At 72.2% G+C, this 56,126-nt stretch carries 55 protein-coding genes and 4 pseudogenes; 33 read left to right on the forward strand and 26 right to left on the reverse strand.

The window, feature by feature from the left end; translation table 11 throughout:
* A pseudogene (locus G567_RS35030) lies at positions 1-223 on the forward strand (hypothetical protein); the annotation flags it as partial.
* 34 nt (positions 224-257) lie between these two features.
* On the opposite strand, the gene G567_RS0125140 reads toward G567_RS35030, so the two are convergent.
* Entirely contained in the window at positions 258-560 is a 303-nt protein-coding gene (locus tag G567_RS0125140) for a hypothetical protein (protein WP_028932075.1), read from the reverse strand.
* 176 nt (positions 561-736) lie between these two features.
* Between G567_RS0125140 and G567_RS35035 the strand changes: the two genes are divergently transcribed.
* The 7 genes and pseudogenes from G567_RS35035 (at position 737) to G567_RS0125175 (ending at position 8,552) form a co-directional block, all read left to right on the forward strand.
* Positions 737-1,087 carry a Uma2 family endonuclease gene (locus G567_RS35035; protein WP_051233547.1) on the forward strand — a complete coding sequence of 117 codons (351 nt, stop codon included), beginning with the start codon at positions 737-739 and terminating at the stop codon, positions 1,085-1,087.
* The gene (locus G567_RS0125150; RefSeq protein WP_028932076.1) at positions 1,084-1,305 is read left to right on the forward strand and encodes a hypothetical protein; all 222 of its coding nucleotides are present in this window, start codon (positions 1,084-1,086) and stop codon (positions 1,303-1,305) included. Before G567_RS35035 ends, G567_RS0125150 begins: the two co-directional genes overlap by 4 nt.
* Before the next feature lie 206 nt (positions 1,306-1,511).
* Positions 1,512-5,128 (forward strand): annotated as a pseudogene (locus G567_RS31445) (nitrate reductase subunit alpha).
* A gap of 2 nt (positions 5,129-5,130) precedes the next feature.
* Positions 5,131-6,770 (forward strand): annotated as a pseudogene (narH, locus tag G567_RS31450) (nitrate reductase subunit beta).
* A gap of 135 nt (positions 6,771-6,905) precedes the next feature.
* Positions 6,906-7,415 (forward strand): nitrate reductase molybdenum cofactor assembly chaperone, encoded by a 510-nt coding sequence (narJ, locus tag G567_RS31455; RefSeq protein WP_211224075.1) that lies wholly within the window; start codon positions 6,906-6,908, stop codon positions 7,413-7,415.
* Positions 7,412-8,155: a respiratory nitrate reductase subunit gamma gene (narI, locus tag G567_RS0125170; RefSeq protein WP_028932077.1), complete on the forward strand. Its 744-nt coding sequence runs from the start codon at positions 7,412-7,414 to the stop codon at positions 8,153-8,155. The genes narJ and narI overlap by 4 nt, the downstream gene beginning before the upstream one ends.
* Positions 8,156-8,210: 55 nt before the next feature.
* On the forward strand, positions 8,211-8,552 hold the full coding sequence (locus G567_RS0125175) for a carboxymuconolactone decarboxylase family protein (protein ID WP_028932078.1): 342 nt from the start codon (positions 8,211-8,213) through the stop codon (positions 8,550-8,552).
* Here the strand turns inward: G567_RS0125175 and G567_RS0125180 are convergent.
* From G567_RS0125180 to tnpA, 5 genes are all read right to left on the reverse strand, one after another.
* Positions 8,543-9,274, reverse strand: a complete 732-nt coding sequence (locus tag G567_RS0125180; RefSeq protein ID WP_028932079.1) for a Clp protease N-terminal domain-containing protein — start codon at positions 9,272-9,274, stop codon at positions 8,543-8,545. The two genes, G567_RS0125175 and G567_RS0125180, sit on opposite strands and share 10 nt — an antisense overlap.
* A gap of 79 nt (positions 9,275-9,353) precedes the next feature.
* Positions 9,354-11,093, reverse strand: a complete 1,740-nt coding sequence (gene treZ, locus G567_RS0125185) for a malto-oligosyltrehalose trehalohydrolase (protein WP_028932080.1) — start codon at positions 11,091-11,093, stop codon at positions 9,354-9,356.
* Between the two features lie 91 nt (positions 11,094-11,184).
* Entirely contained in the window at positions 11,185-13,560 is a 2,376-nt protein-coding gene (gene treY / locus G567_RS0125190) for a malto-oligosyltrehalose synthase (protein ID WP_028932081.1), read from the reverse strand.
* 118 nt (positions 13,561-13,678) lie between these two features.
* Entirely contained in the window at positions 13,679-15,841 is a 2,163-nt protein-coding gene (gene glgX, locus G567_RS0125195) for a glycogen debranching protein GlgX (protein WP_028932082.1), read from the reverse strand.
* A gap of 371 nt (positions 15,842-16,212) precedes the next feature.
* Complete coding sequence (gene tnpA, locus G567_RS0125200; RefSeq protein ID WP_028932083.1) at positions 16,213-16,629, reverse strand: IS200/IS605 family transposase; 417 nt, start codon at positions 16,627-16,629, stop codon at positions 16,213-16,215.
* A gap of 25 nt (positions 16,630-16,654) precedes the next feature.
* On the opposite strand from tnpA, the gene G567_RS31460 reads away from it, so the two are divergent.
* The 10 genes from G567_RS31460 (at position 16,655) to G567_RS31475 (ending at position 28,432) form a co-directional block, all read left to right on the forward strand.
* Positions 16,655-17,842 carry an RNA-guided endonuclease InsQ/TnpB family protein gene (locus G567_RS31460; protein WP_147200982.1) on the forward strand — a complete coding sequence of 396 codons (1,188 nt, stop codon included), beginning with the start codon at positions 16,655-16,657 and terminating at the stop codon, positions 17,840-17,842.
* Positions 17,843-17,915: 73 nt separating this feature from the next.
* The gene (locus G567_RS0125210; RefSeq protein ID WP_147200981.1) at positions 17,916-18,431 is read left to right on the forward strand and encodes a hypothetical protein; all 516 of its coding nucleotides are present in this window, start codon (positions 17,916-17,918) and stop codon (positions 18,429-18,431) included.
* 132 nt (positions 18,432-18,563) lie between these two features.
* Entirely contained in the window at positions 18,564-19,007 is a 444-nt protein-coding gene (locus G567_RS0125215; protein ID WP_028932085.1) for an HIT family protein, read from the forward strand.
* 3 nt (positions 19,008-19,010) lie between these two features.
* Positions 19,011-19,652: a histidine phosphatase family protein gene (locus G567_RS0125220; RefSeq protein WP_028932086.1), complete on the forward strand. Its 642-nt coding sequence runs from the start codon at positions 19,011-19,013 to the stop codon at positions 19,650-19,652.
* Between the two features lie 144 nt (positions 19,653-19,796).
* Positions 19,797-21,059: an MFS transporter gene (locus G567_RS0125225; protein WP_028932087.1), complete on the forward strand. Its 1,263-nt coding sequence runs from the start codon at positions 19,797-19,799 to the stop codon at positions 21,057-21,059.
* A 724-nt stretch (positions 21,060-21,783) separates the two neighbouring features.
* Positions 21,784-23,040, forward strand: a complete 1,257-nt coding sequence (locus G567_RS31465; RefSeq protein WP_051233548.1) for a sensor domain-containing diguanylate cyclase — start codon at positions 21,784-21,786, stop codon at positions 23,038-23,040.
* 188 nt (positions 23,041-23,228) lie between these two features.
* Entirely contained in the window at positions 23,229-24,554 is a 1,326-nt protein-coding gene (locus tag G567_RS31470) for a GGDEF domain-containing protein (protein ID WP_147200979.1), read from the forward strand.
* Between the two features lie 69 nt (positions 24,555-24,623).
* Positions 24,624-26,573 (forward strand): 1-deoxy-D-xylulose-5-phosphate synthase, encoded by a 1,950-nt coding sequence (dxs, locus tag G567_RS0125240; protein WP_028932088.1) that lies wholly within the window; start codon positions 24,624-24,626, stop codon positions 26,571-26,573.
* Complete coding sequence (locus tag G567_RS34680) at positions 26,573-27,238, forward strand: response regulator transcription factor (RefSeq protein WP_028932089.1); 666 nt, start codon at positions 26,573-26,575, stop codon at positions 27,236-27,238. The genes dxs and G567_RS34680 overlap by 1 nt, the downstream gene beginning before the upstream one ends.
* 3 nt (positions 27,239-27,241) lie before the next feature.
* Positions 27,242-28,432, forward strand: a complete 1,191-nt coding sequence (locus G567_RS31475) for a sensor histidine kinase (RefSeq protein WP_245585793.1) — start codon at positions 27,242-27,244, stop codon at positions 28,430-28,432.
* A 7-nt stretch (positions 28,433-28,439) separates the two neighbouring features.
* Here the strand turns inward: G567_RS31475 and G567_RS0125255 are convergent, their stop codons facing one another.
* From G567_RS0125255 to G567_RS0125265, 3 genes are all read right to left on the reverse strand, one after another.
* A complete protein-coding gene (locus tag G567_RS0125255; protein WP_037058190.1) occupies positions 28,440-29,678 on the reverse strand; it encodes an HRDC domain-containing protein in 1,239 nt (412 codons plus the stop codon).
* 2 nt (positions 29,679-29,680) lie between these two features.
* On the reverse strand, positions 29,681-30,334 hold the full coding sequence (locus G567_RS31480) for a response regulator transcription factor (RefSeq protein ID WP_147200984.1): 654 nt from the start codon (positions 30,332-30,334) through the stop codon (positions 29,681-29,683).
* A 305-nt stretch (positions 30,335-30,639) separates the two neighbouring features.
* The gene (locus G567_RS0125265) at positions 30,640-31,230 is read right to left on the reverse strand and encodes a DUF3000 domain-containing protein (RefSeq protein WP_028932091.1); all 591 of its coding nucleotides are present in this window, start codon (positions 31,228-31,230) and stop codon (positions 30,640-30,642) included.
* A gap of 97 nt (positions 31,231-31,327) precedes the next feature.
* Between G567_RS0125265 and hemE the strand changes: the two genes are divergently transcribed.
* The 4 genes from hemE (at position 31,328) to G567_RS0125285 (ending at position 35,935) form a co-directional block, all read left to right on the forward strand.
* A complete protein-coding gene (gene hemE / locus G567_RS0125270; protein WP_028932092.1) occupies positions 31,328-32,419 on the forward strand; it encodes a uroporphyrinogen decarboxylase in 1,092 nt (363 codons plus the stop codon).
* A gap of 11 nt (positions 32,420-32,430) precedes the next feature.
* Positions 32,431-33,861, forward strand: coding sequence for a protoporphyrinogen oxidase (hemG, locus tag G567_RS0125275; protein WP_037058215.1), 1,431 nt, complete (start codon positions 32,431-32,433; stop codon positions 33,859-33,861).
* A gap of 115 nt (positions 33,862-33,976) precedes the next feature.
* Entirely contained in the window at positions 33,977-34,672 is a 696-nt protein-coding gene (gene hemQ / locus G567_RS0125280; RefSeq protein WP_028932094.1) for a hydrogen peroxide-dependent heme synthase, read from the forward strand.
* A gap of 114 nt (positions 34,673-34,786) precedes the next feature.
* Positions 34,787-35,935 carry a cobalamin-independent methionine synthase II family protein gene (locus G567_RS0125285; RefSeq protein ID WP_028932095.1) on the forward strand — a complete coding sequence of 383 codons (1,149 nt, stop codon included), beginning with the start codon at positions 34,787-34,789 and terminating at the stop codon, positions 35,933-35,935.
* Positions 35,936-35,979: 44 nt separating this feature from the next.
* Here G567_RS0125285 and qcrB read toward each other — a convergent pair whose 3' ends face one another.
* On the reverse strand, positions 35,980-37,680 hold the full coding sequence (qcrB, locus tag G567_RS0125290; protein WP_028932096.1) for a cytochrome bc1 complex cytochrome b subunit: 1,701 nt from the start codon (positions 37,678-37,680) through the stop codon (positions 35,980-35,982).
* 219 nt (positions 37,681-37,899) lie between these two features.
* Here qcrB and G567_RS0125295 point away from each other — a divergent pair, with 219 nt between their 5' ends.
* Entirely contained in the window at positions 37,900-38,520 is a 621-nt protein-coding gene (locus G567_RS0125295; RefSeq protein ID WP_028932097.1) for an L-threonylcarbamoyladenylate synthase, read from the forward strand.
* Between the two features lie 6 nt (positions 38,521-38,526).
* On the opposite strand, the gene G567_RS0125300 is transcribed toward G567_RS0125295, so the two are convergent.
* Both G567_RS0125300 and G567_RS0125305 read right to left on the reverse strand, forming a co-directional pair.
* Complete coding sequence (locus G567_RS0125300; protein WP_028932098.1) at positions 38,527-38,823, reverse strand: MoaD/ThiS family protein; 297 nt, start codon at positions 38,821-38,823, stop codon at positions 38,527-38,529.
* A gap of 5 nt (positions 38,824-38,828) precedes the next feature.
* A complete protein-coding gene (locus G567_RS0125305; RefSeq protein ID WP_028932099.1) occupies positions 38,829-39,944 on the reverse strand; it encodes a WD40/YVTN/BNR-like repeat-containing protein in 1,116 nt (371 codons plus the stop codon).
* A 258-nt stretch (positions 39,945-40,202) separates the two neighbouring features.
* Between G567_RS0125305 and G567_RS31485 the strand changes: the two genes are divergently transcribed.
* The gene (locus tag G567_RS31485; protein ID WP_147200978.1) at positions 40,203-41,504 is read left to right on the forward strand and encodes an ATP-binding protein; all 1,302 of its coding nucleotides are present in this window, start codon (positions 40,203-40,205) and stop codon (positions 41,502-41,504) included.
* A gap of 119 nt (positions 41,505-41,623) precedes the next feature.
* Positions 41,624-42,802, forward strand: a complete 1,179-nt coding sequence (gene mftD / locus G567_RS0125315) for a pre-mycofactocin synthase MftD (protein WP_028932100.1) — start codon at positions 41,624-41,626, stop codon at positions 42,800-42,802.
* A gap of 15 nt (positions 42,803-42,817) precedes the next feature.
* On the opposite strand, the gene G567_RS0125320 is transcribed toward mftD, so the two are convergent.
* Positions 42,818-43,756, reverse strand: coding sequence for an RluA family pseudouridine synthase (locus G567_RS0125320; protein WP_028932101.1), 939 nt, complete (start codon positions 43,754-43,756; stop codon positions 42,818-42,820).
* 87 nt (positions 43,757-43,843) lie between these two features.
* Here G567_RS0125320 and G567_RS0125325 point away from each other — a divergent pair, with 87 nt between their 5' ends.
* Positions 43,844-44,818 carry a threo-3-hydroxy-L-aspartate ammonia-lyase gene (locus G567_RS0125325; RefSeq protein WP_245585794.1) on the forward strand — a complete coding sequence of 325 codons (975 nt, stop codon included), beginning with the start codon at positions 43,844-43,846 and terminating at the stop codon, positions 44,816-44,818.
* Positions 44,819-44,849: 31 nt separating this feature from the next.
* Here the strand turns inward: G567_RS0125325 and G567_RS31490 are convergent, their stop codons facing one another.
* The 10 genes from G567_RS31490 to G567_RS31500 are packed head-to-tail and all read right to left on the reverse strand — an operon-like array spanning position 44,850 to position 49,977.
* Positions 44,850-45,182: a gas vesicle protein K gene (locus G567_RS31490; protein ID WP_051233550.1), complete on the reverse strand. Its 333-nt coding sequence runs from the start codon at positions 45,180-45,182 to the stop codon at positions 44,850-44,852.
* On the reverse strand, positions 45,179-45,361 hold the full coding sequence (locus tag G567_RS0125335; RefSeq protein WP_028932103.1) for a gas vesicle protein: 183 nt from the start codon (positions 45,359-45,361) through the stop codon (positions 45,179-45,181). The genes G567_RS31490 and G567_RS0125335 overlap by 4 nt, the downstream gene beginning before the upstream one ends.
* Positions 45,358-46,134, reverse strand: coding sequence for a GvpL/GvpF family gas vesicle protein (locus G567_RS0125340; RefSeq protein WP_028932104.1), 777 nt, complete (start codon positions 46,132-46,134; stop codon positions 45,358-45,360). Before G567_RS0125340 ends, G567_RS0125335 begins: the two co-directional genes overlap by 4 nt.
* Positions 46,127-46,507, reverse strand: a complete 381-nt coding sequence (locus G567_RS0125345; protein ID WP_028932105.1) for a gas vesicle protein — start codon at positions 46,505-46,507, stop codon at positions 46,127-46,129. Before G567_RS0125345 ends, G567_RS0125340 begins: the two co-directional genes overlap by 8 nt.
* Entirely contained in the window at positions 46,504-46,866 is a 363-nt protein-coding gene (gene gvpO / locus G567_RS31495; RefSeq protein WP_037058196.1) for a gas vesicle protein GvpO, read from the reverse strand. The genes G567_RS0125345 and gvpO overlap by 4 nt, the downstream gene beginning before the upstream one ends.
* A gap of 20 nt (positions 46,867-46,886) precedes the next feature.
* Positions 46,887-47,117 (reverse strand): gas vesicle protein GvpG, encoded by a 231-nt coding sequence (locus tag G567_RS0125355; protein WP_028932106.1) that lies wholly within the window; start codon positions 47,115-47,117, stop codon positions 46,887-46,889.
* A 4-nt stretch (positions 47,118-47,121) separates the two neighbouring features.
* Entirely contained in the window at positions 47,122-47,853 is a 732-nt protein-coding gene (locus tag G567_RS0125360; RefSeq protein WP_028932107.1) for a GvpL/GvpF family gas vesicle protein, read from the reverse strand.
* A complete protein-coding gene (gene gvpJ, locus G567_RS0125365; protein WP_028932108.1) occupies positions 47,850-48,302 on the reverse strand; it encodes a gas vesicle protein GvpJ in 453 nt (150 codons plus the stop codon). The genes G567_RS0125360 and gvpJ overlap by 4 nt, the downstream gene beginning before the upstream one ends.
* A gap of 3 nt (positions 48,303-48,305) precedes the next feature.
* A complete protein-coding gene (locus tag G567_RS0125370; protein ID WP_028932109.1) occupies positions 48,306-49,391 on the reverse strand; it encodes an SRPBCC family protein in 1,086 nt (361 codons plus the stop codon).
* Positions 49,384-49,977 (reverse strand): hypothetical protein, encoded by a 594-nt coding sequence (locus G567_RS31500; RefSeq protein WP_051233551.1) that lies wholly within the window; start codon positions 49,975-49,977, stop codon positions 49,384-49,386. The genes G567_RS0125370 and G567_RS31500 overlap by 8 nt, the downstream gene beginning before the upstream one ends.
* 266 nt (positions 49,978-50,243) lie before the next feature.
* Here G567_RS31500 and G567_RS31505 point away from each other — a divergent pair.
* Positions 50,244-50,958: pseudogene (locus G567_RS31505) on the forward strand (SDR family oxidoreductase).
* Here the strand turns inward: G567_RS31505 and G567_RS36755 are convergent.
* A complete protein-coding gene (locus G567_RS36755; protein WP_051233552.1) occupies positions 50,907-51,623 on the reverse strand; it encodes a helix-turn-helix transcriptional regulator in 717 nt (238 codons plus the stop codon). The pseudogene G567_RS31505 and the gene G567_RS36755 sit on opposite strands and share 52 nt — an antisense overlap.
* Before the next feature lie 102 nt (positions 51,624-51,725).
* On the opposite strand from G567_RS36755, the gene G567_RS31515 reads away from it, so the two are divergent.
* Entirely contained in the window at positions 51,726-52,322 is a 597-nt protein-coding gene (locus G567_RS31515) for a hypothetical protein (protein ID WP_037058226.1), read from the forward strand.
* 22 nt (positions 52,323-52,344) lie between these two features.
* A complete protein-coding gene (locus tag G567_RS31520) occupies positions 52,345-52,764 on the forward strand; it encodes a cupin domain-containing protein (protein ID WP_037058198.1) in 420 nt (139 codons plus the stop codon).
* Between the two features lie 6 nt (positions 52,765-52,770).
* On the opposite strand, the gene G567_RS0125400 is transcribed toward G567_RS31520, so the two are convergent.
* Positions 52,771-53,448: a DJ-1/PfpI family protein gene (locus G567_RS0125400; RefSeq protein WP_147200976.1), complete on the reverse strand. Its 678-nt coding sequence runs from the start codon at positions 53,446-53,448 to the stop codon at positions 52,771-52,773.
* Positions 53,449-53,533: 85 nt separating this feature from the next.
* On the opposite strand from G567_RS0125400, the gene G567_RS0125405 reads away from it, so the two are divergent.
* The 4 genes from G567_RS0125405 to G567_RS31525 are packed head-to-tail and all read left to right on the forward strand — an operon-like array spanning position 53,534 to position 55,782.
* Entirely contained in the window at positions 53,534-54,115 is a 582-nt protein-coding gene (locus G567_RS0125405; RefSeq protein ID WP_028932111.1) for a TetR/AcrR family transcriptional regulator, read from the forward strand.
* 44 nt (positions 54,116-54,159) lie between these two features.
* A complete protein-coding gene (locus tag G567_RS0125410) occupies positions 54,160-55,047 on the forward strand; it encodes a ribokinase (RefSeq protein ID WP_037058228.1) in 888 nt (295 codons plus the stop codon).
* 5 nt (positions 55,048-55,052) lie between these two features.
* Complete coding sequence (locus G567_RS36540; RefSeq protein ID WP_245585795.1) at positions 55,053-55,301, forward strand: LLM class flavin-dependent oxidoreductase; 249 nt, start codon at positions 55,053-55,055, stop codon at positions 55,299-55,301.
* Entirely contained in the window at positions 55,294-55,782 is a 489-nt protein-coding gene (locus G567_RS31525; protein WP_245585796.1) for an LLM class flavin-dependent oxidoreductase, read from the forward strand. Before G567_RS36540 ends, G567_RS31525 begins: the two co-directional genes overlap by 8 nt.
* Positions 55,783-55,846: 64 nt before the next feature.
* Here G567_RS31525 and G567_RS0125420 read toward each other — a convergent pair whose 3' ends face one another.
* Positions 55,847-56,032 carry a hypothetical protein gene (locus tag G567_RS0125420; RefSeq protein WP_037058200.1) on the reverse strand — a complete coding sequence of 62 codons (186 nt, stop codon included), beginning with the start codon at positions 56,030-56,032 and terminating at the stop codon, positions 55,847-55,849.
* Positions 56,033-56,126: the final 94 nt, after the last annotated feature.

The raw sequence follows: 56,126 nt of genomic DNA on the forward strand, positions 1-56,126 counted from the left end.
GTTCATCCCGGTCCGCGCCTGCTGGCTCAACCTGCAGGAAGGCTGGTGGCGGCTGCTGCGCCGCGCCGCGTTCGCCGGCCAGACCTTCGCCGACGCCCACGAGATCGCCGCTGCCGTCACGCTGGCCACCGCCCAGCTCAACGCCCGCGCCACACCCTGGGTGTGGGGACGGCTGCCACCGCCCCACCGCACACTCCGCCGTAAGTTCATCTACCTGCTTTGAGGAACGCAGCACTAGGCCCGCGGGCGGGCCGCTCTCATCGGGCAGACCGTGCAGCCTCGCCCGCCGCGGGATGGGTGGTTTCACCCACGGCCCGGCCGGTGAGGCCGTGCCGGTGCGCGTAGGCGGCCGCCGCGGTGAGTTCCAGCTCGGTGCCGTCGGCGTCGCCGAGGGCGCGGCAGGCCGCCGCGAGCAGGACTCGCACCCGGGCGCAGTCGTGGGGGGCGTGCAGCTCCTGCCAGTGCCGGCAGGCGGCCCGCAGCACGGGCAGGGCGTCGGTGGCGTGGCCCTGCGCCAGCAGCAGCGCCGTTACGTCGTCGGATGTCGCTTCGTCGCTCACGGCCGGCCTCCTGCGACGGCGGTTCGGCGCCACACGGCTGCGCGGCGGGCCCGGGGACAGCAGTATGTCCGAGAGGCGACCGGCAGGCGAAGACCCCGTCGGGTCGTGGGTCCGCCGGCCCCGGTCCCGACGCCTCACCCCGGGCACCGCGAGTCCGGGCCGGGAGGAGGTGCCCCGTGACCACCCCACACGTGAGCCGGTTGCTGACCGCCGCGGACCTCGCGTACGAGCCCGACGACGGGCTGCGCCGCGAGCTGCACGACGGGGTGATCTACGTGGCTCCGCCACCGAGCAACACGCACAGCTGGTCGGTGCTCGCCGCCTACCGCAGCCTCCACGCGAAGGCGCCGGAGGATGTGCTCATTCTCCACGACGTCGGCGTTCACGTCGGGCTGCGCCGGCTCTACGCCCCCGACCTCATGGCCGTGCACAGGGACACCCCGTTCCACGACCACGGCTACGACCCCGGCGGGGTGATCCTGGTCGTCGAGGTGGTCTCCCGACGTCGGTCACGATGGATCGGGTGACCAAGCCGGCCGTCTACGCCGACCAGCAGATCCCGTACTTCTGGCGGATCGGCTCCCTCGACGACCCCGCACCCACGCTGGAGGCCCACCGGCTCGACCCGGGCGGCACCGGCTACCTCCGATACGCCGCGCTCCGCCCCGGCGAGAAACGCTCGCTCGAACACCCCTGGCCGGTCAGCGTCGACATGGCCGAGTTCGTCCTGCCGGGCAGGCGCTGAGAATCAGGCAGCGGACCCGACGCGACGATGAGCGCAGACCCGGCGGGTCCCGGCCGCGCTGGTTACCCTCCCGGGTGCGCTGCCCTTGACGGGCGGAACCCCCGGCACCGGGAGGATCGTCGATGCGCGACGCGGACCCGCGGCCGGCGGCCGGAAGACCGGCCGCGCAGCCGCAGAACTCGCAGGCCTCACCGGCCGATCGCCTCATGCGTTCGGCGCAGTTCTTCTTCCCCGGCACCCAGTCGCCCGACCGGCGCAGCCTCTACCGGGCCGACGGCCGGGAGGCCGAGGACTTCTACCGGGAGCGCTGGCGGCACGACAAACAGGTCCGCTCCACCCACGGGGTCAACTGCACGGGGTCGTGCTCGTGGCAGGTCTACGTCAAGGACGGGATCATCACCTGGGAGACCCAGGCGGTGGACTACCCGTCGGTGGGCCCGGACTCACCGGAGTACGAGCCCCGCGGCTGCCCGCGGGGCGCGTCGTTCTCCTGGTACACGTACTCACCGACGCGCGTCCGCTTCCCCTACGTGCGCTCGCCCCTGCTGGGCGCCTGGCGCGAGGCCCGCGCCGCCCACACCGATCCGGTCGAGGCCTGGGCCGCGCTGACCGCCGACCGGGAGCGGGTCGGGGACTGGCAGCGGGCCAGGGGCAAGGGTGGGTTCGTGCGCTCCACCTGGGCCGAGGTGAGCGAGCTGATCGCCGCGGCGCAGGTGCACACCGCGAAGGCCTACGGCCCCGACCGGATCGTCGGGTTCTCCCCGATCCCCGCCATGTCGATGGTGTCCTACGCCGTGGGCACCCGGTTCCTTTCGATGATCGGTGGCACGCCGACCTGCCGATCGCCTCCCCGCAGGTGTTCGGTGACCAGACCGACGTGCCCGAGTCCGGGGACTGGTGGAACGCCGCGTACCTGATCATCTGGGGGACCAACCTGCCGATCACCCGCACCCCGGACGTGCATTTCATGACCGAGGCCCGCTACCGGGGGCAGAAGGTCGTGGTGGTCTCACCCGATTTCTCCGACCACACCAAGTTCGCCGACGACTGGCTCGCCGCCGCGCCGGGCACCGACGGGGCGCTGGCGATGGCGATGGGGCACGTGATCCTCGCGGAGTTCTACCGCGACCGCGACGTGCCCTACTTCCGCGACTACGCGCGCACCTTCACCGACCTGCCGTTCCTGGTCACGCTGCGCCGGGGGGACGGGGTGTGGCTGCCGGACAAGTTCCTCACCGCCGCCGATCTCGGGCACGACGTCGCGGACGCGGCGTTCAAGACCGTGGTGTGGGACGCCGCGGCCGGTGGGCCGGCGGTGCCGAACGGATCGCTGGGCTTCCGCTGGAACGACGCCGATGCCGGGCGGTGGAACCTCGAGCTCGGCGATCTCGACCCGGCGTTGTCGCTGCACGGGCGGCCGGGCGCCGAGCCGGTGCCGGTGGACCTGCCCCGCTTCGACGTCGGGGCGACCGAGGGCGGCTCGGCGATGCGCCGCGGCGTGCCGGTGATGCGGGTCGGCGACGCGCTGGTGACGACCGTGTTCGACCTCGTGCTCGCGCAGTACGGGGTGGGCCGTGCGGGCCTGCCTGGCGAATGGCCGACCGGCTGCGAGGACGCGGACTCGCCCGGTACTCCGGGGTGGCAGGAACGGATCACCGGGGTGCCGGCGCGGGCGGCGGCCCGGGTGGCCCGCGAGTTCGCCCGCACCGCCGAACGCACCCGGGGCCGGTCGATGATCGCGATGGGGGCCGGGACCAACCACTGGTTCCATTCCGACGAGATCTACCGCAGCTTCCTGTCGCTGGTGATGCTGTGCGGCTGCGAGGGGGTGAACGGCGGCGGGTGGGCGCACTACGTCGGGCAGGAGAAGGTCCGCCCGCTCACCGACTGGTTCCACCTGGCGTTCGGGCTGGACTGGCAGCGGCCCACCCGGCACATGGCGGGCACCCCGCTGTGGTATCTGGCCACCGACCAGTGGCGTTACGAGGCGTTCGGCGCCGCCGAGCTGGCCGGTCCGACCGGCCGCGGGCTGCTCGCCGGGCGCAGCCTGGTGGACTGCAACGCGCTGGCCGCGCGGCTGGGCTGGGTGCCGTCGCATCCGGCCTTCAACCGCAACCCGCTGGACCTGGCCGACGAGGCAGCCGCGGCCGGGCGCGACGTGGCCGACCACATCGTCGAGCAGCTGCGCGCGGGCGCGCTGCGGTTCGCCGCCGAGGACCCCGACGACCCGGTGAACTAGCCCCGGGTGCTGCTGGTGTGGCGGGCGAACCTGTTCGCCTCGTCGATGAAGGGCCACGAGTACCTGCTGCGGCACCTGCTCGGCACCGACCACGCGGTCACCGCGACCGAGACCCCGCCGCCGGCCCGTCCGACGGAGGTGACCTGGCGGGAGCAGGCGCCCGAGGGCAAGCTCGACCTGTCGGTGGCGGTCGACTTCCGGATGACCAGCACCTGCCTGTTCTCCGACGTCGTGCTGCCGGCCGCGACCTGGTACGAGAAGCACGACCTGTCCAGCACCGACATGCACCCGTTCGTGCACTCGTTCAACCCGGCGATCGCCCCGCCCTGGGAGACCCGCACCGACTTCGACGTCTTCCACACCATCGCCCGGGACTTCTCCCGGCTGGCCGCCGTCCATCTGGGCACGCGGCGGGACGTGATCGCCGCGCCGCTGGCCCACGACACCCCCGACGAGCTGGCGCAGCCCCACGGGCGGGTCCGCGACTGGAAGGCCGGGGAGTGCGAGCCGGTGCCCGGTGAGACGATGCCGAAGCTCGTCGTCGTGGAGCGCGACTACGGGGCGGTCGCGGACAAGCTGGCCGCCATCGGTCCGCTGCTGGACACGCTCGGCACCACCACGAAGGGCGTCACCTGGAACCCGAGCGCCGAGATCGCGAACCTGCGGCACAGCAACGGGGTGGTGCGGCACGGCGTCGCGGCGGGCCGCCCCCGGTTGACCCTGGACCGGCACTTCTGCGAGGCGATCCTCGCGCTGTCGGGCACCACGAACGGCGAGCTGGCCGTGGCCGGTTTCGAGGCGCTGGAGCGCCGGACCGGGGTGGCGCTGGCCGATCTCGCGCGGGAACGCGCCGGGGACCGGATCGACTTCGCCGACACCCAGAACCAGCCCCAGGCGGTGATCACCTCGCCGGAGTGGTCGGGCACCGAGTCCGGTGGCCGCCGGTACTCGCCGTTCACGATCAACGTCGAGCGGCGCAAGCCGTGGCACACCCTCACCGGCCGGCAGCACTTCTACCTCGACCACGACTGGATGCTCGAGCTCGGCGAGGCGCTGCCGGCCTACCGGCCGCCGCTGGTGATGGGCCGCCACTTCGGCGACCAGGGCCGCGGCGACCCCGGGCGCCCGGAGATCACCCTGCGGTACTTGACGCCGCATTCGAAGTGGTCGATCCACTCCGAGTACCAGGAGAACCTGCACATGCTCACGCTGTTCCGCGGCGGCCCGGTCATCTGGCTCAGCGACGCCGACGCCGCGCGGGTGGGCGTCGCGGACAACGACTGGGTCGAGGCGTTCAACCGCAACGGGGTGGTGGCGGCGCGGGCGGCGGTCAGCCACCGCATCCCGCCGGGCACCTGCCTCATGTACCACACGATCGACCGGCACCTGAACGTGCCGCGAACCGAGCTCACCGGCCGGCACGGCGGCGGGGACAACTCGCTGACCCAGTTGATGATCAAGCCGACGCATCTGCTCGGCGGCTACGCCCAGTTCTCCTACGGCTTCAACTACTACGGCCCCACCGCGAGCCAGCGCGACGAGGTCACCGTCCTCCGCAGGCGGCCCCAGGAGGTGGAGTTCTAGCGATGCGCATCATGGCCCAGGTCGGAATGGTGATGAACCTCGACAAGTGCATCGGCTGTCACACCTGCTCGGTGACCTGCAAACAGACCTGGACCAACCGGGCCGGTGCGGAGTACATCTGGTTCAACAACGTCGAGACCAAGCCGGGGCTGGGCTATCCGCGCCGCTACGAGGACCAGCGGCAGTGGAAGGGCGGCTGGACGCTGGGCCGGCGGGGTCGGCTGAAGCTGAAGGCGGGCGGCCGGCTCACGAAACTGCTGTCGATCTTCTACAACCCGCACCTGCCGAGCATCGACGACTACTACGAGCCGTGGACCTACGACTACGAGCGGCTCACCACGGCCCCGCTGTCCGACGACCTGCCGAGCGCGCGGCCGAAGTCGCAGCTCACCGGCAAGGACATGCGCCCGGGATGGGGCCCAACTGGGACGACGATCTCGCCGGCGCCCCCGGGAGCGCCCCGGCCGACCCGGACTTCGCCGGTCTCGCCCAGACCCTCGGGCTGGACTTCGAGCGGGTGTTCATGTTCTACCTGCCGCGGATCTGCGAGCACTGCCTCAACCCGTCGTGCGTCGCCTCCTGCCCGTCGGGCGCGATGTACAAGCGGGAGGAGGACGGCATCGTGCTGGTCGACCAGGACCGCTGCCGGGGCTGGCGGTTCTGCGTGTCCGGCTGCCCGTACAAGAAGGTGTACTTCAACCACCGCACCGGCAAGGCGGAGAAGTGCACGTTCTGCTTCCCGCGGATCGAGGCGGGCCAGCCGACCATCTGCTCGGAGACCTGTGTCGGGCGGCTGCGCTACGTCGGGGTGGTGCTGTATGACGCCGACGCCGTCGCCGCCGCGGCCTCGGTGCCCGACGAACGCGACCTGCACGAGGCGCAGCTGTCGGTCTTCCTCGACCCGGCCGCCCCCGGCGTCGTCGCCGAGGCGCAGCGCCAGGGCATCCCGCACGACTGGATCCAGGCCGCGCAGCGATCACCGGTGTACGAGCTGGCGGTGCGGCACCGGGTGGCGCTGCCGCTGCATCCGGAGTACCGCACGATGCCGATGGTCTGGTACATCCCGCCGCTGTCCCCGGTCACCGACGTCGTCGACGCGGCGGGCTACTCCGAGGACGACCCGGACCGGGTCTTCGCCGCGATCGAGGACCTGCGGATCCCGCTGGAGTACCTGGCGAACCTGTTCACCGCGGGCGACGTCGCGACGGTGCAGCTCGTGCTGCGGCGCCTCGCGGTGCTGCGGGCCCACATGCGCGCCCGCCAGCTCGGCGACGAGCCCGACCCCGCGCTGGCCGCCGGCGTCGGGATGGACGCCGCGGGCGTCGAGGACCTCTACCGGCTGCTGGCCATCGCCAGGTACGAGGATCGTTACGTCATCCCGCAGACCCATGCGGAGGGCACCGGCAGGCTGATGTCGCAGCACTGCGCCCTGGACTATCCGGGCGGCGGCGACTACGGCGCCCACGTCGAGGACACCCTCGCCGGGAGCCTGCACCGCCCCGCCGCCGCGCCGGCCCCGGGCTCGGGCTCGGGCTCGGGTACCACGTTCCGTGACGATGCCGGCCGGATGCGGTTCAACCTGCTGGGCTGGAACGGCTCCGACCCGGCCCCCGGCCTGTTCCCCGAGGGCGGCGGCCGATGACGTCCCCGCTCGTCTTCAAGATCGCGTCCGTGCTGCTGCAGTACCCCGACGACCGGGTGTACGCGCGGCTCGACGACGTCACCGCGGCCCTGGCGGAGATCCACGACCCCGCGGTGGGCCGACCGGCTGGCCGGCGTGGCCGGCTGGCTGCGGGCGCGGCCGCGGCCCGAGACGGCGCAGCACCACGTCGCGGTCTTCGACCTGAAACGGCGCTGCTCGCCGTATCTGACGTACTACCGCTACGGCGACACCCGCCAGCGAGGCATGGCGCTGCTCGCCCTCAAGCACGCCTACCGCCGCTGCGGTCTCGAACACGCGGGCGACGAGCTGCCCGACTACCTGCCGGCGGTGCTGGAGTTCGCCGCGCTCGGGCCCGCCGAGGAGGGACGGCGGCTGCTCACCGACCACCGCGCCGGGCTGGAGCTGCTGCGCCTGGCGCTGCACGAGGAGCACAGCCCGTACGCGGCGGCACTCGACGCCGTCTGCGCGGGGCTGCCGGCGCCGTCGCGGGCACAGGCCGCCGAGGTGCGGCGGCTGGCCGCCGACGGACCGCCGGGCGAGCAGGTGGGCCTGAACCCGATCGGTACCGCGCCGTTCGCGCCGCCGGAGTTCCTCACCGGGCCGGGGACGGGAGCGCGCCGATGAGTGCCTTCGACCTGTGGTGGTGGGTGATCCTGCCCTACGCCTCGATCGTGGTGTTCCTGATCGGGCACGTCTGGCGCTGGCGTTACGACCAGTTCGGCTGGACCAGCCGCTCCACCCAGCTGCAGGAACGTCGGTTGCTCAAATGGGGCGCGCCGCTGTTCCACTACGCCACGTTCGCCGCCATCTTCGGGCACGTGCTGGGGGTACTCATCCCCCGCTCGGTCACCGAGGCGCTCGGGATCTCGGAGCGGGTGTACACGGCCTTCTCCGGGATCGCGGGCTCGATCGCGGCGATCGGGGTGCTCGTCGGCGCCGGGTTCCTGGTCTTCCGCCGGATGGGCGTGCCCCGGGTGCGCGCGACGACCAGCGCGGTCGACTACCTCGCGCTGATCCTGCTCGGCATCATCAGCCTGCTGGGTATCTACCTGACGCTGGGCGTGCAGTGGCTGGGCGGGGGATACGACTACCGCACCACCGTGTCGCCGTGGTTCCGCAGCCTGTTCACCGGCAACCCCGACGTCGTCGCGATCACCAGCGCCCCGATCATGTACCAGGTGCATGCCACCGCGGCATGGATGATCTTCGCCGTGTGGCCGTTCAGCCGGCTCGTGCACGCCTGGAGCTACCCGCTGTACTACCTGTGGCGGCCCTACGTCGTCTACCGCCGCAGGGTCCCGACCCGGCCCAACGAGCCCGGGACGAGCGGGCGGCGCTGGCGGCGCATCGGGGCCCGGTACTGACGTCCCGGGCCGGCGAGGGTTGGACAGGGCGGGAGCCGGGGACGACCATGGCGGCATGGATCACGGCATCTTCCCCAAGGCGACCCCGCAGATGAGCGCCCGGCGCAAGGAGCTCGCGCCGGAGATCCACGACGCGTTCACCGAGTTCAGCCGCACGGTCTTCGCCGAGGGGGCGTTGCCGGAGGTGACCAAGCAGCTGATCGCCGTCGCCGTCGCGCACACCACCCAGTGCCCCTACTGCATCCGCGGGCACACCCGGCTGGCGCACCGGAAGGGCGCCACGGACGAGCAGATCATGGAGGCGATCTGGGTCGCGGCCGAGATGCGGGCCGGGGGCGCGTACGCGCACGCGGCGATCGCCCTCGACGCGCTGGGCGGGGACCACGATCATTCCTGAGCGGGCGCCTCGGGTCGTTTCCTGACCGGGGGGATCTGGGCCAGCATCCACTCCTCGGCGTCGTCCTTGACGAGCCCGAGGCTCACCAGGACCTTCGCGCCGACCCCCTCCTGTTCGGCGAGCACGCCGAGCAGGAGATGTTCGGTGCCGACGTAGTTGTGTCCCAGCCGCAGCGCCTCGCGCACGGTGAGCTCGATGACCTTGCGGGCGCGAGGGGTGTAGGGGATGTGCTCGGGCACGCTGTCCTTCGGCGGTCCGAGCACGACCTTCATCGCCGCGCGGACCTGTTCGGGGTTGATGCCCTGCTGCGCCAACGCCTTGGCGGCCAGCGCCTCCGGCTCGCTGAGCAGGCCGAGCACCAGGTGTTCGGTGCCGATGTAGTCGTGGCCGGCGCCGCGGGCGTCCTCCTGCGAGGCCATGAGCACCCGCCGGGCCCGGTCGGTGAAGCGGGTGAACGCGTCGAGGTCGAGCCGGTCGGACTTGGGGACGAAGCGTTGCTGGGCGGCCTGTTTGCTCACGCCCATGCTCTTGCCGATATCGGTCCAGGTGGCGCCCGCCTTGCGGGCCTGGTCGACGAAGTGCCCGATCAGGTGGTCGGCGAGCTCGCCGAGGCGTTCGGACAGCCGCACCGCGTCTGTCAGCTGGGCGAGGGCGTCGCCGTCGGGGTGCAGGCCGTTCACGAGATCGATCAGGTCGTCGAGCCGGATCTGTGGAGCTGACATGCGTCAACAGTAGGTTGACATATCGGCCGAGTCAATTGGACCTTGACGCCCTTTCGCGCGCCGTCTGATCCCCGTCGAGTCAGACCACGACGGCGATCGCGAACGCTTCGGGAGGAAGGATGAGCGCGCTCTCCTCGGCCGCCGCCGGTTCCGAGGCGAGCAGGATGCGGGCCACCGTCCGGTCCAGGGTGAAGGTCACCTCGTCGCCGCCGAGGTTGACCACGACCCGCAGCGATCCGCGGTGCACCACGACGGTGCGCGCTTGCTCGTCGACCTCGACCTCGACCTCCTCCAGCCACGGGTCCGACAGCTCCGGCCAGGCCTTGCGCAGCGCGATCAGCTCCCGGTGCAGCTCCAGCAGCGTCGCGTGCGGCTCCTGGGCGGGCTCGTCCCAGTCGAGCTTGGAGTCGAGGAACGTGGATTCGGCGCTGGGATCGGGGATCTCGACCTCGCCCCAGCCGTGCTCGGCGAACTCCGCGATCCGCCCCTCCGCCACCGTGGCGCGCAGCGCCTCGTCCTCGAAGCTGGAGAAGAACTGCCACGGCGTGCGCGCCCCCCATTCCTCGCCCATGAACAGCATCGGGGTGAACGGCGCGGTGAGCACGAGGGCGGCGCCGCAGGCCAGCAGCCCGGGGGAGACGGTCTGGGTGAGCCGGTCGCCCGCGGCCCGGTTGCCGATCTGGTCGTGGTTCTGCAGATAGGCCAGGAACCGGTGGCCGGGGATGCGCCGGGTGTCCACGGGGGCGCCGTGGTTGCGCCGGCGGAAGCTGGACCAGGTTCCCTCGTGCAGGAACGCCCGGCACAGGACGTGGCCCAGCCCGGTGAGGCCCGCGGCGGCGAAGTCGGCGTAGTAGCCCTGCGACTCGCCGGTGAGCGCGGCGTGCAGGCTGTGGTGGATATCGTCGGCCCACTGCGCGTGCAGGCCGTACCCGCCGCCCTCGCGGGTCGTGATCAGCCGCGGGTCGTTGAGATCGGACTCGGCGATGAGCGAGAGCGGCCGTCCCACGTGCGCCGACAGCGCCTCCACCTCGACGGCGAGCTGTTCCAGCAGGTGGGTGGCCCGGCTGTCGGGCAGGGCGTGCACCGCGTCGAGGCGCAGCCCGTCGACGTGGAAGTCGCGCAGCCACATCAGCGCGTTGTCGATCACGAACCGGCGCACCCCTTCCGACCACGGTCCGTCGAGGTTGAGCGAGGGGCCCCAGATGTTGCGGCCGGCGAAGTAGGGACCGAACCGGTCGAGATAGGCGCCCGAGGGGCCGATGTGGTTGTAGACGACGTCGAGCACCACGCCGAGCCCCCGCGCGTGCGCGGCGTCGACGAAGCGTTTGAACTCGTCCGGGCCGCCGTAGTTCTCGGTGACCGCATACCAGCCGACGCCGTCGTAACCCCAGTTGCGGGGGCCGTCGAACGCGTTGACCGGCAGCACCTCGACCAGATCGACGCCGAGCGCAACGAGATGGTCGAGCTTCTCGATCGCGGCGTCGAAGGTTCCCTCCTGGGTGAACGTGCCGATATGCAGCTCGTAGAGCACGCTGCCGGGCAGCTGGCGGCCGGTCCAGGCCTGGTCGGTCCACCAGAACGCGTCGTGGTCGTAGCGTCGCGACGCCGCATGGACCCCGTTGGGTTGCCAGAGCGAGCGCGGGTCCGGCAGCGGTGTCTCGTCCTCGCCGAGCAGGTACGCATACGCCGTGCCCGAGCCTTCGTCGTCCACCTCGGTGCGCCACCAGCCGCCGGCGGCCCGCGTCAGCGGATAGGCGGTGCCGTCGACCAGCACCCGGACCCGGTCATGCAGCGGCGCCCACACCGCGTACTCAGCCACGCCGAGAGATCATGCCCTCCGCCCACCCCGCGAGTCGCGGTATTTCTGCGACCGAGTCGCGTGATTCCTGCGACCCAGTGCCCCGCCGCGGTCAGGCCGGTCGGACGAGCAACGCCACCGGATAGCGCGCGAGCAGCCGGGACAGCTGCGGCGCCGAACCCTCGACGGGGGTATCGGTGATGATCTCGTGCCAGTCGGTCGCCGCGCCGGGCAGCGGCAGGACCGTATCGCCCCAGCCGCCGCGCGCCGCGAGCCCGACGGGCAACCGGGTGGCCACGGCGACGAGCCGCGAGATCCGGTCGCCCGATCCGGCCCCGCGCGCGAACGCCACCGCGTGGTGCGCGGCAACCCCCTGCGCGGGAACCGGGCGGTACCCGGCGAACAGCTCGGGACGGTAGCGGCGCAGCCGGGCGGCGCTCGCGGTGACCAGCAGCTTCGCCGCGCCCTCGGCGTCGATGCCGGGCAGCCAGCCTTCGTCGAGCCGGCCCAGCAGCGCTCGCCGGGCGGCGAAGTCGACGGGCCGCCGGTTGTCCGGGTCGACCAGGGAGTACTCGAACAGCTCGGTGCCCTGGTAGATGTCGGGCACGCCCGGCCCGGCGAGCTGCAGCAGCTTCTGGCCCAGCGAGTTCGACCAGCCCGCCGCCGCGATCCGGTCGACGAAGGCGCCGATCTCGGCGACGAGGCCGTCGTCGCCGAGCACCTGACCCGGCCACGCCGCGATCGACTCGTCGACCTCGGCGACCGGCTCGACATGGCTGGTCACCAGCTTGGCCTCCTTCGAGGCCTTGCCCAGGTAGGCGGCCATCCGCTCGGCGCTGATCGGCCAGGCCCCGATCAGGCTCTGCCAGGCCAGCAGCTCCAGTGACCGCTCGGGCAGCGGATAGCGCGCCGACCATCGCCGCATCCGTTCCACCCATTCGCCGGGGATCTCCGACAGCACGGCCAGCCGCGCCCGGACATCCTCGGAGCGCTTGGTGTCATGGGTGGACAAGCTGGTCATCGTGGCCGGGCGGGCGGCCTCGCGGGCGAGCGCGGTCGCGTGCAGCTCGGTGGGGGAGACCCCGAACCGGGCCGGGTCGCCGCCGACCTCGTTGAGCGCCACGAACCGGTTCCAGCGGTAGAACGCGGTGTCCTCGACACCCTTGGCCATGATCATGCCCGAGGTCTGCTGCAGCCGGGTGGCCAGCTCGCCGCGCGGGTCGGCGAGCAGCGCGGCGTGAACCGCCGCCAGGGTCTCCGCGAGATCGGGCCGGTGGGTCCGGGCTACGGCGACGGCGGTGTCCAGGGCATCGCGGCCCTCGGGAAGGTAGCTGCGGTACACCGGAAACCCGCACAGCAGCTCGGTGATGGCCGGAACGACCTGCTCAGCGGGCACCGTGAGTGCGTAACAGTGTTCTAACGCTGTTACGCACTCACGGGCGGTGCGGCGCACCTCGGCGGCGAGGATCGTCGAGGCGACCTCGCGGCGGGCGCGGTGCTCGACGGCGCACACGGACTCCTTGACCCCGGTGTGCTCCGCGGCGAACTGGGTGAGCAGGCCGGCGCCGCTGGGATCGACGAACACCCCGCCGATCTCGCGCAGCGCGTCGTAGCCGGTGGTCCCGTCGACCGGCCATGAGGCGGGCAGCGCCTCGCCGACGCCGAGGATCTTCTCCACCAGCAGCCAGCTGCGCGGCCCGATGGCCGCGCGCAGCCGGTGCAGGTAGCCGCCGGGCTCGGAGAGGCCGTCGGGATGGTCGACGCGCAGGCCGATGACGACATCGTCCTCACCCGTCCAGCGCAGCACCTCGCGGTGTGTCGCCTCGAACACCTCAGGCTCCTCGACGCGGACCGCGGCGAGCGTGGAGACGTCGAAGAAGCGCCGGTAGGTCAGCTCCGCGGCGCCGCGCCGCCACGACACCAGCCGGTAGTGCTGGCGCTCGTGCACGTCCCGCGGCGTGCCCCCGCCGGTGCCCTCGGCGACCGGGTACGCGTGCTCGTAGTAGCACAGCTCGGTGCCGTCCGCCGACAGGGTCAGTTCGGAAAGGGCCTTCTGCTCGTCGGCGTCGAGCACCGGCAGCAGCAGCGGACCGGCGTCCCAGTCGATGTCGAAGAAATGTGCGTAGCGCGAGGCCCGCCCGTGCACCAGGACGTCCCACCACCACGGGTTGGCACTGGCGACCTCGACGCCGACGTGGTTGGGCACGATGTCGATCAGCATCCCCAGCCCGTGCGAGCGCAGCGCCGCGACCAGGGCCCGCCGACCCTCCTCGCCGCCGCGCTCGGCCGAGACCCGGGTCGGGTCGACCACGTCGTAGCCGTGGTTGGAGTCGCTGCCCGACTCCAGCAGCGGCGAGGCGTAGAGCGCCCCCACCCCGAGCGTGTCGAGATAGTCGACCAGCTCGGCGGCCTCGCCGAAGGTCAGGTCCTTGGACAGCTGCAGCCGGTAGGTCGAGCTCGGTAGGGAACTGGTCGCGTCCACGGCCACGGTGGGGGTCTCCTGTTCTTCGGGTGCGTCGCCCGAGGTCGGGCCCACGCTAGCGGAGCCCGGTTTGCCCGGCACCGGTTCCGCTCGGCCCCTGATCAGGGTGCTTGCGCTCGGCCGCTCACCCCGTCCGCTGGAGCACCACCAGCGAGCGGGCGGGCACCCGGTGGGTGGCCCCGCCCGGGACGGGGGGCGGCGTCGCCACCACCGTCCCGGGCGCCGTGGCCAGCGTGGTCACCGTCCCGGTCGCGGTGTCGGCGACGACCACCCACTCGGCGCCGTACTCGGCCGCGGGCAGGGTCACGTCGATGTCCTCCCAGTGCGCGTTGAAGCACAGCAGGAACGAGTCGTCGGTGACCCGCTCACCGCGCGGGTCGGCCTCCGTGATGCCCTCGCCGTTGAAGAACACGATGACGCATTTGCCGAAGCCCGAGTCCCAGTCCCGCTCGGTCATCTCCTCGCCCGACGGTGCGAACCAGGCGATATCCGGGAGCGTCGCCGTGATCGCCGACCGACGGCGCGGCCCGATCGGGCGTCCGGCGAAGAACCGGCGGCGGCGGAACACCGGATGCGCGTGCCGCAGGGCGGTCATGGCCGCGGTGAAGCCGAGCAGGCCGGCGTTCGGCTCGGCCAGCGACCAGTCCACCCAGGCGACCTCGTTGTCCTGGCAGTAGGCGTTGTTGTTGCCGCCCTGGCTGCGGCCGAGCTCGTCGCCGTGCAGCAGCATCGGAACGCCCTGGGACAGCAGCAGCGTGGCGATGAGGTTGCGCTGCTGGCGGGCGCGCAGCGCCAGCACCTCCGCGTCGTCGGTCGGCCCCTCCACCCCGCAGTTCCACGACCGGTTGTGGCTCTCGCCGTCGTTGTTGTCCTCGCCGTTGGCCTCGTTGTGCTTGTCGTTGTAGGAGACGAGGTCGGCGAGGGTGAACCCGTCGTGCGCGGTCACGAAGTTGATCGACGCGTAGGGCCTGCGGCCGTCGTCCTGGTAGAGGTCGGAGCTGCCGGTCAGCCGGGAGCCCAGCTCGCCCAGGGTGCCGGGCTCGCCGCGCCAGAAGTCGCGCACGGTGTCGCGGAACTTGCCGTTCCACTCGCTCCACAGCGGCGGGAAGTTGCCGACCTGGTAGCCGCCGGGGCCGACGTCCCACGGCTCGGCGATGAGCTTGACCTGGCTGATCACCGGGTCCTGCTGGACGAGGTCGAAGAACACCGACAGCCGGTCGACGTCGTAGAACTCGCGGGCCAGTGTGGACGCGAGGTCGAAGCGAAAGCCGTCGACATGCATCTCCAGCACCCAGTAGCGCAGCGAGTCCATGATCAGCTGCAGGGTGTGCGGGTTGCGCACGTTCAGCGAGTTGCCGGTGCCGGTGTAGTCCATGTAGTAGCGGGGGTCGCCCTCGACCAGCCGGTAGTAGGCGTGGTTGTCGATGCCGCGCAGGGACAGCGTCGGGCCCATGTCCGAGCCCTCGGCGGTGTGGTTGTAGACCACGTCGAGGATGACCTCGATCCCCGCCGCGTGCAGGTCGCGCACCATCGCCTTGAACTCCTGCACCTGACCGCCGGGACGGCTGTCGCGCATCGTGTACGCGTGGTGCGGGGCCAGGAACGCGATCGTGTTGTAGCCCCAGTAGTTGGCCAGGCCCCGCTCGTGCAGATGGTGGTCGGTGATGAACTCGTGGACCGGCATGAGCTCGACCGCGGTGACCCCCAGGCCCTGCAGATGCTCGACCATCACCGGATGCGCCAGCCCCGCGTAGCTGCCGCGCAGCTCCTCCGGGATCTGCGGATGCCGGATCGTCAGGCCCCGGACATGGGCCTCGTAGATGACCGACTCGTGGTAGGGGGTCCGCGGCGGCCGGTCGGAGTCCCAGTCGAAATAGGGGTTGATGACGACCGACTTCGGCACGAACGGCGCCGAATCGGCGTCATTGCGGCTGTCCGGGTCGCCGAAGTTGTAGCCGAACACCGCCTCGTCCCACCGGACCGGGCCGTCGAGGGCCTTGGCGTAGGGGTCGATGAGCAGCTTGCTGGGGTTGCAGCGCAGTCCCTTGGCGGGATCGTAGGGGCCGTGGACGCGGAAGCCGTAGCGCTGGCCGGGCTCGATGCCGGGCAGGTAGCAGTGCCAGACGAAGCCGTCGACCTCGGTCAGCCGGATCCGGGTCTCCCCGTCGTCGGGGGAGAACAGGCACAACTCCACCCGCTCGGCGGCCTCGGAGAAGATCGCGAAGTTGGTGCCGGCCCCGTCGTAGGTGGCCCCGAGCGGATAGGCGCTGCCTGGCCACGGCCGCATCAGATGTCCCCACTTCCCGGCCACGGCCGTCCAGAGCTCGGCTCCCCTGCCGGCGGCAGCGTGCGTCGCCGCAGCGGTCCACGCTAGCGGACATCACGGCCCGCCATCGGGTGGCGGGGTGTTTCCCGGCTCCGGCAGGATGACCGCCGCTGCGAGAGGTGATGACCAGGGTTCGTAGCGCGCAAGCCCCGTCCTTCCGGCGGGGACAGCGCATCAACGATCGCATGACAGGGCCATGCGCTACCATATCGAACATGGGTTCGAAGATGGTGCGGCGGGCGTACCGCTACCGGGATGCGGGTCAGTGCGCCGCCGTTCACGGCGGTGGTGAAGGCCCGCGCGGGGAGGCCCGCCAGGGGCCGAGCCGTGCCCTAGACCGGACGGTTCTGCTGCTCGATGTACTGCCGCACGATGCTCAGCGGCGCCCCTCCGACGGACCCGGCGAAGTAGGAGCCGGACCACAGCCGTTGCGCGCGCCAGTAGTGCCGGACCAGATCGGGGAACTCCTGCCGCAGACGGCGGGAGGACACGCCCTTGAGGCTGTTGACCAGCTTCGAGACGGCGACCTTGGGCGGGTAGTTGACCAGCAGGTGCACGTGGTTGGCCTCGCCATTGAACTCGACCAGCTCGGCTTCGAAGTCCGCGCAGACCGCGCGCATGATCTCTTCCATGCGCCGCAGGTGCCGGTCGCCGAACACCTGGTGCCGGTACTTCGTCACGAAAACCAAGTGCACGTGCATGAGGAACACGCAGTTTCGACCAGTGCGGATGCTGTCGTAATCACCCATAAACCAACAGGGTACGCTGATCTTTGTGCAGCTCCGGTACGCCTATCGTCTGACCCCGACCCCGGCTCAGCACCGGGCGTTGGCGCGGGCGTTCGGGTGTGCCCGGGTGGTGTTCAACGACGCGATCGCCGCCCGCCGGGCCGCACACGAGAACGGCGAGCCGTACCCCACGGACGGCGCGCTGTCCAAGGCGCTCACCGCGGCCAAGCGCACCCCGGAGAGGGCGTGGCTCGGCGAGGTGTCGGCCGTGGTGCTGCAACAGGCACTGGCGGACGCGAACACCGCCTACCGGAACTTCTTCGCCTCGATCAAGGGCGCCCGCAAGGGCCGCAAGCTGGGTGTGCCCCGGTTCCGGTCCCGCAAGGACCGGGCGCAGTCGATCCGGTTCACCATGGCTGCCCGGTTCCGGGTCACCCTGGCGGGCCGGTTGCGGCTGCCCGGGATCGGCGACGTCCCGGTGCGCTGGTCGCGCGAGCTGCCGGGCGAGCCGTCGAGCGTGACCGTCACCGTGGACGCGGCCGGGCGGTACCACGCCTCGTTCGTCGTCGACGTCCCCGACCAGCCGTTGCCCCTCGTGCAGCACGAGGTGGGCATCGACCTGGGGCTGACGCACTTCGCGGTGCTGTCGGACGGGGCGAAGGTCGACGCCCCGCGGATTGCGCGGAAGGCGCAGGCCAAGCTGGCGCGGGCGCAGAAGGAACTCGCCCGACGGCAGCGCGGGTCGAAGAATCGGGAGAAGTCACGCCGCAAGGTCGCCCGCGCGCACGTGCGGGTGGCGGACACGCGGCGGGACTGGTTGCACAAGCTGTCGACCACCGTGGTTCGGGAGAACCAACTGATCGCGGTGGAAGACCTGGCCGTGTCCGGTCTGGCCCGGACCCGGCTGGCCCGCAGCGTGCACGACGCGGGCTGGTCCACGTTCGTCGCGATGCTGACGTACAAGGCGCAGCGGGCCGGACGGACGCTGGTGAAGGTGGACCGGTGGTTCCCCTCCACTCGGGCGTGCTCGGCGTGTGGGGCGATCGGCGAGGCCAAGCCCCTGCACGTGCGGGAGTGGACCTGCGGGTGCGGCACCGTGCACGACCGGGACGTCAACGCGGCCCGGAACATCCTCGCGGCTGGACGAGCCGTGATGCCTGTGGAGACGGCGTCAGACCTCGGGAAACCGGGGCAGTTGTCCGCGAAGCAGGAACCCACCGGGAGCGCGGCCTAAGCCGCACAGACCGGAACCCCCGCCGTTCACGGCGGGGAGGACGTCAAGACGTCTGGATCGAGCCGGAGGAGCGGTGGGCCCTCCGACCAGCCTGGGCCGCGGGGTACACACCAGCTGGGCGGTGTGCGCCGCGGTGGGCGAGGGCCGGGACCGCACGGAGCACGAGCGGCCGGTCGTCGTGCTCGCGCCGCCGCTGACAGGCGCCCCGCCGCCCGCGCGGCACCGCGGCGACGGCGAGCCGGACGCCGCGAGCACCTACTCCGGGTTGTCCGCGGGCAGCGTGCGGGCGGGGGTGAGCGTGTCCGAGCGGCTGCGGGTGGTCGCCCACCAGGAGATCGACGCGCGCGGTGCGGGTCGACCTGGTCCGGGTGGCCCGGTCGGATCCCGGCGACGAGGTGCTGAACTGGGATGTCGTCGCCACCACGGACGCCCCGGGGCCCTCGGGCTGCGGCCGCGTCAGCCGCGCGACCTCGCGTTCTCGCTCGTCGTCCCGGCCGACGCGTCGGCCTCGGTGACCGCCGAGGGGTACGTCGTGGAGTACCTGCTGCGGGCGGTGATCGACCGGCCGCGGCGGCCGGACACGATGTGAGACCAGGTGATCGGCGTGCACGACAGCGACTGAGCCGGCGACACCGCCCGGGGGCGGCCGCGTCGGCTGCGTGCCGATCGCCCGCACGGTGATCAGTGCTCGGTCCCGTTCTCCCGGTATGGTCTGACCCCGATGAGCACCCTTTTCACGAAGATCATTGACGGCGAGCTGCCCGGGCGTTTCGTCTGGTCCGACGATCGCGCCGTCGGCTTCCTGTCGATCAACCCGTTCGGGCCGGGACACACGCTGGTGGTGCCGCGCGCGGAGGTCGACCACTGGCTCGACGCCGACGCCGATCTGCTCGCGCATCTCACCGCCGTCGCGCACACCATCGGGCACGCCGTGCGCGCCGTGTGGCAGCCGCCGCGGGTCGGCCTGATGGTGGCCGGCTTCGAGGTGCCGCATCTGCATGTGCACGTGTTCCCGGCCTGGGACCTGACGGCCTTCAACTTCGCCAACGCGGCCAAGTCGGTCGAGGCTGACGAGCAGGAGGCGCACGCCGAGGCCCTTCGCGGCGCGCTGCGGTCGGCCGGGCACGCGGACCGCGTACCCGCCGCCGCAACCGGCCGCGGCTGAGCCGTGCAGCTCGTCCTCGTCCGGCATGCGCTGCCGCACCAGGTGAGCGCCGCCGAGCTCGGCGAGGCCGGCGATGCCGCCGCGGCCGACCCGGGGCTGACCGAGCTGGGTGAGCGCCAGGCCGTCCGGCTGGTCGGCGCGCTGTCCGGGGAGGACATCGCCGCCCTCTACAGCAGCACGATGGCCCGCGCGGTCGGCACCGTCGCGCCGCTGGCCGCCGCGCTGGGCAGGCAGCCGCAACGGGTCGCCGAGCTGGCCGAGTACGACGCCAACGACCGGCACTACGTCCCCGTGCACGAGATGGCGCGCCTCGCGCCGGAGTCCTATGCGCGGCTGAGAGCGGGGCTGCTGCCCCCGCACGTCGACGTCGAGGCGTTCCGGACGCGCGTCGTCGGCGCCGTCGAATCGATCGTGGCGACGCACCCGGGCCGGGAGACGGCGGTGCTGGTGGCGCACGCCGGAGTGATCAACATCTACCTCGCCCACCTGCTCGGCATCCCGCGACCGCTGGCCTTCCCGCTGGACTACACCGGGATCACCCGGGTGCTGGCCGGGCGCGACGGCCGCCGTTCGGTGCGCAGCGTGAACGAGACCGCGCACGTCGCCGATCTGCTCGCGGAGGTGCCGGTCCCGGCTCGTGAGTGAGAAGTGACGCCGGAACAGTGTTATGCGCTCACGGGCCCGCAGGGCATCGACTCAGCGCGCACGTCTGCCTACGCTCGGTTCCGATGTCCGACCCAGGGGGGCGACGGCGGTATCGGTCCGCCGAACGGAGGGATCGCGACGCTCATGGCCGGTCGGGGACAGGGAAGCAGGCTCTCCGAGGTGTTCCGGAGAGGCGAGTTCCGGGCGCTGTGGGGCGCCGAGCTGATCTCTCTCGCGGGTGACCAGCTCGCCCGCGTCGCACTGGCCGTTCTCGTCTACGGCCGCACCGGATCGGCCGGCTGGGCGGCGGCGGTCTACGCGCTCACGTTCCTGCCCGCGATGCTCGGCGGGGTGCTGCTCGGCGGCCTCGCCGACCGGCATCGCAGGCGCGAGGTCATGGTGGCCGCGGATGTGGTCCGCGCGGTGCTCGTCGGCGTGATGGCCCTGCCGGGGCTGTCGCTGTGGCTGCTGTGCGCGCTGCTCGTGGTGGTGGTGCTGCTCTCGGCGGTGCACAGCTCGGCGCAGGCGGCGTTGCTCCCGGCGGTGCTGCCCGATGATCTCTATGAGCGGGGACTGGCCGTCCGCCAGATCACCAGCCAGGCCGTGCAACTGGCGGCGTTCGCGGGCGGCGGGCTGCTCCTCGTGGCCGTTTCCCCCAACGTGGCCCTCGCGCTCAACGCGGCGACGTTCGTGGTCTCGGCCGTGGTGTTGCGCCTCGGCGTCGGCAACCGCCCGGTACCGGGTGGCGAGGACGGCGAGGACGGATCGCGTTCCGTCGCGCGCGACGGGTTCGACGCGATCCGCGAGATCCTCGCCGATCCTCCGCGCCGGGCGCTGCTCTGCCTGGTCTGGCTGGTCAGCTGCTATGTCGTCCCGGAGGCGCTGGCGGCCCCCTATGCGGCGCGCCTCGACGGGGGCCCGCTCGCGGTCGGGCTGCTCATGGCGGCCGATCCGGCGGGAAGCGTGATCGGTGCTTTCGTGTTCCACCGACTCGTTCCCGCCGGGCCCCGCACGCGGCTCATCGGGGTGATAGCCGCTTTCGCCGGGCTGCCGCTGGCGCTGTGCGTGTTCGAGCCCGGCCTGGTCGGATCGATTCTGCTGTGGGGTGTGTCGGGGGCGCTGTCGACCGCGTACCTGATCCAGGCGCAGGCCGTGTTCGTGCGCGCCACCCCCGACGCCCACCGGGGCCGGGTCGTCGGCGTCGCCGCGTCCGGTCTCGTGGCCACCCAGGGGGTCGCCGTGTTCCTCGGTGGGCTGCTCGCGGACCGGGTCGGACCACCGATGGCGGTCACCATCGCGGGTGTCGCGGGGATGGTGCTCGCCACCGCGTCCGGCCTCGCCTGGCGGGCGGCTCGCCGTGCGGGGTCCGAGGCCGTCGGCGGTACTCCCGCCCTCGACGCGGGTTGACCCTCCGTAATCACCGATTCACCAGTTCTTGTTACGCATCGTGCACCTCTTTTCTGCTCGGCCCGCTCCGGTCGGGAGAGTCGGTCACCAGTTCTTGTTACGCACCGTGTTGGTCCTTCCTGCTCGTCGGATCCCGTTCCTTGATCACCAGTTCTTGTTGCGCACGACATTTCCTTTCCGTCTGCAACTACCTCGGGAGCGATTCGATCACCAGTTCTTGTTGCGCATCGCGCGCTCCTTTCTGCTCGTGTCGTGCGTTCTGCTCACCAGTTCTTGTTGTGCACGGGCTCCTCCTCTCAAGCGGTCGGACCAGCGGACACGATCGCGTATCACCAGTTCTTGTTCGACATCGGGGCACCACTCTCGGGTATCTTGATCATTTCGGGCCGGCGACCGACATGCGGTCACCAGTTCTTGTTGCGCACAGATCTCACCTCGCTCTGTCGTGACTCCGTGGCGACACCGCGGTGCCGACACAAGAATTCTGCAATCTGCGACTCATCGAGCGCGGCCCGGTCTGCGAGAGTTCTACCCCGGAGTGGGTGACACGGCCGGAGGGGACGACTAGGCTTCACCAAAGGTGACACTCGAATGACTGAGAGTATGGATGTCCTCGGAACACGGTGAACACATCGAGGCAAGGCGTTCACCGACTTGGCTGCGCCCTGTCACCCGTTGGGCCCTTTGGTCGCTTCCCCCGCGGGTCCGCACCCCGGTGCTCCTCGTGGAGCTCACCGCACTGGCGCTGGTGGCCCTGCACGTCACCCGGACCACCTCGTGGGCCGAGGGCAGCGTGGGGCTGGTGGTGCTGTGCCTGCTCGGCGTGGCGCACACCGAGATCGCGGTCGGGGTCGAACGGATGCGGCGCCGGGTCACCGAGACCCCGCACGTCGACCTCAGCTCCGTATGGACCTTCGCCGGCGCCCTGCTGCTGCCCACCAGCTACGCCGTGCTCACCGCGGTCGTCGTGCACGGCCATCTGTGGTGGCGGGCCTGGCGGCCGCGGGTGCCCGCCTATCGCCAGCTGTTCAGCACCGCGACGGTCGTCCTCGCCTGCATCGCGGCGTCCACCGTCGTCGGCTCCATCGGGACCGGAGACTTCTCCGGAGAGCTCTCGGAAGGGCCCATGGAGCTGGTCGCGCTCGTGCTGGCGCTGCTGGTCTACACCACCGTCAACAGCGGTCTGATCGCCGGCGCGATCGCGGTCAGCAACCCGCAGGCCACCACGGTGCAGGTGCTCGGCCACTGGGACGAAAACATGCTTGAGGTCGCGACGCTGTGCCTCGGCGGGCTCACCGCCGTCGCGCTCGCGATCAACCCGTGGCTGATCGTGCTGGTGCTGCCGCCGCTGCTGGTGCTGCACCGCGCGGTGCTCGTGCGTCAGCTGGAGGAGGCGGCGAGCACGGACGGCAAGACCGGTCTGCTCAATGCGGCCGCGTGGCATGCAGAGGCCGAGCGGGAGCTGCGGCGCACGGCGCGGACCGGTGGCAGCGCCGCGGTACTGATCCTCGATCTCGACCACTTCAAGGCGGTCAACGACCACCACGGCCACCTCGCGGGCGACGAGGTGCTCACGTCGCTGGCCTCGGTGCTGCGCAGCGAGGTCCGGGACAAGGACCTGGTCGGCCGGTTCGGCGGCGAGGAGTTCGTCATCCTGCTGCCCGGCCTCGACGGCGACGGGGAGCATTCGGAGCTGCGGGCCGTCGCCGAGCGGATCCGTCGCAGGGTCGCCGGCCTCACCGTGGAGCTCGCCACCGCCGACGGCCCGCTCACGGTGCGCGACCTCAGTGTCTCGGTCGGCGGGGCCACGTTCCCGCACGACGGCGCCGACCTGCGCCAGGTGCTCTCGGTCGCCGACGCCGCGCTCTATGCGGCCAAGCGCGCGGGCCGCAACGTCGTGCGGATGAGCCTGCATCTCCCGCGCCAGCGACCGGGAGTCCCGTTCGACGAACCCCCGGCCGCCTCACGTGGGTCTCCCTGATCCACCACCCGCCGGCCGGTCGGGTGCCCGGACGACCATGGCGTCACCCGCCGGCGCGGAACGATCACGGTCCGCAAGATCGGTGCCGTCCGAGTCCACTCCCTTGGGTGATCGGGACCGCGCTGACACCGAGGGTGGGTCTCTCTAGGCTCAGGCTCAGTCGGACGGGGTGCTCGGGAGGGGGGCCGGTGGTTTCCACGGCAACGACGCTCGCCCCACCCCAGCGCCACCCGGTGCCCGCCCGCTGGCCGTTCTGGACGTTGCGCGCACCGGCGATCGCCGCGGTGGTGCTCGTCGAGGCCACCGCGATCGTGCTGCTCGCCCTCGGCGTGGCCGGGCCGGTGCCGGCCACCGGCGCGCTCGGGCTCACCGCCCTGCTCATCGCGCTGGGCGTCGTGCACACCGAGGTGGCCACCGGGATCGAGCGGATCCGCCGCCGATCGGCCGGCACCTCCTACTTCGACCTCAGCTCGGTCTGGACGTTCGCCGCCGCCGTGCTGCTGCCGCCTGCCATGGCGGGCCTGGTCGTCCTCGGGATCTACGCGCACCTGTGGTGGCGGGTGTGGCGACCGGCGAAGGTGCCGCTCTACCGGCATCTGTTCACCACCGCGACGGTGCTGCTCGCCGCGCGCGCCGCGCACGCGGTCGTCGCCGGGTCGGGAGGCTTCCAGGGCTGGCCGGAGAGCGCGGCGGGGCTGGGCACGATCGCACTGGCCATCCTGGTCTACGTCACGCTGAACACCGTGCTGGTGGCACTGGCGATCGTGGCGAGCAGCGGCCGGGCCGAGCCCGCCGCCGTGCTGGGCCACTGGGACGGCCACATGCTCGAGGTCGCGACGCTGTGCCTGGGGGCGCTCGCCGCGATCGTGCTGACCACCCGCCCGATGCTGGTGGTGCTCGCGTTGCCGCCGCTGCTGGTGCTGCACCGCTCCGTGCTCGTGCGTCAGCTCGAGACCGAGGCCAGCACGGACGCGAAGACCGGGCTGCTCAACGCCGCGGCCTGGCGGGCCCGGACCGAGCAGGAGCTGCACCGGGTTCGCCGGGCGCGGGACGCGGTCGCCGTCCTCATCGCCGATCTGGACCACTTCAAGGCCGTCAACGACTCCTACGGCCACCTCGCGGGCGACGCGGTGCTGGCCGCCGTCGCGGGCGAGCTGCGGGCCCAGGTGCGTGCGGACGATCTGGTCGGGCGCTTCGGCGGCGAGGAGTTCGTGGTGCTGGCCGCGCTCTCGCGCGGCGGGGACGGCCGCCGCGAGCTGCACGCCATCGCCGAGCGGATCCGGCACCGGATCGCCGCGCTGAGCGTCGTCGTCGACACCCCGGAGGGGGCGCAGACGCTCTCCGGGCTGAGCATCTCGGTCGGCGGGGCCACCTGCTCGACGGACGGCGCCGGCCTCGACCGGGTTCTCGCGAACGCCGACGCGGCCCTCTACGCGGCCAAGAACGCGGGCCGCAACACGGTACGCATCGCGGGGCCCGCGGAGGTCCCCGCAGCGCGCCGGCCGATCGCCTGAACGCGGCCGCCGACCGCCCCGGCGTCGCGTCCTGATGTGGGAAGATCCCCGCGGTCGTACAGTAGCCGCGTGAGCCTGTTGCGATCCGTCCGCGATCCAGCCGACCTCAAACGGTTCGGGCCGAACGAGCTGGCCGAGCTGGCGGCCGAGGTCCGCCGCTTTCTGGTCTCGAGCGTGTCCCGGACCGGCGGGCATCTCGGGCCCAACCTGGGGGTCGTCGAGCTGACCATTGCGCTGCACCGGGTGTTCGACTCCCCCCGCGACACCCTCGTCTGGGACACCGGCCATCAGGCCTACGTGCACAAGATGCTCACCGGCCGCCTGGACGGCTGGGACCGGCTGAAGAAGACCGGTGGGCTGTCCGGCTATCCCAGCCGCGCGGAGAGCGAGCACGACCTCGTCGAGAACAGCCACGCCTCGACGTCGCTGTCCTGGGCGGACGGGCTGGCCCGCGCCTACGCTCTGACCGGGCAGCGCCGCCACGTCGTCGCGGTGATCGGCGACGGCGCGCTCACCGGCGGGATGGCCTGGGAGGCGCTCAACAACATCGCGGCCGGCAAGGACCGCAACATCGTCATCGTCGTCAACGACAACGGCCGCTCCTACGCACCGACGATCGGCGGTCTCGCGGACCGGCTCGCCACCCTGCGGCTGCAGCCCGGCTACGAACGCTTCCTCGATGCCGGCAAGCAGGCGCTGCGCGGCACCCCGGTCGTCGGGGACACGATCTATGCCGGCCTGCATGCGATCAAGGCCGGGATCAAGGACGCGGTGAGCCCGCAGCGGCTGTTCTCCGATCTCGGGCTCAAATACTTCGGCCCGGTCGACGGGCATGACATCGCCGCCATGGAGTCGGCGTTGCGCCGGGCCCGGTACTTCGGCGGCCCGGTGATCGTGCACGCCGTGACCCGCAAGGGCAACGGCTATCCGCCCGCCGAGAACGACCAGGCCGAGCAGATGCACAGCCCGGCGGCGTTCGACCCGCGGACCGGCCTGCCGACCGGGCCGCCGCAGCGGGGCTGGACGAGCGTGTTCGCCCAGGAGATGGTGGCACTCGGCACGCAGCGAAAAGACATCGTCGCGATCACCGCGGCGATGCTCGGGCCGACCGGGCTCGCGCCGTTCGCCGAGGCTCACCCCGGGCGCTGTTTCGACGTCGGGATCGCCGAGCAACACGCCCTGACCTCCGCGGCCGGGCTCGCCAGGGGCGGGCTGCACCCCGTCGTCGCGGTCTACTCGACGTTCCTCAACCGGGCGTTCGACCAGCTGCTCATGGACGTCGCGCTGCACCGCCAGGCACTCACCCTGGTGCTCGACAGGGCCGGGGTCACCGGCAGCGACGGGCCCTCGCACAACGGCATGTGGGATCTGTCGATCCTCGGTGTCGTTCCCGGGATGCGGGTCGCCGCCCCGCGCGACGCGGCGACGCTGCGCGAGGAGCTGGCCGAGGCCGTCGCCGTCGACGACGGGCCGACCGCGCTGCGTTTCCCGAAGGGGGCAGTGATCGAGTCGGTGCCCGCGGTGCGGCGCATCGGCGGGGTCGACGTTCTGGCGGAGCCCGTCGAGAACGAGCCGCCGTCGGTCCTGCTGGTGTGTGCCGGGGTGTTCGGTGAGCTGGGAGTGGCCGCCGCGGAGCGGCTGGCCCACCAGGGTGTCGGGGTCACCGTCGTCGACCCGCGGTGGGTGCTGCCGGTTCCGGAGATGCTCGTCACGCTGGCCCGCGAGCACCGCCTCGTCGTCACCGTCGCCGACAACGGGCGGCACGGCGGGTTCGGCTCGGCACTGGCGGACGCGCTGCGCGCCGCCGAGGTCGACGTCCCGCTGCGCGATCTGGCGTTGCCCCAGGAGTTCCTCGAACACGGCAGCAGGCCCGACGTCCTGGCGGCGGCCGGGCTGACCGCGCAGGACGTCGCCCGGCGGATCACCGAATGGGCCGCGGCGCTGGCCGGCTGCAAGATCGGCCCGTCGGATCCGGCGGTGGCCGAGCCCACGACCGCACCGGAGGAGCAATCGCGCTGATGCGCGTGCTGATCGTCGAGGACGAGCGGGCGCTGGCCGACGCGCTGGCCCGCGGGCTCCGCCGCGAAGGAATGGCCGTCGACATCGCCTACGACGGGTCGAGCGGGCAGGAGAAGGCCGCGGTCACCCGGTACGACGTCGTCGTGCTCGACCGCGACCTGCCGGGTCTCTCCGGTGACGAGCTGTGCGCCGAGATCGTCTCGTCGCCGACCACCACCCGGGTGCTCATGCTCACCGCCAGCGGCACACTGGCCGACAAGGTCGACGGCCTGTCCCGCGGCGCCGACGACTACCTGGCCAAGCCGTTCGACTTCCCGGAGCTGGTGGCCCGGCTGCGGGCGCTGGCCCGCCGCGCCACCCCGGCCGTGCCGCCGCTGCTGGTGGCGGGTGATCTCGAGCTCGATCCGGCCCGGCGCACGGTCCGCCGGTCCGACCGTCCGGTGGAGCTCACCCGCAAGGAGTTCGGCGTGCTGGAGGTGCTGCTCGGCGCGAGCGGCGCCGTCGTCAGCAGTGAGGAGCTGCTGGAGCGGGTCTGGGACGAGAACGCGGATCCGTTCACCACCACCGTCCGGGTCACGGTCATGACCCTGCGCAAGAAGCTCGGTGAACCCGCGGTGATCGAGACCGTGGTCGGTGCCGGCTACCGGGTTCCGGCCGCGGGCTAGGCCGTGGGGAGGCCGCAGCGTCCGCCGCTGCGCCGCTATGGGCTGCGGCCCCGGCTGACGTTGCTCGCCACGGTGCTCGTCGCGCTGGTCAGCGGGCTGTTGCTGTGGCTGGGCTGGCTGCTCGTGGGCGGGGTGGCGCGCGCGGTGCCCGCGCTGCCGCCCGGGAGCACGGTGCGGGTGGGCAACCTCGACGTCCCCGCCGAGCAGCTGAGCGAGGCCGTCGGCGCGGCTGCGCGAGCGGAGGTGCTGCGGGCGGGACTTATCGCGTTCCCCCTGGTCGTGGTGGCCGCGGGGTTGGTGTCGTGGGTCCTGGTGGGGCGGGTGCTGGCTCCGCTGCTGGCGGTGACGGCCACGGCCCGGCGGTTGTCGGCGGAGTCGCTGGACGAACGGACCGGGCTGCGCGACGCCCGCGGCGAGGTCGCCGAGCTGGCCGCGGGGTTCGACGCGATGCTCGATCGGCTGCAGGCCGCATTCGACGCGCAGCGCCGCTTCGTTGCCAACGCCGGCCACGAGCTGCGCACCCCGCTGGCCGTGTTGCACACCGAGGTCGATGTGACGCTGGCCGATCCGGACGCCGAGATCGCGGAGCTGCGCCGGATGGGCGAGGTCGTGCGGGCGGCCGCGCGGCGCGCCGATGCCCTCGTCGGCGGGCTGCTGCTGCTCGCCCGCGCCCAGGGCGGTGAGCAGATCGAGCACCGCCCGGTGGACGTTGCCGAGCTGGTCCGGGCGGGCGTGGCGACCCTGCGCGGCGAGGCGGCCTGCGGCGGGCTCCGGGTGCGGGCGCGCGGGTCCGCGGCCCCGACGACCGGCGACCGGGTGCTGCTCGAACGGCTGGTCGGCAACCTTCTGGAGAACGCCGTCCGGCACAACGTGACCGGTGGCTGGGTGGAGATCTGCACGGCCATCGGCCCCGACGGCCGAGCCGAGCTGCGGGTGGCCTCCAGCGGTCCGGAGATCGCGCCCGAAGCGGTTCCGGAACTGTTCGAGCCGTTCCGGCGCGGGCCGCGTGAGCGGACCGCGGAGGTGCCCGGCTCGGGCCTTGGCCTGTCCATCGTGCGGGCCGTGGTGGCCGCGCACGGGGGCACCGTGCGCGGGGAGCCGGTCCCCGGCGGCGGGCTCGCTGTCACGGTGCGCCTTCCCGCATCCGCGAGTCGTGGTATGTCCGAGCGCGAGTCGGGGTTTCGTCGAGGGTGAGTCGCGGTCAGGACGCGCGGGCGAGCAGCGCCTGCTCCAGCAGCGGCGCGACCAGCTCCACCTGCCATGGGCGGGCGTCCCCCGCGCACAGCGCCGCCGCGACGTCGCCGTCGGCGGGCGGGCTCCAGCACACCCGGCGCAGCAGATCCGGCTGCACCAGGTTCTCCACGGGAACCGCCCGCTGCTCGCCGAGGGCGGCGAGCGCCGCGCGGGCCGCCGCGAGCCGGGCGGCGGCGTCGGGGTCGCGGTCGGACCAGCGCGCCACCGGCGGCGGGCCGTCGGTCGGCACGGTCGGGCGCGGCAGCTGCTGGTGGGGCAGCCCGGCCGCCTCGGCGAGTGCGGCGAACCAGTATTCCGTCAGCCTGCGCTGCGACCGACCGCGGAACACCGGCAGCGCCGCCAGGGCCTGCGGGGACTCCGGCGCGGCGACCGCGGCCTCGATGATCGCGGAGTCCGGCAGCACCCGGCCGGGGGCGATGTCCCGCTCGGCGGCCAGCGTGTCGCGGGCTTCCCACAGCGCCCGCACCGCCGCCAGCAGGCGCGGTTTGCGGACCTTGTGGATACCCGAGGTGCGTCGCCACGGCTCGGGCCGCGGTGCGGGTGGGGGCGCGGTCCGGATGGCCTCGAACTCCTGCTCGGCCCATTCGAGCTTGCCCTGCTCGGCGAGCAGGCCGGCCAGCACGTCGCGCAGCTCGAGGAGCACCTCGACGTCGAGCGCGGCGTAGACCAGCCAGTCCTCGGGAAGCGGGCGTCGCGACCAGTCGGCGGCGCCGTGGCCCTTCTCCAGGCGGAGCCCCAGCAGCTGTTCGACGAGGGGCCCGAGGCCGACGCGCGGCAGTCCGGCGAGCCGGCCCGCCAGCTCGGTGTCGAACAGCCGGGACGGGACCAGCCCCACCTCGGCCAGGCACGCCAGATCCTGCGATGCGGCATGCAGCACCCATTCCGGCTCGCGGAGCGGCGGGGCCAGCACCGAGAGGTCGCTACCGAGCGGGATCGGGTCGACGAGCGCGGTGCTCGCCCCGGCCCTGCGCAGCTGCACCAGGTAGGCGCGTTGCGAGTAGCGGAACCCGGATGCCCGCTCGGCGTCGACGGCGACCGGTCCGCTGCCCGCGGCGAACTCCTCCGCGATCCGGTGCAGCGCCACGTCGTCGGCGACCACCGGCGGCAGCCCGCCCTTCGGCCGCAGCAGCGGCGTTGGTTCGGCTTCCGCGGGCGCGGTGGCGGTTCGGTCGGACGCGTCGTTCAAGGTCAGCGGATGACCCCGGCCCGCATCGCCAGCGCCACCATCTGCGCCCGGTCGCCGGTACCGAGCTTGCGCCCGATCCGCGAAAGGTGGCTCTTGACCGTCAGCGCGGACAGGTTGAGCGCCTCGCCGATCTCCTTGTTCGACTGCCCGTCCGCCACCAGCTGGAGCACCTCGACCTCGCGTGCCGAGAGCTCGCGCGGGGTGTTGTCGGTGCCCGCGACCCGGGTGCCGGTGGCGAGCAGCGGCGCGACGGTCGGATCGGCGTAGACGCCGCCGTCTAGAACGCGCTTGACGCCGTCGGTCACCACCGATGGAGATGCGGACTTGAGCAGATACGCCTGGGCGCCGGCCTGGAAGGCCGAGCGGACGGCGTACGGGTCGTCGGAGGATGCCAGCACCACCAGCCGGGTCCAGCCCATCGCACGCAGCTCGGTCACGAGGTCCAAGCCGCTGCCGTCGGGCAGGCTCAGATCGAGGATCGCGAGGTCGCACGGCCCGTTGGCTTGTGCTCGGGCGCGGGCCTCGGCCACCGAGGCGGCCTCGTGCACCGTTCCTGCCCCCATCGAGCGCAACCGCGCCGCGATCGCCTCACGTAGCAGTGGGTGGTCGTCGACCACCAGCACCGAGAACAGCTCTTCCCGCGGGTGCGGGACCATGGTGGGCGACAGCACGGCTCCGGTTGAGCTCCGCACAGGTGCGCCCTGGCCCACAACGGCCACGTTGTTTACCTCCCTGGAGTCGGTCGTTGCCCCCCGACCGGCACCAGATCCTCGGCCGACCGAGAGTTGCGCCCGACCGCTCGAGGAGGTGTCGTGGAGGAGAGGGTAGCCCCCCAAGCGGTCTAACGTCGTGTATCCGATCGAACTTCTACGGGTGAAAGTTACAACGTTGTCGAATCTCGACCACTCGATCGGGGGACCCACGGTCGCTGTTGGCAACGAAACCGCTGGTAGGCACGTGCTCACCCCGAGCGTGGGGTGAGCGTCCGGACGTCCACCGGGGGAAGCCCGGCCGCCGACGTGATCAGCGCGAAGAACGCCTCGGCGTGTCGTCCGAGGTCTGCGGGGTCATCCTCGGGCGTCCAGGAAGCCCGGATCTCCACGTCGTCGCAGCGGGGGCCCGCGATGTCGCCGAACCGCACCGAGGAGGTCTGCGTGACGGTGCCGCCGAGCGCGACGTGGGCGGCGCCGGACTGGGCGAGGGCGTCGGTCAGCCACGACCATCCGACCACCGGCAGCAGCTCGTCGTCGAGCTGCTCGGGCTCCAGCCGCGCCTGTACGAAGCAGACGAACCGGAAGGTGCCCGCCCACCTGTCCTGCCCGGCCGGGTCGTGCAGCAGGATGAGTCTGCCGGAGGTATCGGGCTCGTCGAGGTCGTCGTGGCCGTCGCCGCGGTGCCCGATGTCGGCCTCGACGCGCAGCGCCCACGAGTAGGGCGCCATTCGCGGCGGTGCGTCCAGCCCCGCGACCACGAGCTCGGGTCTGGGCCGGACGGCCGACAACGATGCGACCGCTCGACGGAACGGGGCTGGAGGGGCGGTCGCGTCAGACACGCCCGAGGACTCTAGGTCGCAAGGCCGGCGCCCGGGGACAGGCGCGCCGGGATGCGGGCGGACGACGCGCAAGGCCGCATGGGAGGATGGTCGGGCCATGGCTGCCCTGTCGGACCCCCTCCTTTCGCCCCCGGCCGCGACCCTTGACGTCCCGCCGCGCCGCAACCTCGCCACCGCGCCGTTCCTCGTGGCCACCCGCGGCGGCCGCCCGTCCCGGTTGCCGGTGTGGTTCATGCGCCAAGCGGGCCGGTCGCTGCCCGAGTACCGCGCGCTGCGCGCCGACACCGGCATGCTCGAGGCCTGCCTGACCCCCGACCTCGTATGCGAAATCACGCTGCAGCCGGTGCGCAGGCACGGTGTAGACGCGGCGATCCTGTTCAGCGACATCGTGGTTCCGCTGGCCGCGGCCGGCGTCGGGGTCGACATCGTGCCCGGCACCGGGCCGGTCGTCGCCCATCCGGTACGCACCGCGGCCGACGTCGCGCGACTGCCGGTGCTGCACCCCGAGCAGGTCGCGCCGGTCACCGAGGCGATCGGGCTGCTGCTCCCCGAGCTGGGCCAGACGCCGCTCATCGGCTTCGCAGGCGCGCCGTTCACGCTCGCCTCCTACCTCGTCGAAGGTGGGCCGAGCCGCCACCACGAGCGCACCAAGGCGCTCATGCGCTCGGCTCCCGAGGCGTGGCATGCGCTGCTGGCCGGGCTCGCCGAACTCACCTTGACGTTCCTGCGGGCGCAGGTCGCGGCGGGGGTCGACGCGGTCCAACTGTTCGACTCCTGGGCCGGCGCGCTGTCGGAGCGCGACTATCGGGAGTACGTGCTGCCGCATTCGGCCGCGGTGTTGCACGGGATCGCCGACGCGGGCGTACCGCGGATCCACTTCGGGGTCGGCACCGGCGAGCTGCTGGGCGCGATGGCCGAGGCCGGCGCCGACGTCATCGGGGTCGACTGGCGAGTTCCGCTGCACGTCGCCGCCCGCCGCACCGGCGGCACGCATCCGGTGCAGGGCAACCTCGATCCGGCCGTCCTGTTCGCCGATCAGGCGTCGATCGACGCCGATGTCCGGCGGATCGCGGACGAGGGCCGTCGCGCGCCGGGACACGTGTTCAACCTCGGGCACGGGGTGTTGCCGCAGACCGATCCGGACGCCCTGACCCGCGTGGTCGAGCTGGTGCATTCGCTGCGCGTCTAGTGGACGGGGTCATGCGGGTCGCGGTCATCGGCGGTGGGATCTCCGGTCTCGCGGCCGCACACCGGCTGCGCGGACTGCTCGGCCCGGCCGCGACGATCACCGTTGTGGAGCGCGCCGAACGGTTGGGCGGCGTGCTGCGCACCATTGACCTCGGCGGTGTCCCGTTCGACGTGGGCGCCGAGGCGTTCCTGGCGCGTCCGCCGGAGGTCCCGGCGCTGCTCGCCGAGCTCGACCTGCGCGACGCGCTGGTGCACCCGACCGCCGCCGCGCCCACCCTCCGCGTGGGCGGCCGCACCAGGCCGCTGCCCGCCGGGACGCTGCTCGGGGTGCCGACAAGCCGGGCCCGGCTGAACGGGGTGCTCTCGCCTGCCGGTCTCGCCGCGGTGGTCGCCGAGCCGGACCGGTCGTTGCGCTGGGTGCGCGGCGGCGACACCGCGCTGGGTGGCTTGTTGCGTGAGCGATTCGGCGACGAGGTCGCCGACCGGATCGCCGACCCGCTGCTCGGTGGGGTCTACGCCGGGCGCGTCGACGGGCTGGGCGTGCGCGCCACCATCCCGGCGCTGGCCGCCGCCCTCGATGCGGGCGCCCCCTCTGTCATCGCCGCCGCCGACTCCGCGAGTCGCGGTATTTCCGAGTGCGAGTCGGTGAATTCTCGCGACCGAGTCGCGCCCGCGCCGATGTTCGGCGCGCTGCGCGGGGGCTACCGGATGCTCCTCGACGCCCTCACGTCGGCGTCGGGTGCCCGGATCCGGCTGAACACCACCGCGCGTGGTCTGGAACGCAGCGCGTCCGGCTGGCGGATCGTACTCGGTCCGTCCATCGAACCGGAGACCCTCGAGGCCGACGCCGTGGTGCTGGCCGTTCCGGCGCCCGCCCTGCGCCGCCTGCTCGACGACGTCGTGCCGGCCGCGGCCGCCGTCACGGGCGAGATCGAACTCGCGTCCTCGGTCGTCGTCGCAATGGCCTACCGGGCGACCGATACCTGCACGCTGCCCCTGGCGTCCGGCGTGCTCATCGCGGCCGACGAGCCGCTGTCGATCAAGGCGGCGACGTACGCCTCGGCCAAGTGGGGGCATCTCGCCCCGGAGGCGACCGACGGGATGGTCCGGCTGCGGGCCTCGCTCGGCCGGTTCGGAGAGACGACGACCCTGCAGGTCGACGACGCCGAGCTCGTCGCCCGCGTCCGCGCCGATCTCGCGACGCTCACCGGCGTCACCGCCGAGCCCGTGGCGGTGCATGTGCAGCGGTGGGGTGGCGGGCTGCCGCAGTATGCGGTCGGGCACGGCGAGCGGGTCGCGGCCATCGAGGCCGCGGTCGCGGCGGTGCCCGGGCTGGCGGTGGCGGGTTCGGCGCTGCACGGCGTCGGCGTCCCGGCCTGCGTGCGGACGGCACAGGCGGCGGCGGAACGCGTCGCGGCGTGGCTGTCCGAGCCCGCCCGGTAAGAACCCGGCTCGCTCGCGGACGGATCGCGACTCGCGCTCGGAAATACCCCGACTCGCGGGGGTGGCGGGGGAGTGCCCGGGGGTCGCGGGGGAAGGGGCGTGGCAGCATGGAGACATGGCGCGGCTGAACTACAACGAGCTCAACGAGACGATCCGGTACACCATGTGGTCGGTCTTCCAGATCCAACCCGGGCGGCTGGGGGAGGATCGCGCCGAGGCCGCATCGCAGGCGGGGGAGTTCATCGAGGCGCTGGCGGACAAGGGCGTCGTCGTCCGCGGCGTCTACGACGTGGCCGGGCTGCGCGCCGACGCCGACTTCATGATCTGGTGGCACGCGGACAACATCGAGGCGCTGCAGGCCGCCTACACCGACCTGCGCCGCACCACCGCGCTCGGCAGGGCGTCGGTCCCCGTGTGGAGCCAGGCCGCCCTGCACCGTCCCGCGGAGTTCAACAAGAGCCACATCCCGGCGTTCCTGGCCGGTGAGGACGCCCGGCGCTATGTCTGCGTCTACCCGTTCGTGCGCTCCTACGACTGGTATCTGCTGCCCGACGACGAGCGGCGCAAGATGCTCGCCGAGCACGGGGCGATGGCGCGCGGCTATCCCGACGTCCGCGCCAACACGGTGCCCGCCTTCGCCCTTGGCGACTACGAGTGGGTCCTCGCGTTCGAGGCGGACGAGCTGGACCGCATCGTCGACCTCATGCGACACCTGCGCGGTGCCGAGGCCCGCCTGCACGTGCGGGAGGAGATCCCCTTCTACACCGGGCCGCGGGTGGAGATCCGCGATCTGGTCGCCTCCCTGCCCTGACCGGGCGCCCGGGCCGATCGCGAGCGCTTGACAGGTCCGCGGCGAGGGGTTCAGTCTCGGATTCGATGTGAATCACATCGAATCCGAGATCACTCTCCGAAGGGAATGGCCGCGATGAAGCGCTCCACCCAGCGGATTCTCACGACACATACCGGCAGCCTGCCTCGTCCGGATTATCTGCTCGAGCTCGTCACCACGGCCCCACGCGGGCCGGTCGCCGATGCGACCCGGCCGAGCCAGGTCCGCAAGGCGGTCGCCGAAATCGTCAGAAAGCAGGCCGATCACGGGATCGACGTGATCAACGACGGCGAGATGGGGAAGGAGAGCTACTCCACCTACGTCCGGGAGCGGCTCACCGGCTTCGAGGGGGCCGGCGAGCAGGCGATCGGAATGCCGGACATGGCCGAGTTCCCCGCCTACACCGACAAGTTCATGCGCGAGATGGGCCCAGCCGTCGGGAACATCATGGCCCCGCCGGCTTGTATCGGCCCCATCCAGGTCAGGGACCGCGAGCAGGTCGTCCAGGACGTCGACAACCTGCGCGCCGCGGCGGCCGAGGTCGAGTGCGAGGACCTGTTCCTGTCGGCAGCCTCCCCCGGGGTGGTAGCGCTGTTCTTCGCCAATCGCCATTATCCGACGCGCGAAGAGTACGTCATGGCCATCGCCGATGCCATGCGCGCGGAGTACGAAGCGATCGTCGCCGCCGGAATCGTGCTGCAACTCGATTGCCCGGACCTGGCGATGGGCCGGCATATTCAGTTCGCCGACGCCGATCTCGACGAGTTCCGCGAACAGGCGCGGCTCAATGTCGAGGCTCTGAACCGTGCGACCGCGAACATCGATCCCGACCAGCTGCGAATGCATTTGTGCTGGGGAAACTACGAGGGTCCGCACCACAGGGACGTGGCACTCAAGGACATCATCGACATCGTGCTCACCGCTCGCCCGAACGGTATCTCGCTGGAGTCGTGCAACCCGCGGCACGACCACGAGTGGGCGGTCTTCGAGGACGTCTCGCTGCCCGAGGGGAAGGTTCTGATCCCGGGCGTGGTCGACTCGACGAACAACTACATCGAACATCCCGAGCTGGTCGCCCAGCGTCTCGTCCGGTTCGCGCGGCTCGTCGGCAAGGAGAACGTCATGGCCGGCACCGACTGCGGGTTCGGGACCGCGGCCGGCCTCATGACCGTCGACCCGGACATCGCCTGGGCCAAGTTCGACGCCATGGCCGAGGGCGCCAGGCTGGCCGGCGCAGTGCTCTGACGCGGGACTCAGACACGGCCCGGGCGCTGACGCCGCGGCGACGGTCAGTCGGTGAGCTCCTTGGGCCGGCCGTCGCCCGGCCGCCCGGCCAGCGCGCGGCGCTCCGCCTCGCGGGCCTCCCGCTCCCGGGCGCCGCGCTCGGCGACCTCGGCGTCGGCCTCGTCGGCCCGGGCCTGTTCCAGGGCCGCGGTCTCCTCGACCGGGTCGGGAAACAGCAGTGAGCCGGACACCGGGGCGCCCGCTATGCCGAGCTGGTTCATCCGCTTGGGCACCGAGGCGCCCTGGTATTCCAGCGGGATCGGGTGGCCGTGGGAGTCCACACCGGCCAGCGGCTGATGCACCTCGATGAACGCGCCGTGCGGCAGCCGCCGGATGATGCCGGTCTCGACGCCGTGCTCGAGCACCGCCCGGTCGTGGCGCTGCAGGCCGAGGCAGATCCGGTAGGTCACCCAGTAGACGATGGGCGGGACGAGCAGCACACCGATCCGGCCCGCCCAGATGGTGGCGTTGAGCGAGACGTGGAAGAAGAACGCGATCACGTCGTTGATGCCGCTGAGCAGCAGCACGGTGTAGAACGCGATCCCCATCATGCCCAGGGCGGTCCGCACCGGCGCGTCCCGCGGTCTTTGCAGCAGGTTGTGTCGCGCGTTGTCCTTGGTGAACTTCCGCTCGATCGTCGGATACGCGGCGGCGAGCACGTAGAGCACCGGAAGGAAGGCGGGGCTCGCCCAGAACGCCGGCGGAATGGTGTAGTTCCCGACGTAGATCTCCCACGGCGGGAAGATCCGCAGCATGCCCTCGGTGAACAGCACGTACCAGTCGGGTTGCGAGAAAGCCGAGACCAGCGCCGCGTTGTAGGGTCCGTAGTTCCATATCGGGTTGATCTGGAAGATTCCCCCCATGATGGCGATGACGCCGGTCGTCGCGGCGAAGAACGCCCCGGCCTTGGCCGCGAACGCCGGCAGGATCCGGACGCCGACCACGTTCTTCTCGGTGCGACTCGGCCCGGGGAACTGGGTGTGCTTCTGGTACCAGACCAGCCCGACGTGCAGCGCGATCAGCGCGAGCAGGAGCCCGGGGATCAGCAGCACGTGGACGATGTAGAGCCGCGGAATGATGATGTCGCCGGGGAAGTCGCCGCCGAACAGGGCCCAATGGGTCCAGGTGCCGATCACCGGGATCGAGAGGATGAATCCCGAGGCGATCCGCAGGCCGGTGCCCGAGAGCAGGTCGTCGGGCAGCGAGTAGCCGGTGAAGCCCTCGAGGAACCCGAGGAACAGCAGCAGCACACCGATCAGCCAGTTCGCCTCCCGCGGCTTGCGGAAGGCGCCGGTGAAGAAGGTGCGGAACATGTGGGCGACCATCGCGGCCATGAACAGCAGCGCTGCCCAGTGGTGGACCTGCCGCACGAACAGCCCGCCGCGGACCTCGAAGGAGATCTGCAGCGCGGTCTCGTAGGCCCGCGACATGTGCACGCCGCGCAGGTCGTCGAACACGCCGGTGTAGGTCACCTCGGCCATCGAGGGGTCGAAGAACAGCGCCAGGTAGGTGCCCGAGGCCAGCAGCACGATGAAGCTGTACAGCGCGATCTCACCGAGCATGAACGACCACTGCGTCGGGAAGACCTTGTTGAACTGCCGGCGCATTCCCGCCGCAGGGTGGTAGCGCTGGTCGAGCTCGTCGAGGCTGCGTCCTGCCCTTTCCGCCCGGCCGGAAGACGCGGTGGGTGTCGTGATCGCGCTCATGCTCGTCGCCTCCCGGAGGCGGATCGGCCAGCTTCGACAATTGCCGTTCTACCTGAGGTAGTAAAGTGCCACAACAGCCAGCGTCCGGACTTGTGCGTTTTGTCCTCATTGTCTTTTGACCAGCCGGATGCGGCCCGCTTCCTCCCGGCCCAGGGAGAACGTCCCGAGGTCGCGCTCCACGGGCCCTTCCACACCCAAAGAGATCAGTAGGCTCCCCCCATGGCGCGGTACTTCGATGTGCATCCGGTCGACCCGCAGCAGCGCTCGATCGGGCAGGTGGCCCAGCTGGTTCGCGACGGCGGACTGATCGCCTATCCCACGGACTCCTGCTTCGCCCTCGGTTGCCAGCTCGGCAACGCCGACGGGCTCAAGCGGATCCGCGAGATCCGCGATCTGGACGACAAGCACCACTTCACCCTGGTCTGCCGGGACTTCGCCCAGCTCGGCCATTTCGTCCTGGTGAGCAACACGGTGTTCCGGCTGATCAAGGCCTCGACCCCGGGCAGCTACACGTTCATCCTGCCCGCGACCAAGGAGGTACCGCGCAGACTGCTGCACCCGAAGAAGAAGACGGTCGGGGTGCGGATCCCCCGGCATACCGTGGCGCAGGCGTTGCTCGCCGAGCTCGGTGAGCCGCTGGTGTCCTCCACGCTGCTGCTGCCGGACTCCCCGGAACCGCTCACCCAGGGCTGGGAGATCAAGGAGCGGCTCGACCACGCACTCGACGCCGTCGTGGACTCCGGGGACTGCGGTACGGAGCCCACGACGGTGATCGACTTCTCGGGACCGGAACCGGAGGTCGTCCGGCGCGGGGCGGGCGACCCGTCCCGGTTCGGATAGCCCGGTTCACCCTCCGGCCATCGCCCCGATGATGAGGAACGGTTCCCGGCCTGCCGCGACCGCCTCGGGCAGCGGGGTGTCCGGTGGGTCATGGGAGAGGTCCTGCTCGCACGCGAAGAACCGGACGAACGAGCGGCGCCGTAACGTGCCGTGGTCGCGCACGGTGCCGCGCAGCACCGGATAGCGGGCCTCCAGGGCGTCCAGGACGGCGCGCTGGGTCGGGACGCCCACGACGGCCAGCTCCACGGGGCCGGTGACGCGCGCCAGCGTGCGCAGGTGCTGCGGCAGGACCACCCGGATCACGGTGTTCATACCAGCGTCTGCACCTCCACGCTCAGCACCGCCGGAAGATCCCGGACGATCGGCGTCCAGCTGTCCCCGGCGTCGGCGGAGACATAGACCTGGCCGCCGGTGGTGCCGAAGTAGACGCCGCATTCGTCGAGGGAGTCGACGGCCATCGCATCGCGCAGCACGTTGACGTAGCAGTCGCGCTGCGGGAGACCGGTGGTCAGCGGTTCCCACTCGTCGCCGCCGGTGCGGCTGCGGTAGACGCGCAGCTTTCCCTCGGGCGGGAAGTGGTGCGAGTCGCTGGTGATCGGGACGACGTAGACGGTGTCCGGCTCGTGCGCGTGCACGGCGATCGGGAACCCGAAATCCGTCGGCAGGTCGCCGCTGATCTCCCGCCACGACTCGCCGCCGTCGTCGCTGCGCATGACGTCCCAGTGCTTCTGCATGAACAGCACGTCGGGGCGCGACGGATGCATGGCGAGGTTGTGCACGCAGTGCCCGACCTCGGCGTCCGGGTCGGGGATGCCGCCGGAGTGCAGACCCCGGTTGGTCGGCCGCCAGGTCTTGCCGGCGTCGTCGGTGCGGAACACCCCGGCCGCGGAGATGGCCGTGACGATCCTCCCCGGGTCGCGAGGGTCCAGGATGATCGTGTGCAGGCACATCCCGCCGGCGCCGGGCTGCCACCTCGGCCCGGAGCCGTGGCCACGCAGCCCGGAGAGCTCCTGCCAGGTCCGCCCGCCGTCCACGGAGCGGAACAGCGCGGCGTCCTCGACGCCCGCGTAGACGAGGTCCGGGTCGGTCGACGCCGGTTCGAGATGCCAGACCCGGGCAAACTCCCACGGATGCGGGGTGCCGTCGTACCACTGGTGGGTGCCCGGCACGCCGTCGTAGCCGAACTCGTTGCCGACCGGGGCCCAGCTCACGCCGCCGTCGTCGGAACGCTGCACGACCTGCCCGAACCAGCCGCTGGTCTGCGACGCATACAGCCGGTCGGGGTCGGCGGGCGAGCCCGCGACGTGATAGATCTCCCAACCCGGGAAATGCGGGCCTGCCACGTCCCACCGCTCGCGCGTGCCGTCGGAGCTCAGGACGAACGCACCCTTGCGCGTTCCGACCAGAACGCGGACTCCACTCATGGTCACCTCCGCCTCGTCGTCGACCTGCTGGCCGCAGGCCTCTTGAGGAGAGGACCGTCGGCAGGCCCCGAACTCATCGCCGGCGCGGCGGATCGGTGGCCGGGACCGCTCGCCCTGACCTGCCGGCCGCGAACCCGCGCGCGGTAGCCTGCTGGTTCCACGACGCCGGATCGCAGCTCCCCACCGCCACCCGTGCGTCCCGGCCCATCGTGACCGGACGGGGCAGGTGCGATCGCGCGAGCAGTTCGGAGGGACGCCGTGGTGCGAGACACAGGGCCTGGTTCCGGTCCGGGCGAGATGGCCGACCTGTGGGCCGACGTGACCCCGTTGCGGCCCGTGCCCCCCGAACCTCCGCAGCCGTCCGTCGAGCCCGCCCCGGTGGACGACATCCTGCTCGGCCTGGCGCGCCGGCTGCGCGGGCGGGCCGAGAGCCAGGCGATGCTCGCCGAGCGGCTGCGCAGCAACGAGACCCGGCCCGGGGCCCTCGCCGATCTTGCCGCGCTGGCGGCGTCGCTGCGCGGCACCCGCCGCGACAGCGAGACGCTGCTGGAGCTGGGCGGCGAGACGCTCGGACCGGGGGCAGGCGCGGCGGTGCCGCTGGCCGATCTGTTGCGGGAGGCGGTGGCGGCTGCCGACGAACCGGCGCGGGTCGCCGTGGCGCCCGCGGCCTCGGGCGCCGTGGTGGCCTCGGCGGCGCGTGGCCTCGTGCAGGTGCTCGCCGAGCTGCTGGGACATGCCGCCGCCGAGAGTCCGCCCGGTGCCCGGATCGACCTGGCGAGCCGCGCGACCGGCGAGGGCGGAGTGGTGGTCGAGGTGCTGGCTCCGGGAGCGGGACTCGCGCCGGATGAGGCGGCCCACCTCGAGCGGGCGCTCAGCACCGGACGTCCCGAGGGTCCGCGGGTGGCCGAGCGGATCGGGCTGTTCGTCGCCGCGCGGATCGCGCGCCGCTGCGGCCTGCGGGTCGACCTGCTCCCCGCCCTGGGCGCCGAGCTCCCGCTGGGGGTGGCGCTGGTCGCGGCCGTCCACTGCCCGTCGCGGCTGCTGGGCGACCGGGGTCCGGCGGGGTTCGTCGAGCCCGAGCGCCCGCGGGTCGATCGTCTGTACGACCCGCCGACGCCACAGGGTGCCGACGAGCTGTTCGGTCCGCTGGATGCGGCCGCGCTGCTTCCGACCGACGACCTGTCCGGAACCCCGATCTACGCGGCCGTCGCGTCGGCGTGGTTCGAGCGGCCGAGCCGGTCCGGCGGGCACCGCGCCGGCGATGCGGAGCCCTCCGACTGGAACTCCCGAGGCGATGCGGAATGGCGGGCGGCCGCGGAGCGTGCACACCGCGCGGAGCAGGTGTCGTCGCTGACCTCCAGCGGCCTGCCGCGGCGCCGGCCGGGCCAGCAGATGGTGGCACCGCCGCGGCGGGAGGCGGCGACCGCCAGGGCGGCGGCCGACCGCGTCCCGGATCTGGTGCGGTTGCGGTTGGCGTCCTATCAGCGCGGGTTGCGGGAGGGCCGGCACCGGGCCACGGAGCCGGACTCGCCGGCCTTCCCCGCCTCCCCGGCGGACTGACCCTCACCGATCGTCCAGGAGGGTGACCGGCCGATCGGGCGCTGACGATTGTGGCACCCGGTGCCGAAAAGGTACCCTCCCTCGCGACATACCGGGGTGGGAGCTGCGAAGGGGCAGGAATGGCGAGCAGCAAAGAGTGGTTCGAGACGATCGCCGAGGCGCAGCGCCGGGCCAAGAAGCGGCTGCCCAGGTCGGTCTACCTGGCGCTGGTGGCGGGCGCCGAGCAGGGTCTGACCCTGAGCGACAACGTGAACGCGTTCAGCGAGCTGGGCTTCCGGCCGCATATCGCGAACCTGCCTCGGACCCGCGAGCAGGCCACCACGGTGCTGGGCCAGGACATCTCGTTCCCGGTGATCATCTCGCCGACGGGGGTGCAGGCCGTGCATCCGGAGGGCGAGGTCGCCGTCGCCAGGGCCGCCGCGGCGGCCGACACGGCGATCGGGCTGAGCTCGTTCGCCAGCCGGGCGATCGAGGACGTCGCCGCCGCCAACCCGAAGACGTTCTTCCAGATGTACTGGGTCGGGTCCCGCGACACGATACTGGCGCGGGCCGAGCGGGCCCGCAATGCCGGGGCGAAGGCCCTGATCGTCACGCTGGACTGGACGTTCGCCACCCGGCGCGACTGGGGCAGCCCGCTCATTCCCGAGAAGCTGGACCTGAAGGCGATGCTCCGGTTCGCCCCGGAGGGGATCATGCGGCCGCGCTGGCTGCTCGACTTCGCCCGCGCCGGGCGCCTGCCCGACCTCACCACGCCCAACCTCGCCACGCCGGGCAACCCCGCGCCGACGTTCTTCGGTGCGTACGGGGAGTGGATGGGCACCCCCCTGCCGACCTGGGAAGACATCGCGTGGCTCCGTGAGCAGTGGGGCGGGCCGTTCGCGATCAAGGGAATCATCCACCCCGACGACGCGCGCCGGGCGGTGGACGCCGGCGCCACGGCCATCTCGGTGTCCAACCACGGCGGCAACAACCTCGACGGCACGCCGGCGTCGATCCGGGTGCTGCCCGGAGTCGTCGACGCAGTGGGTGACCAGATCGAGGTGCTGCAGGACGGTGGCATCCGGCGGGGCAGCGACGTGGTGAAGGCGCTGGCCCTCGGCGCGAAGGCGGTGCTGATCGGCCGCGCCTACCTGTGGGGAATGGCCGCGGGCGGGGAGACCGGCGTCACCAACGTGCTGCAGATCCTGCGCAGCGGCATCGACGAGGCCCTGCTTGGCCTCGGCCGGTCGTCGATCCACGAGCTGTCGCGCGAGGACCTGATCATCCCGGAGGGTTTCACCCGGATGACGAAGGGCTGACCCGCTTATCGGCCATCAGGCGGGCGCGGCGAGCCAGTCCGGGTAGGACGTCCAGGCCTGCAACGGCAGCCGCGTCCGGAACCGTCGCGGCGTCCCGGTGATCGGATCGGTGAACTCCAGGGTCGCGGCCAGCAGCTGCAGCGGGCGGCTGTAGTCGTCGAGGGCCTTGTCCCGCAGCACCGGGTAGAAGTGGTCGCCCAGGATCGGCACGCCCAGCCCGGCCATGTGCACGCGCAGCTGGTGGGTGCGGCCCGTGACGGGGGTGAGCCGGTAGCGGCCCAGCCCGCCGCGCCGCTCCAGCAGCTCGACGGTGGTCTCGGCGTTCGGCGGGCCCGGTAGCTCCTGCGCGGTGAGCACGCCGCGCTGCTTGACGATCCGGCTGCGGACCGTCCGGGGCAGCGCGAGCGCCGCGTCGTACGGGGCGATGGCCTGGTAGGTCTTGCCGACGAGGCGGTCGCGGAACAGCGTCTGGTAGGCGCCCCGATGCTCGCGGCGGATCACCAGCATCAGCAGACCCGCCGTCATCCGGTCCAGCCGGTGCGCCGGGCTCAGCTCGGGGAGGTCGAGCTCGCGCCGCAACCGCACGAGAGCGGTCTGGAGGATGTGCCGGCCGCGCGGGATCGTCGAGAGAAAGTGCGGCTTGTCCACCACGAGCAGGTTCTCGTCGCGGTGCACGATGCCGATCTCGAACGGGACCGGCGGCTCGTCGGGCAGATCGCGATGGAACCACAGGAACATCTCGGGTACGAACGGGGCGTCCGGGGCCACCGGGCCGTCCACGCCGACGATCCGCCGCTCGCGCAGCATCGCGTCGATCCGGGACGGGGGGACGCGAGGAAGCCGGTCGACCAGGTGGTCCCGCAATGTCGTCCACGGCCCCTCGGCGGGCGTCCGCAGCCGGACGGCCTCGAGGCCGTGCCGCTGGGGCAGCGGCGAGCGGAGCTTGCGCCTCATCGGCTGCGAGCCTACTGTCCGCGCCCGGCCGATGATCCGCTCGGGCGGTTAGGCCCGACAGCGGCGTTGCCGGGGAAGGGAGACGTCGTGACCTGCGTGCGACCCGTCCCCACGTTCGCCGACGTCGAGGCCGCGGCACGGACCCTCGCCGGGATTGCGCACCGCACCCCGGTGGCCACGTCCGCCACCCTGGACCGGCGCACCGGCGCCCGGCTGTTTCTCAAGTGCGAGAACCTGCAGCGCGCCGGGGCGTTCAAGTTCCGGGGCGCGTTCACGGCGCTGTCGCGGCTGGATCCGCAGCAGCGCCGGGCCGGGGTGTTGACCTACTCCTCGGGCAACCACGCCCAGGCGGTCGCGCTGGCCGCGCGCGAGCTCGGTATCCCCGCGACCATCGTGATGCCCACTGACGCGCCCGAGTCGAAGGTCGCGGCCACCCGCGGCTACGGCGCCGAGATCGTCGGCTATGACCGGTACACCGTCGACCGGGAGGCGCTCGGCGCCGAGCTCGCCCGCGACCGGGGCGCCACGCTGATCCCGCCCTACGACCATCCCGATGTCATCGCGGGGCAGGGCACCGCCACCCTCGAGCTGCTCGACGAGGCCGGCGAGCTCGATGCGCTGTTCGTCTGCCTCGGCGGGGGCGGGCTGCTGGCCGGGGCGACCCTCGCGGTGCGCGCTCGGTCGCCGCGCACCCGGATCTACGGTGTGGAGCCCGCCGCGGGTGACGACGGGAAGCGCTCCCTGCGCGCCGGCGAGATCGTGCGTATCGACGTGCCGCGCACCATCGCCGACGGCGCGCAGACCCAGCACCTCGGCCGGTATCCGTTCGCAATCATCCGCGACGGCGTCGACGACATCCTCACCGTCCCCGATGACGCGCTCATCGACTGCATGCGGTTCTTCGCCGCCCGGATGAAACTGGTCGTCGAGCCCACCGGCTGCCTGGCCATGGCCGGCGCTCTGGCACAGGCGGGCGACCTCGCGGGGCAGCGCGTCGGGGTGATCGTCAGCGGCGGGAACATCGACCTGGACCGGTTCGCGCGACTGATCGCCCCCGGCTGACCGCAGCCGCCCGCCCCCCGGCATGGTGGCTTTACTCCGGTCGGACCGGAGTAAAGCCACCATGCCGGGGGGCGGCGTCGTCGGGCGGGGAGAGCAGGTGCCCCAGCGGTCCGAGGTCGAGGTCGAGGTCCTCGGGACGCAGCCCGAAATGCTCGCGCAGCTCGGTCATCGCCTCCTCCAGCCGCATCAGACCGAGGCCGAGCCGCTCCACCGTCTCCTCCGGCAGATCCCCCGCATCGACCCGCCGCAGCGCCTGGCGCTCCATCAGCTGGCGGATCAGCTCGACGATGGTCAGGACCAGCCGACCGAGGTCGCGGCCCACCGACTCGGCATCGGTCTCGATGCGGGCAGGCAGCCGGGTCATTCCGGGCCCTCGTCCACCAGCGTCTGGACCGAGCTGATCAGCGCCCGCAGCGAGACGTGCACCAGATCGACCTCGGCGAGCGAGATGGTGAGCTCACCGGTGAGCACGACGCCGCCGGCGAGCAGCCGATCGAGGATGTCGACGAGGGCGACGTGGTCGTCGGTTCCGGCGAGCGTCACGTCTCCTCCAGGGTGGCGAACGAGTACGGCGCCCAGGGGCCGGTCAGCTGCAGCCGCAGTCCGGGCGCCCCACGCTCCTCGACCAGCCTGCGCACGGCGGCCTCGCCCGCGTTCTCGACGAGGTAGGCGGCGTTGAGCACCATCTCGTCGCGGGAACCGGTCAGCTGCGGGTCCTGGGGCGGGTAGCGGCGGTTCGCGACGGCGAGCCCAGCAAGCTCCTCGTGCAGCCGCGAGGCCGCGTCCGCGGCCGACCGGCGCGACTCGGCGGCCCGGTTACGGGCGGCGCGGCGCCGCATCAGGTAGGCCGTGCCGGGTCCGGCTTCGCTCGGGGCCGGTGGCTGCGGCTCGGCGGCCTGCGGCTCCTCGGCGGCCTGCGGGGCGGCAAACGCCTTCACCCCCCATTCGGTGCGCCCGCGGACCCGCTCCAGCGCGGCGGTGAACGCGGCGGCGCGCTCGTCGAGGAGCGCGCGCACATTGGCGTCGTCGAGGTAGACCGTGGCCAGCCGCACCGGCGCGATCGGGTGGTGGCGCGCCACGGTGTCGACCACGGCGTGGTGGGCGCGGGCGGTGTCCGCGAGCCAGCCGAGGTCCTCGAGGTTGTGCCGCAGGGCGTCCTCACCGAACTCGCCGGCGTCGACCGAGCTGGCCACCGCCGCGAGTGCCCCGGACCCGACGGCGCGCACCAGCGTGCCGCCGACCCCGGCGACGGCCGGCAGGTCCGCGGCGAGCGCCGCGTCGCCGATCGCGTAGACGTACACCGCGTCGTCAGACATCGTCTGCTCGCTCGGGCTCGTGGTGCCGGTCCGGGGGTTTCGTGCCGTCCCCGTCCGCCGCGCGCGCCTCCAGGGCTTCGATCCGCTCCCGGAGCTGCCGGTTCTCCTTGGTGAGGTCGCGATGACCGGAGCTCAGCGACGGGTCGTGCTCCCACCAGTCGATGCCCATCTCCCTGGCCTTGTCGACCGAGGCGACCAGCAGCCGGATCTTGATCGTCAGCAGCTCGATGTCGAGCACGTTCACCCGGATGTCCCCGGCGATGACGATTCCCTTGTCGAGAACGCGCTCGAGGATGTCGGCCAGGTTGGCCGACTCCTGCCGGTGCGCCGGAGGATCGGCCCGGTTGGGGACCGGCAGCCCGCCCCGCGTCACCGGGTCTCCCGGTTCACCTGGCTGCGCGTATAGCGGCAGGTCCGGCGGTAGGAGATCAGCTCGCCGTCGGGCTCGAGCCGCACCACATAGTTCGCGAGGATGTCGGTCGAGTCCGGGATCCGGCGGGTCTCGACCACCTCGACGCCGACCTGCCAGCCGTCGTCGCAGCGCTCCACCGAGATGACGCATTCCGGCTCCCGCCCGGTGAAGGCCGCGACCGTCGCCGCCGCCTTGCGCGCCGCCGACTCCGCCGGGCCGTACTGCCCGTTACGTCCCGCTCCGCCGCGGGCGCGGACGTCCGGCTGCTCCGGTCTGCGCCGCCGCGGGCGGGGTGTCTCCCGTCGCTCCTCCTCGACCACCGCGCTCCACTCCTCGCCGGTCAGTCCCGGCGGTGCATGAGCCGCTGCAGCAGCTCGTTCTCCAACTCGGCGCATTCCTCCTCCGGCAGCCTGCCGGTGCGGCGCGCCTCGTCGATCTGCTCCAACTCGGTCCGGATCCGGGCCGGGTCGTAGTACTGCTCCTCGGCCTGCTCGTGGATCCGCCTGGACAGCCAGACGACGCCCCGGACCGGAGTCAGAGGCAGGCCGAGCAGCCCGGTCAGCAGTCCCATCGGCTCACTCCGCGGGCACGAAGTCGTAGGGCGCCAGCGGGCCGAGCAGCCGCAGCCGCATCCGTTCGGCCTGTTCGCGGCCCAGCTCCTCGACCGCGTCCTCGAACTCCCGCTGCCGGGCCCGCTCCACCAGGAAGGCCGCGTTGATCACGTCGTCCGGGTTGGCGGGTTGGTGGGCGACGGCGTCGACCACGGTCGGGCGCAGCCGCTCCAGCATGTGCTCGGCATCGTCGCGGCGCCGCTCCTCGAGCGCTCCGACGACGAGCTCGCCGAGACGGACCCGGTCGTAGTACGCGGCGTCCTCGGGCAGCGCGCGCACCGTCTCCTGCAGTCCCCGGACCTCCGCGTCCTCGGCGAGGACCTCGCGCAGCACCGCGTCCTGCTCGTAGCGGCCCTTGAGCGTGAACTGCGTCCGGCTCTCCAGCCCCGCCAGGACCTCCACGAGGTGGTCGTGGTGCGGTTCCAGCAGCTCCGCCACCACGCCCTGCTCCTCGATGACGGCGGGGAAGCGCATCGGCAGCACGCCGGCGTTCGCCGCCACGGAGTCGAGCACGGTCTCGTGGGCGATCAGGTCGTCGCGGGTGCCCAGGGGGCGGTCGGCAGGCACATCGCTGACGATCGCGGCCAGTTTCCCGTGCGTGATGATCGATATCGTGCCCGACGGGCCGAGCCCGGGCAGCTCTTCCGGGATCTCGGTATCCGCCGCGACCAGACCGTAGACGTAGGTGGGAGTCATTCCTCGCGCTCCCGGGAGCGTTGCCGCGGGCGCCTGCGCGGGGCCTCCTCCTTCTCCTCGGGCTGCTGCCCGATGCCGTCGAGCACGTCCCCGACCTTGTCGGCCGCCGCCTCGATCATCCCGGTGGTCTTGCCCTTGGCGCCGCCCTTGGTGCCGCCCTCGGTAATCCCCTCGACGAGCTCGGGGAGGTCCTTGCCGCCCTTGGCGTAGAGGTCCAGCCGGTTGGTCGCCTCGGCGAACCGCAGATAGGTGTCTACGCTGGCGACGACGATGCGGGCGTCGATGGTCAGGATCTCGATCCCGACCAGGGACACCCGGACGAACACGTCGATGACCAGGCCCTTGTCGAGGATGAGCTCGACGACGTCGGCGAGGCTGCCTCCGCGGCCACCGGACGGCGCGCGCTCGACATAGCCTCCGCCGCCTCCCTGTACGGTCGCTACTGACATCAGTCACCGTCTCCTTCGAGGCCGCGCGGGCGCAGGCTCGTCCTCGCGAGCGGCCGGCTCCTCGCCGTCGCCGCTCTCGTCGTCCTCGTCCTCGTCTTCGTAGTCCTCGTCCGCGTCGTAGTCCTCTTCCGCGTCGTAGTCCTCGTCCTCGTCGGACGGCCGGTCCTCGCGGTCGGCCTCGTCCGCGGATTCCTCCGCTTCCTCCTCCGGCCGCTCGGGTTCCTCCTCGGCCTCGTCGCCCGGGGCCTGCCGCTCCTGCTCCAGCGCCTCCTCGTGCGTCCTGACGACCTCGCCGTCGCGGATCTCCCCGCGCCACCCCTCGACCTTCTCCTGGTGGAGCAGCACGTTCGTCATCGCGTGCCGGCGGAAGTGCTTGAGCTCCAGCCGGGTCCGGCGGCCCTGGGCGCGCCAGAGATTGCCGGTGCGTTCGAACAGCCCCTGCGGCCAGTACTCCAGGACCAGCAGCACCCGGGTGAGGTTCGACCCGATCTCGGTGAAGCTCACCGCGCCGTCGACGTGGCCCTTGGCCCCCTTCGACCGCCACACGATGTGCGCGTCGGGGACCTGCTCGACGACGGTGGCCTGCCAGGTGCGGTGCGACCAGAGGACCTGCGCCTTCCAGTTGGTCTTCTCGTCCGACTCGCGGTCGACGCTCTCGAGCTTCTTCATGAACCCGGGGAAGTCCTCGAGCCGGGTCCACAGGTCGTAGGTGGTGTGCAGTGGGAGCGGCACATCGATGCTCTCGACGATGTTGGTGACCTTGAGCTTCTTGCCGGAACCACCCTTGCCGCCGCCGAGGGCACCCTTGATCTTCTCCTTGACGGCGGTGGCTCCCGCGCCGAGCGTCGCACCCAGCCCGGGCTTGCCGTCCTCGTCGGTCTTCCCGCTCGGCAACACCGTCCGAAGGCTGGGAAGACCGTGTTCGGCGACGCCGTCGAGGCGCTCGACGAGATCGTCGACCCGGTCCGTCGCCACCTGCGTCGCCCGCTCGACGAGCAGGCCGAGCAGCCGCTGCCCGGCCTCCTTGAGTGCATCGCCGGGCTGGCTTTCGGCGACGGCGCCCTTCGCCCGGGATGTCGTCTCAGCCATCGTCGCCGCTCCGTTGGGTGCGCGTGCGGCCGCCCCGGCGCGCGGCACCACCCGCGGTCGACGCGGCGGCCCGCTTGACGGTCGCGGCGGGGCTCTTGGCCCCGGACGCGCGCGAGCCGCGGCCCCGGGCCGGGCGGCGCGGCGCCTCCTCGTCCTCCTCTTCGGCCTCGTCCGTCTCGTCGGCCTCGTCGGGCTCGCCGTCCTCGGCGGCCTCCTCTTCCGCCTCCTCGGCCTCGGGTTCGCGCTCCTCGGCCTCGGACCGCCTGCGACGCCCCGTGCCGAGGTCGCCGAGCGACTCGACGCGCTGACCCACCTTGTCGGTGAGGGATTCGACCTGACGGGTCGCGACGGCCATCGCGGCGCCCTTGCCCGCATCGAGGAGCCGGCCCCGCATCTCGTCGACCAGGCGGGTGAGCTCGGGCGACGCCTTCACCAGCTTCGTGCCCTGAGCCAGGATCTCGCTCGGTCCGCCGGCGCGCTGGCCTGCCGCCAGCCCACCCAACATCAACGCAAGCTTCATCTTCTTGGTGCGTCCCAACAGGTAGCCGCCGGCGACGCCGAGGGCTATCCGCGCCCCACACTTCACTGGATCTCCTCATGTCGGTCGCCGGGCGGCCCGATCGACGTCGCGCCCGATCTGGTGGACCGGGATGAGCGGACGTTCATGGCGTCACCGACGTCGGGTAGTGCACTAGGCCCGATCAGGGTCGAATGGCATCTACCCACAGCCACGATCAGGCACACGTGAGAACGGCCGCGACGACGTATTTCCCTCCGATCGGCAGCAGCCATACAGCCGAATGGAGTCGCGGTGCCAGGTGTGGGGCGGCCGCGCTGGGGTAGCTCAGTCCCATGACCACTCCGCCCGCACAGCAACAGGAGCCCCCTGGCGAAACCGGTCCCATGCGTCCGGGTCCGGACGACGAGATGGCCGGCTATGTCGGTCGCGATCTGCTCGCCGACCGGGTCGCCCTGGTCACCGGCGGCGACTCCGGTATCGGCAGGGCGGTATGCGTCGCGTTCGCCAAGGAGGGGGCCGACGTGGCACTCGCCTATCTGTCCGAGGACGCCGATGCCGAGCACACCGCTCGGCTGATCCGTGATCAGGGAGGCCGGGCGCTGACGATCCGCGGCGATCTCGCGGTCGCGGGGCACTGCCGCGAGGTGGTCGAGCGGACGGTCGAAGGCCGCGTTGCCCCATCGTCGCCGGGGCAGCTGTGTGATCAACACCGGATCGGTCAACGGACTGCGGGGCAACAAGTCGCTCATCGACTACTCCGCAACCAAGGGCGCGGTCCACACCCTGACCTTTTCGCTGGCCCAGGCCCTGCTCGACCGCGGGATCCGGGTCAACTGTGTGGCACCCGGCCCGGTGTGGACGCCGCTGACCCCGGCGACGTTCCCGCCGGAGCGGGTGGAGACGTTCGGCGAGCAGGTACCGATGGATCGTGCCGCGCAGCCTGACGAGATCGCGCCGTCGTACGTGTTCTTCGCCGCCGACCAGCTGTCGAGCTACTACACCGGTGAGGTGCTGGCCCCGCTCGGCGGCGAGACGACGCCCGGCTGAGGTCTGCCCGCGGGCGCCAGCTGTGCCACGCAGGTGGTGTCGTCGGTGAAGGGTTGCAGCGCCGTGACCGCCAGCGGCGCCCGCAGCGCGGTGAGGGCGCCCTGCATGAGGCCGAGATGAAGCGGGCAGACGAGGTCGCGATGCTGCTCGGCGAGTTCGCGGAACGGGCAGTGCCGCAGCCGCACCCGCTCGGGGACGCCCGGTCCGCCGGTCGCCTCGTCCGGCGCGAAGTCCAGATCCGCGAGCATCCGGACCAGCCGGATGGCCGCCTCGGCGGGCCCGACCCGGCGGGCCGGAACCGGTCGCGCGACGAGCGCGGCCCCCCATTCCCGGCCGATATCGGTCGCCTCGGCGGTGGGGTGCTCGCTGGTTGCGGCGATGCGGCTGAGCAGGATGTCGGCCAGCTCCTGATAGCGGCGCAGCCCGCCGCGGGCGAGGCCGGGTCGAGGCCGGTAGACCACGCGGGGCCGGCCCGGACCCGAGGGGGTGCCAGGGAAGCGCTCGACGATGCCGGCGCCGACCAGCCCGTCGAGATGGAACCGGGCGGTGTTGGGGTGGATGCCGAGCTGCGCGGCGATCTCGGAGACACCCACCGGTTCGGCGGCCCGCTGGACGGCCTCCAGCACCTGCCGGCGGCGTCCGGCGTGCCCGGTGTGCCCCGTCATCGGACTCGGTCTCCTCTTCGGCGCGGCCGCGGATCCTCGATGCGCTCGAAGTTTACACAATTGATCATTGTGAAAATAGGGGAAATCTGGTGAACTGAACTCGTGACATCGCTCTCCGGCATCGACGTCGACACCGCCTCCGGCGACCGTGCGTGGCGGGCTCGGGAAAAGCTGCGGGATCGGGGTGACGAGCTGCTCGCCGAGCTGGCCGCGAAGGTCGCGCTCGTCACCGAACTGCAGCTGTCGGTCACCCTCCACGAGGAGGCGCACGACGAGTTGGCGCGGTTCTGCCGCCGGCAGGTGCTGGGCCTGCTGACAGCGACCGATCGGGTGTTGTACGCGGCCGCGGCGGAGGCGAACGACACGCGACTGCTGGTACGGGCGCTGCGCACCCAGCACGATCTGCTCGCCGCCGAGATCGAGGACCTGGTCCGGGCGAACACCATCGGCCGGGCTGCCCTCGCGGGCCACGCGATCCTCGCCCTGCTCGACGGCTGCCGGCGGGTGGAGCAGGCGGTGCTGCTGCCCGCAATGGCCGCCATACCCGGGGTCGATCTCGCGGGGCTCGTCGATGACCTCGACGCGGTACTCCGCGATGGCCTGTTCCGCGACGCCCGGGCGCCCGAGCTCCCGGTGAGCGAGGGATCTCCGCCGGCCCCCGGCGGCTACGCTCGGCTGGCGTCGGGACAGGCCGGATAGGGGAGCGTGAAGGTTGACGGACATGGCGACGGCCCCCGGCGAGGCCGCGGGCGGCGATCTGCCGCGCGCACTCTGTGACGTGCATGCGGCGCTCGCCGACTCCGCATCGGCGCCGACCGGTGTGGTCTGGCGGATGACCGAGGTCGGCCGCCAGCTCGACGCGAACCTGCTGAACCTGCCTGCCGGGCAGGTCATCGGCACCCACGCCGAGCCCGATCTCGATGTGCTCGTGATCGTGGTCGCCGGGAGCGGAACGATGAGTACCGACGAAGGCCCGCTCACGCTCGGTCCGGGCCGGCTCGTATGGCTGCCCCACAGCTCCACCCGCAGCCTCACCGCCGGCCCGGACGGCCTCGCCTACCTGACCGTGCACCGGCGGCGGCCGGGGATGCAGATCCGGTCCGGCCCGCCCGCGCACGGGCCCTACGCCGTGTCGTCCTAGATCCTCCTAGGAACCGACGATCTCGACGTCGTCGCGGTAGAGCTTGTAGGCGTCCTGGTACTCCATCACCCGGGCGACCTCGCCGATCAGGTCCTCGGCGTAGCCGGCCCGGCGCAGCAGGTGGAAGCCCATCTCCATGCCCGAGGTGATCCCGCCCGCGGTGATGATCCGTCCCGAGTCGACGACCCTGGCCCGGCTGATCCGGCACGCCGGGGCGATATCGGCCAGCCGGTCGATCGGTACCTTGCCGGGCGGGTTGGCCTCGACCCGGTCGGGCTCCTTGCGGCTGGTCGCCGCAAGTCCGTCGAGCAGGCCCATCTTCCCGTAGATCCACGAGCCGGTGCACACGCTGGTCAGCAGCGTCTCCTCCGGCTGGCTGCGGATGAACTCGTGCAGCCTGCCGTTGCGGACCTCCTGGCGGGTGCCGAACCCGCCCGGGATAAGGAAGGCGTCCATCGCGGGCCGGTCGGCGAAGGAGTAGTTGGGCAGCACGGTGAACCCGGCCTGGGCCTGCACCGGCCGCAGCGCGTCGGCGATCAGGAACGCCTCCAGCTCCGGATCGAACCGGCGGGCCACGGCGAACACGCCGTGCGGCGCCGCGAAGTCGACGATCTCGACGTCCTTGAACACGTAGATTCCGAGCCGGAAACCACTGGTCCCCATCATGCCCTCCCGCGTCTGCATCGGAAAACGTCCGTTTTCCACGGCGTTCCGAACCCTAGGGGAACGACCGTTTTCCGTCAATATCACGGCCGTCTAGACTGCCCGAATGAGTCCCCCCGACGCCCGGGACCCGCAGGTCCGGACCCGCCTGCTCGACGCCGCCGAGCGGCTGTTCTACGGCCGCGGCGTGCGGTCCGTCGGGGTCGACGACGTCGTGGCCGCGGCCAGGGTGGCGACCAAGACGCTGTATGCGCAGTTCGGCTCCAAGGACGGCCTGGTCGAGGCCTACCTGCGCCGCCGAGACCAGCGCTGGATGGACTGGCTGCGGGCCAGGGTGGCGGAGGCTGAGCCCGGATCACCCCGGGTCCTCGCGGTGTTCGACGCGCTGGGTGAATGGTTCGGCGAGCCCGGCTTCAACGGCTGCGCCTTCGTCAACGTGGCCGGCGAGCTGGTCACGCACGCGGCTGCGCGGGCCGTCGCCCGCGACCACAAGCGGGCGCTGCGCGCGCTGCTGGCGCAGCTGGCCGCCGACACCGGCGCCGCCGATGCGGGCGTGCTCGCCGACCGGCTGATGCTGCTCGTCGAGGGCGCGATCGTCACGGCGCACGTCGAGGGCGACCCCGAGGCGGCGCTGCGCGGTCGTTCCGCCGCGGCGGCGCTGCTGCAGGTGCACGCCGCCGCGGCGTGATCACCCGGGACCTGGCCCGTTACGGTGGGCGGGGGTGGTCGATCATGCGCGCTGGCGTCAGCGTCGTCGGCAGTCTCAACCACGACATCGCGGTGACCCTCGATCGATTGCCCGCGGCGGGTGAGACCGTCGCGGGCGGACCGGCGTGCCGCGGGGTCGGAGGGAAGGGCGCCAACCAGGCGGTCGCGCTGGCCAGGCTCGGCCGCCACGCTCGGATGGTGGGCGCGGTCGGGGCCGATGCCGAGGGCGTGGCGCTGCGGGCCGCGCTGGACGCCGAGGGCATCGACGTCGCGGACGTGGCCACGGTCGACGGGCCCAGCGGCACCGCCATCGTGCTGGTGCACGGCGGGGAGAGCACGATCGTCGTCAGCGCCGGGGCCAACGACCGGCTCGACGCCGAGCGGGTGCGCGCCGCGGCGGGCACTCTCGCACAGGCCGCGGCGGTGCTGGTGCAGTGCGAGGTGCCCGACGGCGCGCTGGTCGCCGCGGCCGAGCTCGCGTCCGGGTTCTACGTGGTGAACCCCGCCCCGGCCCGCCCGCTACCCGAGACTGTGCTGAACAGGGCCGATATCCTGGTGCCCAACCTCACGGAGCTGGCCACGCTCGCCGGCGGCCCCGTTCCCGAGGACCTCGACGGCATCGTCGACCTCGCCCGCGCGCTGCGCCCGGCCGCGGCCACCGTCGTGACCCGCGGCGGCGACGGCGCCGTCGTCGTCGAACCGACCGGGGTGGTGCGGGTCCCGGCGGTCGCGGCCACGCTCGTCGACGCCACCGCCGCCGGGGACAGCTTCGTCGCCGCGCTCACCGACGCGCTGCTCGACGGCGTCTCGCTCGCCGACGCCGCACGGTGGGCGGCCCGCGTCGCCGCGGTCACGGTGTCGCGCCCCGGCGCGTCGGCGTCGTTGCCGCGCCGCGCCGAGGTACCGGCCTAGCCTCGTTGGCAGGTAGGAAGCTCGGCTTGCACGTCGCGGACTTCACCTGGCCCGGCGGACCGGAGCAGCTGGCGGAGAACCTGACGCGGGTGGTGCGGACCGCCGAGGACGCCGGGTTCGCCCGGCTCAGCGTGATGGACCACCTGTGGCAGATCGGCTTCCTGGGCCCGCCGGAACACGAGATGCCCGAGGCCTACACCACGCTGGGCTACCTCGCCGCGCGCACCTCGCGGGTGAACTGGTGTCGTGGGTGACGGCGGTCGTCTATCGCGAGCCGGGCTGCCCTTCCCGCCGACGGCCGAGCGGTTCGAGCGGCTGGACGAGGCGCTGCAGATCTGCCTGCAGATGTGGAGCGACGACGACGGACCCTACGAGGGCAAGCACTACCGGCTCGAGCGCACCCTCAACTCGCCGCAGCCGCTCACCCGGCCGCTCCCGCCGATCCTGATCCTCATCGACGGGAGCGGGGAGCGCAAGACGTTGCGGCTGGTCGCCCGGTACGCACAGGCCTGCAACCCCTTCCCGAGCCCCGACCTCGAGCGCAAGCTGGACGTGCTGCGCGGCCACTGCGCGGCCGTCGGCCGCGACTACGACGAGATCGAGAAGACGGTGATGATCAGCCTGGACCCAGGCCGAGCGGGGAGAAGGTCGACGCCCTGCTCGCGCAGTTGCAGCGACTCGCCGGGCTGGGGTTCTCCGAGGCGCACGGTATCGTGCCCGGCGTCGCCCGGCTGACGCCGCTCGAGCTGCTGGGGGAGCGCATCATTCCGGTGGCCGCAGGCTTCTGAGGCGGTCGGCGCTAGTCGTCCTCGTCCCACTCCCGGTCGTAGCGATCGGCCGCCTCGGTGCGCTCTCTCGCGATCTCCAGGGCGCGCGCCGCGGTCTCCCGGTCCGGGTAGGGGCCGAGCCGGTCCTCGGCGCGGCAGCCCTGCTGCGGCTCGACGGTGTGGTGTTTCAGGCAGTAGTACCACTTCTCGGCGCTCATGGTCAGATGCTGGCACGTTTCGTCCGGTGCGGGGCGGACCGGCACTCGGCCCACCTACGTTCCCGGTTGCGGAGCGACGTGACCGCGGCAATCC

It is taken from the genome of Pseudonocardia asaccharolytica DSM 44247 = NBRC 16224 (genome assembly GCF_000423625.1).
Taxonomy (GTDB): Bacteria; Actinomycetota; Actinomycetes; order Mycobacteriales; family Pseudonocardiaceae; genus Pseudonocardia; species Pseudonocardia asaccharolytica.

What these genes read in the sequence shown, in the direction of transcription:
- narI (WP_028932077.1), top strand. Translation starts at nt 7,412, where the DNA reads ATGAGTGCCTTCGACCTGTGGTGGTGGGTGATCCTGCCCTACGCCTCG.
- G567_RS0125175 (WP_028932078.1), top strand. Translation starts at nt 8,211, where the DNA reads ATGGATCACGGCATCTTCCCCAAGGCGACCCCGCAGATGAGCGCCCGG.
- G567_RS0125180 (WP_028932079.1), bottom strand. Translation starts at nt 9,274, where the DNA reads ATGTCAGCTCCACAGATCCGGCTCGACGACCTGATCGATCTCGTGAAC.
- glgX (WP_028932082.1), bottom strand. Translation starts at nt 15,841, where the DNA reads ATGCGGCCGTGGCCAGGCAGCGCCTATCCGCTCGGGGCCACCTACGAC.
- tnpA (WP_028932083.1), bottom strand. Translation starts at nt 16,629, where the DNA reads ATGGGTGATTACGACAGCATCCGCACTGGTCGAAACTGCGTGTTCCTC.
- G567_RS0125215 (WP_028932085.1), top strand. Translation starts at nt 18,564, where the DNA reads ATGAGCACCCTTTTCACGAAGATCATTGACGGCGAGCTGCCCGGGCGT.
- G567_RS0125225 (WP_028932087.1), top strand. Translation starts at nt 19,797, where the DNA reads ATGGCCGGTCGGGGACAGGGAAGCAGGCTCTCCGAGGTGTTCCGGAGA.
- G567_RS34680 (WP_028932089.1), top strand. Translation starts at nt 26,573, where the DNA reads ATGCGCGTGCTGATCGTCGAGGACGAGCGGGCGCTGGCCGACGCGCTG.
- G567_RS31480 (WP_147200984.1), bottom strand. Translation starts at nt 30,334, where the DNA reads ATGGTCCCGCACCCGCGGGAAGAGCTGTTCTCGGTGCTGGTGGTCGAC.
- hemE (WP_028932092.1), top strand. Translation starts at nt 31,328, where the DNA reads ATGGCTGCCCTGTCGGACCCCCTCCTTTCGCCCCCGGCCGCGACCCTT.
- hemG (WP_037058215.1), top strand. Translation starts at nt 32,431, where the DNA reads ATGCGGGTCGCGGTCATCGGCGGTGGGATCTCCGGTCTCGCGGCCGCA.
- hemQ (WP_028932094.1), top strand. Translation starts at nt 33,977, where the DNA reads ATGGCGCGGCTGAACTACAACGAGCTCAACGAGACGATCCGGTACACC.
- G567_RS0125285 (WP_028932095.1), top strand. Translation starts at nt 34,787, where the DNA reads ATGAAGCGCTCCACCCAGCGGATTCTCACGACACATACCGGCAGCCTG.
- qcrB (WP_028932096.1), bottom strand. Translation starts at nt 37,680, where the DNA reads ATGAGCGCGATCACGACACCCACCGCGTCTTCCGGCCGGGCGGAAAGG.
- G567_RS0125295 (WP_028932097.1), top strand. Translation starts at nt 37,900, where the DNA reads ATGGCGCGGTACTTCGATGTGCATCCGGTCGACCCGCAGCAGCGCTCG.
- G567_RS0125305 (WP_028932099.1), bottom strand. Translation starts at nt 39,944, where the DNA reads ATGAGTGGAGTCCGCGTTCTGGTCGGAACGCGCAAGGGTGCGTTCGTC.
- mftD (WP_028932100.1), top strand. Translation starts at nt 41,624, where the DNA reads ATGGCGAGCAGCAAAGAGTGGTTCGAGACGATCGCCGAGGCGCAGCGC.
- G567_RS0125320 (WP_028932101.1), bottom strand. Translation starts at nt 43,756, where the DNA reads ATGAGGCGCAAGCTCCGCTCGCCGCTGCCCCAGCGGCACGGCCTCGAG.
- G567_RS31490 (WP_051233550.1), bottom strand. Translation starts at nt 45,182, where the DNA reads ATGACCCGGCTGCCTGCCCGCATCGAGACCGATGCCGAGTCGGTGGGC.
- G567_RS0125340 (WP_028932104.1), bottom strand. Translation starts at nt 46,134, where the DNA reads ATGTCTGACGACGCGGTGTACGTCTACGCGATCGGCGACGCGGCGCTC.
- G567_RS0125355 (WP_028932106.1), bottom strand. Translation starts at nt 47,117, where the DNA reads ATGGGACTGCTGACCGGGCTGCTCGGCCTGCCTCTGACTCCGGTCCGG.
- G567_RS0125360 (WP_028932107.1), bottom strand. Translation starts at nt 47,853, where the DNA reads ATGACTCCCACCTACGTCTACGGTCTGGTCGCGGCGGATACCGAGATC.
- gvpJ (WP_028932108.1), bottom strand. Translation starts at nt 48,302, where the DNA reads ATGTCAGTAGCGACCGTACAGGGAGGCGGCGGAGGCTATGTCGAGCGC.
- G567_RS0125370 (WP_028932109.1), bottom strand. Translation starts at nt 49,391, where the DNA reads ATGGCTGAGACGACATCCCGGGCGAAGGGCGCCGTCGCCGAAAGCCAG.
- G567_RS36755 (WP_051233552.1), bottom strand. Translation starts at nt 51,623, where the DNA reads ATGACGGGGCACACCGGGCACGCCGGACGCCGCCGGCAGGTGCTGGAG.
- G567_RS31520 (WP_037058198.1), top strand. Translation starts at nt 52,345, where the DNA reads ATGGCGACGGCCCCCGGCGAGGCCGCGGGCGGCGATCTGCCGCGCGCA.
- G567_RS0125400 (WP_147200976.1), bottom strand. Translation starts at nt 53,448, where the DNA reads ATGCAGACGCGGGAGGGCATGATGGGGACCAGTGGTTTCCGGCTCGGA.
- G567_RS0125405 (WP_028932111.1), top strand. Translation starts at nt 53,534, where the DNA reads ATGAGTCCCCCCGACGCCCGGGACCCGCAGGTCCGGACCCGCCTGCTC.
- G567_RS0125410 (WP_037058228.1), top strand. Translation starts at nt 54,160, where the DNA reads ATGCGCGCTGGCGTCAGCGTCGTCGGCAGTCTCAACCACGACATCGCG.
- G567_RS0125420 (WP_037058200.1), bottom strand. Translation starts at nt 56,032, where the DNA reads ATGAGCGCCGAGAAGTGGTACTACTGCCTGAAACACCACACCGTCGAG.